Origin of the sequence: Amycolatopsis pretoriensis, assembly GCF_900107925.1 — a bacterium.
Lineage (GTDB): Bacteria > Actinomycetota > Actinomycetes > Mycobacteriales > Pseudonocardiaceae > Amycolatopsis > Amycolatopsis pretoriensis.
In genome coordinates this window covers 168,586-224,896 of record NZ_FNUJ01000002.1, presented here as the reverse complement: position 1 = coordinate 224,896, position 56,311 = coordinate 168,586, and the positions used below count along the sequence as shown (strand labels likewise).

Annotated in this window: 58 protein-coding genes and 4 tRNA genes (1 of these 62 cut by a window edge); 37 read left to right on the top strand and 25 right to left on the bottom strand. The window is 70.4% G+C overall.

All coding sequences use genetic code 11. The features are described 5' to 3' along the window. Positions 1-545: 545 nt before the first annotated feature. From BLV96_RS07930 to BLV96_RS07860, 17 genes are all read right to left on the bottom strand, one after another. Complete coding sequence (locus BLV96_RS07930) at positions 546-2,234, bottom strand: proline--tRNA ligase (RefSeq protein WP_086683808.1); 1,689 nt, start codon at positions 2,232-2,234, stop codon at positions 546-548. A gap of 72 nt (positions 2,235-2,306) precedes the next feature. Further along, positions 2,307-3,095: an HpcH/HpaI aldolase family protein gene (locus BLV96_RS07925; protein WP_086683804.1), complete on the bottom strand. Its 789-nt coding sequence runs from the start codon at positions 3,093-3,095 to the stop codon at positions 2,307-2,309. Continuing rightward, positions 3,092-4,666: an Ldh family oxidoreductase gene (locus BLV96_RS07920; protein WP_086683801.1), complete on the bottom strand. Its 1,575-nt coding sequence runs from the start codon at positions 4,664-4,666 to the stop codon at positions 3,092-3,094. The genes BLV96_RS07925 and BLV96_RS07920 overlap by 4 nt, the downstream gene beginning before the upstream one ends. Next, complete coding sequence (locus tag BLV96_RS07915; protein WP_143050931.1) at positions 4,663-6,222, bottom strand: hypothetical protein; 1,560 nt, start codon at positions 6,220-6,222, stop codon at positions 4,663-4,665. The genes BLV96_RS07920 and BLV96_RS07915 overlap by 4 nt, the downstream gene beginning before the upstream one ends. Next, positions 6,215-7,594 carry a phenylacetate--CoA ligase family protein gene (locus BLV96_RS07910; RefSeq protein ID WP_143050930.1) on the bottom strand — a complete coding sequence of 460 codons (1,380 nt, stop codon included), beginning with the start codon at positions 7,592-7,594 and terminating at the stop codon, positions 6,215-6,217. Before BLV96_RS07910 ends, BLV96_RS07915 begins: the two co-directional genes overlap by 8 nt. A 14-nt stretch (positions 7,595-7,608) precedes the next feature. Beyond that, positions 7,609-8,274: a DUF6939 family protein gene (locus tag BLV96_RS07905; RefSeq protein ID WP_086683792.1), complete on the bottom strand. Its 666-nt coding sequence runs from the start codon at positions 8,272-8,274 to the stop codon at positions 7,609-7,611. After that, positions 8,271-9,458 carry a GTP cyclohydrolase II gene (locus BLV96_RS07900; protein WP_086683789.1) on the bottom strand — a complete coding sequence of 396 codons (1,188 nt, stop codon included), beginning with the start codon at positions 9,456-9,458 and terminating at the stop codon, positions 8,271-8,273. The genes BLV96_RS07905 and BLV96_RS07900 overlap by 4 nt, the downstream gene beginning before the upstream one ends. Further along, complete coding sequence (locus tag BLV96_RS07895; RefSeq protein WP_208608173.1) at positions 9,455-9,841, bottom strand: cupin domain-containing protein; 387 nt, start codon at positions 9,839-9,841, stop codon at positions 9,455-9,457. Before BLV96_RS07895 ends, BLV96_RS07900 begins: the two co-directional genes overlap by 4 nt. A 100-nt stretch (positions 9,842-9,941) precedes the next feature. After that, positions 9,942-11,060 carry a TfuA-like protein gene (locus BLV96_RS07890; RefSeq protein ID WP_086683786.1) on the bottom strand — a complete coding sequence of 373 codons (1,119 nt, stop codon included), beginning with the start codon at positions 11,058-11,060 and terminating at the stop codon, positions 9,942-9,944. Then, positions 11,057-12,349: a YcaO-like family protein gene (locus BLV96_RS07885; RefSeq protein WP_086683783.1), complete on the bottom strand. Its 1,293-nt coding sequence runs from the start codon at positions 12,347-12,349 to the stop codon at positions 11,057-11,059. Before BLV96_RS07885 ends, BLV96_RS07890 begins: the two co-directional genes overlap by 4 nt. 11 nt (positions 12,350-12,360) lie before the next feature. Continuing rightward, complete coding sequence (locus BLV96_RS07880) at positions 12,361-12,981, bottom strand: hypothetical protein (RefSeq protein WP_086683780.1); 621 nt, start codon at positions 12,979-12,981, stop codon at positions 12,361-12,363. Then, a complete protein-coding gene (locus BLV96_RS07875; RefSeq protein WP_086683778.1) occupies positions 12,978-13,982 on the bottom strand; it encodes a hypothetical protein in 1,005 nt (334 codons plus the stop codon). The genes BLV96_RS07880 and BLV96_RS07875 overlap by 4 nt, the downstream gene beginning before the upstream one ends. A 13-nt stretch (positions 13,983-13,995) precedes the next feature. After that, complete coding sequence (locus BLV96_RS07870; RefSeq protein WP_086683775.1) at positions 13,996-14,829, bottom strand: phytanoyl-CoA dioxygenase family protein; 834 nt, start codon at positions 14,827-14,829, stop codon at positions 13,996-13,998. A gap of 33 nt (positions 14,830-14,862) precedes the next feature. After that, on the bottom strand, positions 14,863-15,021 hold the full coding sequence (locus BLV96_RS49705) for a hypothetical protein (RefSeq protein WP_158104231.1): 159 nt from the start codon (positions 15,019-15,021) through the stop codon (positions 14,863-14,865). 40 nt (positions 15,022-15,061) lie between these two features. Next, on the bottom strand, positions 15,062-16,108 hold the full coding sequence (locus BLV96_RS07865; protein WP_086683772.1) for a class I SAM-dependent methyltransferase: 1,047 nt from the start codon (positions 16,106-16,108) through the stop codon (positions 15,062-15,064). Positions 16,109-16,796: 688 nt separating this feature from the next. Beyond that, the gene (locus BLV96_RS49045; RefSeq protein WP_143050927.1) at positions 16,797-17,138 is read right to left on the bottom strand and encodes a hypothetical protein; all 342 of its coding nucleotides are present in this window, start codon (positions 17,136-17,138) and stop codon (positions 16,797-16,799) included. 218 nt (positions 17,139-17,356) lie between these two features. After that, complete coding sequence (locus BLV96_RS07860; RefSeq protein ID WP_086680369.1) at positions 17,357-17,506, bottom strand: Lsr2 dimerization domain-containing protein; 150 nt, start codon at positions 17,504-17,506, stop codon at positions 17,357-17,359. 228 nt (positions 17,507-17,734) lie between these two features. Here BLV96_RS07860 and BLV96_RS07855 point away from each other — a divergent pair, with 228 nt between their 5' ends. Both BLV96_RS07855 and BLV96_RS50520 read left to right on the top strand, forming a co-directional pair. Beyond that, entirely contained in the window at positions 17,735-18,019 is a 285-nt protein-coding gene (locus BLV96_RS07855) for a DNA-binding protein (RefSeq protein WP_086680367.1), read from the top strand. A 308-nt stretch (positions 18,020-18,327) separates the two neighbouring features. Then, positions 18,328-18,726, top strand: a complete 399-nt coding sequence (locus tag BLV96_RS50520) for a hypothetical protein (RefSeq protein WP_244180094.1) — start codon at positions 18,328-18,330, stop codon at positions 18,724-18,726. Between the two features lie 105 nt (positions 18,727-18,831). Here BLV96_RS50520 and BLV96_RS07845 read toward each other — a convergent pair. From BLV96_RS07845 to BLV96_RS07830, 4 genes are all read right to left on the bottom strand, one after another. Next, a tRNA-Val gene (locus BLV96_RS07845) sits at positions 18,832-18,903 on the bottom strand. Between the two features lies 1 nt (position 18,904). Then, positions 18,905-18,975 (bottom strand) — tRNA-Cys (locus BLV96_RS07840). Between the two features lie 21 nt (positions 18,976-18,996). Then, a tRNA-Gly gene (locus BLV96_RS07835) sits at positions 18,997-19,069 on the bottom strand. Positions 19,070-19,181: 112 nt separating this feature from the next. Beyond that, complete coding sequence (locus tag BLV96_RS07830) at positions 19,182-19,607, bottom strand: SsgA family sporulation/cell division regulator (protein WP_033293569.1); 426 nt, start codon at positions 19,605-19,607, stop codon at positions 19,182-19,184. A gap of 393 nt (positions 19,608-20,000) precedes the next feature. Between BLV96_RS07830 and BLV96_RS07825 the strand changes: the two genes are divergently transcribed. From BLV96_RS07825 to BLV96_RS07760, 14 genes are all read left to right on the top strand, one after another. Next, positions 20,001-20,072, top strand: a tRNA-Val gene (locus tag BLV96_RS07825). A gap of 682 nt (positions 20,073-20,754) precedes the next feature. Continuing rightward, the gene (locus BLV96_RS07820) at positions 20,755-22,281 is read left to right on the top strand and encodes a sugar transferase (RefSeq protein ID WP_167379564.1); all 1,527 of its coding nucleotides are present in this window, start codon (positions 20,755-20,757) and stop codon (positions 22,279-22,281) included. Between the two features lie 228 nt (positions 22,282-22,509). After that, positions 22,510-23,124: a malonic semialdehyde reductase gene (locus tag BLV96_RS07815; RefSeq protein ID WP_086675275.1), complete on the top strand. Its 615-nt coding sequence runs from the start codon at positions 22,510-22,512 to the stop codon at positions 23,122-23,124. A 134-nt stretch (positions 23,125-23,258) separates the two neighbouring features. Next, positions 23,259-25,286, top strand: a complete 2,028-nt coding sequence (thrS, locus tag BLV96_RS07810) for a threonine--tRNA ligase (protein WP_086675274.1) — start codon at positions 23,259-23,261, stop codon at positions 25,284-25,286. Next, positions 25,283-25,825, top strand: a complete 543-nt coding sequence (locus BLV96_RS07805; RefSeq protein WP_086675273.1) for an HIT family protein — start codon at positions 25,283-25,285, stop codon at positions 25,823-25,825. The genes thrS and BLV96_RS07805 overlap by 4 nt, the downstream gene beginning before the upstream one ends. A 72-nt stretch (positions 25,826-25,897) precedes the next feature. After that, positions 25,898-26,428 carry a MarR family winged helix-turn-helix transcriptional regulator gene (locus tag BLV96_RS07800; RefSeq protein ID WP_086675272.1) on the top strand — a complete coding sequence of 177 codons (531 nt, stop codon included), beginning with the start codon at positions 25,898-25,900 and terminating at the stop codon, positions 26,426-26,428. 89 nt (positions 26,429-26,517) lie between these two features. Next, entirely contained in the window at positions 26,518-27,144 is a 627-nt protein-coding gene (gene pgsA / locus BLV96_RS07795; RefSeq protein WP_086675271.1) for a phosphatidylinositol phosphate synthase, read from the top strand. Next, positions 27,141-28,058: a phosphatidylinositol mannoside acyltransferase gene (locus tag BLV96_RS07790; protein WP_086675270.1), complete on the top strand. Its 918-nt coding sequence runs from the start codon at positions 27,141-27,143 to the stop codon at positions 28,056-28,058. Before pgsA ends, BLV96_RS07790 begins: the two co-directional genes overlap by 4 nt. A gap of 18 nt (positions 28,059-28,076) precedes the next feature. After that, positions 28,077-29,222 carry a glycosyltransferase family 4 protein gene (locus tag BLV96_RS07785; RefSeq protein WP_086675279.1) on the top strand — a complete coding sequence of 382 codons (1,146 nt, stop codon included), beginning with the start codon at positions 28,077-28,079 and terminating at the stop codon, positions 29,220-29,222. Beyond that, the gene (locus BLV96_RS07780; RefSeq protein WP_086675269.1) at positions 29,219-29,701 is read left to right on the top strand and encodes an NUDIX hydrolase; all 483 of its coding nucleotides are present in this window, start codon (positions 29,219-29,221) and stop codon (positions 29,699-29,701) included. The genes BLV96_RS07785 and BLV96_RS07780 overlap by 4 nt, the downstream gene beginning before the upstream one ends. 1 nt (position 29,702) lies before the next feature. After that, positions 29,703-29,972, top strand: a complete 270-nt coding sequence (locus BLV96_RS07775) for a hypothetical protein (protein WP_086675268.1) — start codon at positions 29,703-29,705, stop codon at positions 29,970-29,972. Next, complete coding sequence (locus BLV96_RS07770) at positions 29,969-30,226, top strand: hypothetical protein (protein ID WP_086675267.1); 258 nt, start codon at positions 29,969-29,971, stop codon at positions 30,224-30,226. The genes BLV96_RS07775 and BLV96_RS07770 overlap by 4 nt, the downstream gene beginning before the upstream one ends. A 32-nt stretch (positions 30,227-30,258) precedes the next feature. Then, entirely contained in the window at positions 30,259-30,525 is a 267-nt protein-coding gene (locus BLV96_RS07765; RefSeq protein WP_086675266.1) for a hypothetical protein, read from the top strand. Between the two features lie 13 nt (positions 30,526-30,538). Further along, complete coding sequence (locus BLV96_RS07760; protein ID WP_086675265.1) at positions 30,539-31,042, top strand: XdhC family protein; 504 nt, start codon at positions 30,539-30,541, stop codon at positions 31,040-31,042. A 3-nt stretch (positions 31,043-31,045) separates the two neighbouring features. Here the strand turns inward: BLV96_RS07760 and BLV96_RS07755 are convergent, their stop codons facing one another. Continuing rightward, positions 31,046-33,154 (bottom strand): elongation factor G-like protein EF-G2, encoded by a 2,109-nt coding sequence (locus tag BLV96_RS07755; protein WP_086675264.1) that lies wholly within the window; start codon positions 33,152-33,154, stop codon positions 31,046-31,048. A gap of 128 nt (positions 33,155-33,282) precedes the next feature. Between BLV96_RS07755 and BLV96_RS07750 the strand changes: the two genes are divergently transcribed. From BLV96_RS07750 to BLV96_RS07730, 5 genes are all read left to right on the top strand, one after another. Then, complete coding sequence (locus BLV96_RS07750) at positions 33,283-34,725, top strand: FAD-binding oxidoreductase (protein ID WP_086675263.1); 1,443 nt, start codon at positions 33,283-33,285, stop codon at positions 34,723-34,725. 31 nt (positions 34,726-34,756) lie between these two features. Then, the gene (locus BLV96_RS07745) at positions 34,757-35,740 is read left to right on the top strand and encodes a DUF5937 family protein (RefSeq protein WP_086675262.1); all 984 of its coding nucleotides are present in this window, start codon (positions 34,757-34,759) and stop codon (positions 35,738-35,740) included. Positions 35,741-35,810: 70 nt separating this feature from the next. Next, positions 35,811-36,749: a pyridoxal 5'-phosphate synthase lyase subunit PdxS gene (gene pdxS, locus BLV96_RS07740; RefSeq protein WP_086675261.1), complete on the top strand. Its 939-nt coding sequence runs from the start codon at positions 35,811-35,813 to the stop codon at positions 36,747-36,749. Positions 36,750-36,798: 49 nt separating this feature from the next. After that, a complete protein-coding gene (locus BLV96_RS07735) occupies positions 36,799-37,926 on the top strand; it encodes a hypothetical protein (protein ID WP_208608172.1) in 1,128 nt (375 codons plus the stop codon). A gap of 144 nt (positions 37,927-38,070) precedes the next feature. Then, positions 38,071-38,847, top strand: a complete 777-nt coding sequence (locus tag BLV96_RS07730) for a hypothetical protein (RefSeq protein ID WP_086675260.1) — start codon at positions 38,071-38,073, stop codon at positions 38,845-38,847. Here the strand turns inward: BLV96_RS07730 and BLV96_RS07725 are convergent. Next, complete coding sequence (locus tag BLV96_RS07725; RefSeq protein ID WP_086675259.1) at positions 38,844-39,407, bottom strand: helix-turn-helix domain-containing protein; 564 nt, start codon at positions 39,405-39,407, stop codon at positions 38,844-38,846. The genes BLV96_RS07730 and BLV96_RS07725 overlap by 4 nt on opposite strands. Before the next feature lie 69 nt (positions 39,408-39,476). Here BLV96_RS07725 and BLV96_RS07720 point away from each other — a divergent pair, with 69 nt between their 5' ends. The 5 genes from BLV96_RS07720 (at position 39,477) to BLV96_RS07700 (ending at position 42,922) form a co-directional block, all read left to right on the top strand. Beyond that, entirely contained in the window at positions 39,477-40,169 is a 693-nt protein-coding gene (locus tag BLV96_RS07720) for an AzlC family ABC transporter permease (protein ID WP_143050926.1), read from the top strand. Then, positions 40,169-40,489: an AzlD domain-containing protein gene (locus BLV96_RS07715; protein WP_086675258.1), complete on the top strand. Its 321-nt coding sequence runs from the start codon at positions 40,169-40,171 to the stop codon at positions 40,487-40,489. The genes BLV96_RS07720 and BLV96_RS07715 overlap by 1 nt, the downstream gene beginning before the upstream one ends. 383 nt (positions 40,490-40,872) lie before the next feature. After that, complete coding sequence (gene pdxT, locus BLV96_RS07710) at positions 40,873-41,490, top strand: pyridoxal 5'-phosphate synthase glutaminase subunit PdxT (protein ID WP_086675257.1); 618 nt, start codon at positions 40,873-40,875, stop codon at positions 41,488-41,490. A 41-nt stretch (positions 41,491-41,531) separates the two neighbouring features. Further along, complete coding sequence (locus tag BLV96_RS07705) at positions 41,532-42,287, top strand: YebC/PmpR family DNA-binding transcriptional regulator (protein WP_086675256.1); 756 nt, start codon at positions 41,532-41,534, stop codon at positions 42,285-42,287. A gap of 86 nt (positions 42,288-42,373) precedes the next feature. Then, complete coding sequence (locus BLV96_RS07700) at positions 42,374-42,922, top strand: DUF4262 domain-containing protein (protein WP_167379563.1); 549 nt, start codon at positions 42,374-42,376, stop codon at positions 42,920-42,922. Here BLV96_RS07700 and BLV96_RS07695 read toward each other — a convergent pair. After that, a complete protein-coding gene (locus tag BLV96_RS07695; RefSeq protein WP_086675255.1) occupies positions 42,919-43,359 on the bottom strand; it encodes a cupin domain-containing protein in 441 nt (146 codons plus the stop codon). The two genes, BLV96_RS07700 and BLV96_RS07695, sit on opposite strands and share 4 nt — an antisense overlap. A 71-nt stretch (positions 43,360-43,430) precedes the next feature. On the opposite strand from BLV96_RS07695, the gene ruvC reads away from it, so the two are divergent. The 8 genes from ruvC (at position 43,431) to BLV96_RS07655 (ending at position 52,558) form a co-directional block, all read left to right on the top strand. After that, positions 43,431-44,015, top strand: a complete 585-nt coding sequence (ruvC, locus tag BLV96_RS07690) for a crossover junction endodeoxyribonuclease RuvC (protein ID WP_086675254.1) — start codon at positions 43,431-43,433, stop codon at positions 44,013-44,015. After that, positions 44,012-44,605 (top strand): Holliday junction branch migration protein RuvA, encoded by a 594-nt coding sequence (ruvA, locus tag BLV96_RS07685; protein WP_091388925.1) that lies wholly within the window; start codon positions 44,012-44,014, stop codon positions 44,603-44,605. Before ruvC ends, ruvA begins: the two co-directional genes overlap by 4 nt. An 8-nt stretch (positions 44,606-44,613) precedes the next feature. Continuing rightward, positions 44,614-45,681: a Holliday junction branch migration DNA helicase RuvB gene (ruvB, locus tag BLV96_RS07680; RefSeq protein ID WP_167379562.1), complete on the top strand. Its 1,068-nt coding sequence runs from the start codon at positions 44,614-44,616 to the stop codon at positions 45,679-45,681. Positions 45,682-45,800: 119 nt separating this feature from the next. Then, positions 45,801-46,205, top strand: a complete 405-nt coding sequence (yajC, locus tag BLV96_RS07675) for a preprotein translocase subunit YajC (protein ID WP_167379561.1) — start codon at positions 45,801-45,803, stop codon at positions 46,203-46,205. Positions 46,206-46,424: 219 nt separating this feature from the next. Next, the gene (gene secD / locus BLV96_RS07670; protein WP_167379560.1) at positions 46,425-48,224 is read left to right on the top strand and encodes a protein translocase subunit SecD; all 1,800 of its coding nucleotides are present in this window, start codon (positions 46,425-46,427) and stop codon (positions 48,222-48,224) included. Between the two features lies 1 nt (position 48,225). Then, on the top strand, positions 48,226-49,455 hold the full coding sequence (gene secF, locus BLV96_RS07665) for a protein translocase subunit SecF (RefSeq protein WP_086684015.1): 1,230 nt from the start codon (positions 48,226-48,228) through the stop codon (positions 49,453-49,455). A gap of 1 nt (position 49,456) precedes the next feature. Then, positions 49,457-49,975, top strand: a complete 519-nt coding sequence (locus BLV96_RS07660; RefSeq protein ID WP_086684018.1) for an adenine phosphoribosyltransferase — start codon at positions 49,457-49,459, stop codon at positions 49,973-49,975. A gap of 234 nt (positions 49,976-50,209) precedes the next feature. Next, complete coding sequence (locus BLV96_RS07655) at positions 50,210-52,558, top strand: RelA/SpoT family protein (RefSeq protein ID WP_086684021.1); 2,349 nt, start codon at positions 50,210-50,212, stop codon at positions 52,556-52,558. On the opposite strand, the gene BLV96_RS07650 is transcribed toward BLV96_RS07655, so the two are convergent. Further along, complete coding sequence (locus BLV96_RS07650) at positions 52,555-53,808, bottom strand: amidohydrolase family protein (RefSeq protein ID WP_086684024.1); 1,254 nt, start codon at positions 53,806-53,808, stop codon at positions 52,555-52,557. The two genes, BLV96_RS07655 and BLV96_RS07650, sit on opposite strands and share 4 nt — an antisense overlap. A 45-nt stretch (positions 53,809-53,853) precedes the next feature. Between BLV96_RS07650 and BLV96_RS07645 the strand changes: the two genes are divergently transcribed. The 3 genes from BLV96_RS07645 to BLV96_RS07635 form a co-directional block, all read left to right on the top strand. Next, positions 53,854-54,270, top strand: a complete 417-nt coding sequence (locus BLV96_RS07645) for a MarR family winged helix-turn-helix transcriptional regulator (RefSeq protein ID WP_086684027.1) — start codon at positions 53,854-53,856, stop codon at positions 54,268-54,270. A 94-nt stretch (positions 54,271-54,364) separates the two neighbouring features. Then, entirely contained in the window at positions 54,365-54,559 is a 195-nt protein-coding gene (locus BLV96_RS07640; RefSeq protein ID WP_244180093.1) for a helix-turn-helix domain-containing protein, read from the top strand. Positions 54,560-54,671: 112 nt separating this feature from the next. Next, positions 54,672-56,311, top strand: partial view of a hypothetical protein gene (locus BLV96_RS07635; RefSeq protein WP_086684030.1) — the 5' portion only. 28 nt of this gene lie beyond the right edge of the window; 1,640 of the gene's 1,668 nt are visible here — the first part of the coding sequence; the start codon lies at positions 54,672-54,674; the stop codon falls past the right edge of the window.

Sequence of the window (56,311 nt, the reverse complement as noted above, 5' to 3'; positions counted from 1 at the left end):
GACTATGCCGAGTCGTTGGACCTCGCGTTGTTCTCCACCATCCTGAACGGAGCTTTGCGGGCACGGATGATCCCGGCGAACCCGTGCAACGGCGTTCGGGTGTCCATGTCGGGGTTCTTGTTGTGCTTGATGGATTTCTGTAACAGCGTGCTGAAGGAGGTCGGCGGGAAGGTCCACAAAGGAGGCCGGAAGGCATCGATCTTGATGAGTCCGGGGTGGGGGAGCGGAGGCCGCCGATCCTGCCGACGTTCACATTCACGAAGGACGGCACACGCCATGCCACTTGGCTGACTGAGAACGGGATTCCGAAGGACGCGCGCCGGGCGTGACGCCGGCGATGGTGAAGCAGATCCTGGACGCCCTGGAGCAGCGGCTTGACCGGGGGAGCTGACCGAGCCCGCCGACGTCGGACAACGGCGCCGCGGCGGGCAGGTGCCTGCCTCGTCACGAGCCCCTGTCCCGGGGCGACGAGGAACGTGCCCGCCGCGGGCACGATGTGGAGCCCGCTCCGCGTCAGGTACGCAGGAGCGGACTATGGTCGCGGATCAGGCCGTGACCGCAGCGAGAACGTCGGCCAGTTTGACTGCGCGGGTGTCGCCCGAAGCTCGCTCCGTGATCTCGACTTCACCGTCGGCCAAGCGCCGTTTTCCTACGGTGATCCTCAGCGGAAAGCCTACTAGTTCAGCGTCGGAGAACTTGACGCCGGCGCGTTCGTCGCGGTCGTCGAGTATGACATCGACCCCGGCTTCCAGCAGTTCTTCGTACAGGCGTTCCCCGGTCTTGACGACTTCGGGATCATTCATGGCCGTCATCACGATGCAGATCTCGAAGGGGGCCACGACTCGCGGCCACACGATGCCCTTTTCGTCGTGGTGGGCCTCGACGATGGCGGCCAGGGCCCGTTCCACGCCGATGCCGTAGCTGCCCATGACGATCGGCACCCGCTGCCCCTCCGCGTCGAGCACGGTGGCGTCCAGCAATTCGGTGTACCTGCGGCCGAGCTTGAAGATGTGCCCGACCTCGACCGCCTTGAGCAGCCCGAGGGGTTGCCCGCAGCGAACACACCCTTCGCCGTCGGCCGCTTCGCGGAGGTCAGCCCAGCGGTCCACGACGATGTCCCGTGCGATGTCGACCCCGCGCAGGTGGTAGCCATCCCGGTTGGCACCGGTGACCAGGTGGGCCCGGCCCCGCAGCACCTCGTCCGCGAGAACGGGGACGCCCGTTACGCCGACCGCGCCCAGGGAGCCGGGAGCGGCCCCCAGCGCGGCGGCGACCTCGTCGGCGTGAGCGGGCCGGGCGGCCAGGGTGCCGGTGAGGTCGAGCAGTTTCTGTTCACTCAGCTGGTGGTCGCCGCGAAGCAAGATGATGGTGAGCTGGTCGTCCAGCACGTAGACCAGAGTCTTGATCTGCTGATCGGCCGGGATCCCGAAAGCGGACGCCAGGTCGTCGATGCTGTGCACGTCGGGGGTGGCGAAGTGTTCGACTTCACCGGGGCCGGTCGCCTCGGCCGCCGCGGCCGGTACCGAGACGGCCTTTTCGATGTTCGCGGCGTAGCCGCACGCGGCGCAGTGCACGACGAAGTCCTCACCGGATTCCGTCGGGGACATGAACTCCGTCGAGTTCGAACCGCCCATCGACCCGCTGGAGGCGTCGACGGGGATTGCGGAAATTCCGAGCCTGGTGAAGATCCGCTGGTAGGCGCCGCGGTGTCGTTCGAACGACTCGTCCAATCCGGCGTCGGTGAGGTCGAAGCTGTACGAGTCCTTCATCGTGAACTCGCGGGTGCGGAGGAGGCCGGCTTTCGGGCGCGGTTCGTCGCGGAATTTCGTCTGGAACTGGTACCAGGCCTGCGGTAGGGCCTTGTAGGTGGAAATTTCCGCGGCGAGCAGCGTGAAGATCTCTTCGTGCGTCATACCCAGGGCGAGGTCGGCGCCCCGGCGGTCGGTCAGCCGGAACATCTCCTGGCCCATGATTTCCCAGCGCCCCGAACGCCGCCAGATCTCTGCCGGGTGCATTCCGGGCAGCAGGAATTCCTGTGCCCCGATCCGGTTCATCTCCTGGCGGATCACTTCGACGATCTTCGAGCGCACCCGGACGGCGAGTGGCAGAAGCGAATAGTGGCCGGCCATGAGCTGACGGATGAAGCCCCCTCGCAGCAGCAACCGGTGACTGGGCGACGTCACGTCGGCGGAGTCGTGTCGAAGGGTCGGGACGTGGAGTCGTGTCCAGCGCATCAGGCAGCTCGTTTCACTTTCAGTGTCGACCGACAGCGTGGGGCATTCTACCGGCGGCCGTCATTCGCGGTCCTACACAGGTGTCCGGACAGCGGCCAAGGTGTCGGTGAGCCCTTCGCGGAAGAGCTTGATGTCGTTGCCGACCGCGATGAACCCGAAACCCTCTTCGGCATAGCGCCGGGCCAGCTCGCGACTGTAGGCGAAGATGCCGGCTCGTTTGCCGTGGCGGGCGGCGGCGGCCAGGACCGCCGCTCGTGCCTTGTCGATGACCGGTCCTTCCATCACGCCGGGCTGCCCATATCCGGACGAAAGATCACCCATTCCGATGAACAGTCCGTCGACGCCCGGCGTGGCCGCGATCTCGTCGGCGTTGCTCACCGCTTCGGGCGACTCGATCTGCACCACACAGGCGATGTGGTCGTTGGCTTTCGCCAAGTACCCGGGCACGTCGGTGAAGTAGCCGGAAGCCCGCACCGGGTTGATCCCCCGCCTGCCCGCCGGCGGGAACCGGCAGGCGAGGGCGGCCGCGGCGGCATCGTCGGCCGAACTCACCTTGGGCACCATCACACCGGACGCCCCCATGTCCAAGGCGTGCTCGATGAGGTGCTGCTGTCCCCACGGCACCCGCACCACGGGTGCGCATCCGGAGCCGCGGAGCGCCTGCATGAGGTGGACGGCTTCGCGTTTGGACATCGGAGCGGCCTCCATGTCCAGTACCACCCAGTCGAGTTCACCCGCGCAGGCCTCGGCGAACATGCTGTCGCTGCTGAGCAGGAAGATCCCGATGGCCGGACCGAATCGTCCGGAGCCGGGGTGCAATGCCGGTGTGCGGTGCAGCAGGGGTTCTGCCTGATCTGTCATGGTGCACTCCTGTGTGGTATCGCTTCACCGATCGACCGCCACAGGGCGACCGGCACGGAAACGGCGTCGGGCAAGTCCTCGCTCGCCGGGGCACGACCGGGCAGCCGCGGCGCGTCCGGACCGGGTGCCACGGAACGCAGGTGCTGTTCGATTCGCGCGAGCGCGTCTTCGACATCGCTCGCCGACCGGCCGAAGGCGGTGACCGGGAAGGCCACGAACAGCCCGCCGTTGCCCGGCGGGCCGGGCTGCCCGACGTGCCCTCCGCCACCGACCGCGCCCGCCATCGCCTCCACGAAGGCGGCCAGGGCGTGTCCCTTGTGCGGAGCCGGCCCGCCCAGCGGCGTGATCGCCGCGCGCGGCGGATCGGTGTACAGCAGGGCCGCGTCGGTGACGGGCCGGCCGGCCGGGTCGGTGAGCAATCCCGGGGGAAGGCTTTTCCCCGCGGTCAGGGCCGCGCGGATCCGCCCTTCGGCTACCGAGCTCGTGCTCATGTCCACCACCAGTGGACGTCCGTTCCCGCCGGGGCACGCCAGGAGGAGCGGGTTCGTGGCCCACCGGCCCACCGACGCACCGGCCGGAGCGACCTTGGTGCCGTGCCCGGCGTAGTTCACGAACCCGAGCAGCACCAGCCCCCGCTCCGCCACCTCGCGGCCCAGCGGCCCCAGCCGGCCCAGGTGTCCGGAAGAGCGCACCGCGACGGTACCGGCGCCGGCCGCGAACTCGGCCACGACCTTCGCCCGCACCAGCACGCCGGGTGCTCGCCGTCCGTCGATCACCACCGCCGACGGCCCGGTTCGGCGGGCGATCGGTGTGGCCCTCGGATCGAGCTCACCGGCCGAGATCGCCGCCAGGTACTCCGGGAGCCGCAGCAACCCGTGCGACCGCTGGCCGCGCCGCTCGGCGTCGACGAGGTCGGCGGCGGTGGCGGCGGCCGCCGGGGCCGGCATGCCGGCCCCGGCGAGGGCTTCCCGGCAGGCGGCTTCCGCCTGCGCCACGTCCACCCGGACCGACTCGCCGACCGGGGGCGGGACAGGCCGCCGGATGCTGCCGGGTGGCAGGTCCCGGGACTCGGCGCCGGCCAGGCGGTCCACGACCTCCACCAGCGGGACGCCGCCGGTGTCCACCAGCCGGACCCCGGGCACGTCCGGTACCTCGGCGTCGACGAAGCTCCAGCTGAGCCGGCCGTCCGGCTCCTGCACCTTCGTGTCGGCGTGGATGCGCGCCGCGATTTCCGAGGCCGGCGCCCGGAGGCCGTAGAAGATCCAGGTGGTGCCGGGGTCGGCCGGCAGGTCGCCGAGGGCGTCCAGCGCGCGGCCGGGGAGCAGTACCCCGGCGATCACGACGACCCGGGCGCCCCACTCCCGGTATGCGGCCAGACACGCGCGTACGTTCCGGGCGATGAGTTCGTAGGTCCGAGGTTCCGCGACCCACGGGTAGATGTCGGCCATCATGTCGGTGTCGATGAGCGCGGCCGGTACCCGGTAGCGGCGTACCAGACGGCGGGCGACCTCGCTCTTCCCCACGCCGGGGGCGCCGGTCAGGACGACTATCCGGACGGCGGGCACGGTCACCGCCGGGCCGAAACGAAAGCGACGGCACGGGTGGGCTTCCCGGTCACGACGCAAGGGCGAGGCTCGGCGACCCGGCGCAGCCCGAGCACTTCACCCAGCCCCCAGGACGCCACTTCCTCGACCTCAAGACGGCCCGCGGTGAGCGGGAAGACCGCGACGGCACGGTCGGCCAGGACCTCCTTGGCGGTGTGGCGGTCGGCCGGCCGGCAGCGGCGGGCCACGAAGCCCAGCGTCCGGCGCAGGTAGCCGACACCGACTTCGTCGAGGGCGCGAACGAGGCCCTGGGCCAGGCCGGCAAGCCGGCCGGGGAGCAACACCGCCTCGTCGCGCGTATCCGCCCGCACGACGACGACTTTGATCCGTTCGCCTGGTTTGCGGGCCGGTTGCAGGTAGATCCGCAGGGGTACGCCCTGCCGGCGCCACACCCGCTGGAGCCGGCTCACCCGATTGCGATTCTCGGGGAATTGCAGCTCACAGCGAACGCCCCGGACGGCGAGGAGATCGGTGAGCTCCCGCGCCTCGGCGCGCTGGGCCGGGTCGGCGGTGGACATCGTGAGCCCGATCTGCACCGGCGCGAGATCCGGGTGCACCAGCAGTTCGCCCTGGGAGTCCATGCCCAACATGAGGTGCATGAGCAGCAACCGGCGAGTCAGCGCGCCGGTCACGTGCCACGTGTTGATCCGCTCGCCGCTCTCGCGATAGGCCACTCCGTAAGCTCGTGAGAAGCGCTGCCCTTGCTGGTACACGCTGCCCACTTGGATCGTCGAGCCTTGCGGGAGCGGCACATCGGCACCGACCGTCAGATCGGAGACCGCGTCATTGTTCGTCCACGGTGGCCGGGTCGCCCACAGCGCCGGCACGTGCAGGGCGGTGGATACTTCACGGGACATCTTCAGTGCGTCGGCGAAGCCCTCGCGAGCTTCGCGTTCTTCGGCGAAACAAGACTGGAACTCGAACACGTCGAGGGCTTCGATGGCCCGGAACACGCTGCGCCCGGCGCGGGCCGGTCGGTAGTAGCGGGTGCGCCGATAGCCCCGGATGGGCAGGTCGGTCCGGCTGCGCACGGTGCGCGCCCAATGGGTGTAGACGGCGGCTTCCCCGGTCGGGGTCAGCACCATGCGCTTGCGTCCGGCGGCCCAGTCGTTGTCGTCACCGGCGATGACGAGGGAGTTCCGCAGCGGCATCAGCGTCCGGGTCGGCTCCAGCGACGCCGCCGGCACCAGAAGGGGGTAGTCGTACTCCTCGTAGCCGTGCTGTTCGTAGATCGACCGCAAGATCGGTTCCATCCGGCGGAGCAACCGCATGCCGTAGGGCAGGGTGACCGTGGCGCCGGGAAGGTCGATGGCGGTCGTGTCCAGCACGTCGGCCTGGAGCAGCGATGTGGTGAAGTCGCCGAGGTCGAAATCGCCGGCGGCAGCGGAGTCGACGAGCGCCGTGACCGGCGCTGCATCCGGCGGCGGTGGCCGCCAATCCAGGGCAGCCGGCAACGGCGCCGGCGGCGGTGGTGGTGCTCCGTCGTCGAACGAGAGCAACAGGGATGAATCCAGTTCAGTCACGGGTCAGCAGTCCTTTCCGCGTGGCCGGGTCCAGTTCGGACACACAGAGCCGGAACTTGCCGGTGCTGGATTCCGGCATCCGTTCCAGTGGCTCGAACGCGATGTCGAACGGATAGCCGGTGTGGTGCTGGATCCGGTCGACCAGCTCGGCCGTGGTGCGGTTGCCGAGACCGCCGGGCGCGTAGATCCGGATGTCGAGGCGGTCGGGTTCCCGCTGCACGACCTGGAACCAGTCCACTTCGGGGAACCGCATGAACAGGTAGGAAAAGAGGTAGGCGTCGACGTGGTCACCGGAGGGCGTCAGGATGAGGTCCTGCAGCCGGCCGGCCACCGTGGTCATCGCCGGGTACGGCAGAGGCGCGGCCGGGTCGCGGAGGAGCGGCGCGGCCAAGTCGCTGGTTTCGTAGCGCAACAGCGGCATCGAGCGGTTGTTCAACGTGGTCACGACGATCCGCCCGGTCTGCCCGGGCGCACACGGCTCGCCGTCGTCGTCGAGGAATTCCACGTAGACGTTTTCGGACTGGATCAGCATGGGGCCGCCACCCGGCTGTTCGTGGGCGATGATGTTGGTCTCACGCATGCCGTACTTGTCGTAGACCTGGCAACCCAGGACATCGCCGATCCGGGCGCGCAGGGCGGGCGGCAGCGGCTCGGACGTACCTTGGACCGCCTGGAGTCCGGGAATGGTCCGGCCCAGCCGTTCGGCGCCCTTGGCGATCAGGTGCATGGCGTTGGAATAGGTGCTGATCAAGGCGGGTTCGAACTCGACGAGCTTGTTCAGGAACGTGGTGATCAGCTCCGGGGACAACCGGAAAGTGTTGAACTCGCGCCGGTTGGTCGCCAGGTTCTCCAGCCGATCCATCGTCTGCTTGAACGACCAGTAGATCTCCGACCCCCACAGCAGGACGAACGGGTCACCGAGCTGCCAGCCGGCGCACCATTCGTAGGTGCGCAGCTGGTGGGCGCGCATCCACATGCGGAAGTCGAGGTCCTGGCGAAACTCGGCACGACGCCCCGTCGACCCGCTCGAGTAGTTGGCCTGGAGGGTCGCCCGGTCGGCCGTCTCGGACAGCAGCCCGGCCTGCTCGCGGGCCAGCACGTCACGAGTCAGCAAGGGGAGCTCGCGGAGGTCGCTCGGGGAGGTGATCTCGCGCATGCCTCTCTTGTCCATCACTTGCCGGTAGTACGGCACGGTGCGGTAGGCGTGCGCCACAACGGACTGCAGCTTTTCGAACTGCCGGGCGTCGACGACCTCGGCCGGCAGGTGCTGATTGGCCCGTAACTCCTCCAGGCGCCGGTGAACTGCTGACCGGCCCCGCATGCGCTGGCTCTGCCAATAGGCGCGGCTGGCGAGCTTCCGGGGTACGTGCACGGTGAACCTGCCTTTCAGCGAGCGTGGAGGCCGTGGTAGCGCGTCAGCGCGAGAGGGGCGCTCTGGGCGGTGGCGTCGTTCTCGGTCAACCACCGGTCCCGGCGAACCAGCAGCGAGTCGAGGTGGCCCCCGAACCAGGCCGCCAGCACGGCCGAGTGGCTGAACGAGCTGTGGTCGTCTTCGATGTCGAAATTGGCGTCCCAGTCGTAGAAGTGGACATCGTGACCGTGCTGCAGCCGGCCCGCTATCTCCCGGATGACGCTCTCGGGGGCCAACCGGTCCAGCAGGTGGAGGTAGGCCGGCAGGTAGATCAGGTAGCGAGCCGCCACCAAGCCGATCGTGCGGCTGCCGAAGCTGAACACCGACCCGGCGTAGTCGTACCCGTTCACGCGCTCGTGCTCCGGCGGCCGTTTCCGGGCGGGACTGTGCAGCATCGCGAGATCGGTCTGGCCGTCGACCAGCTTCAGCCCCTGCCAGATGCCTTCGACCGAGTGGGCGAAGGCATCGGCACCGGGCACCGGGATGCGCCAGCCCGACGCGAAGGTGAAGGGGTTGAGGCAGCGGAACCGCCGCATCGCCTCCGGTGCGGCGTTTGCCGTGTCCACTGCCAGCCCCGCACCGACCGGGATGGACTCGCCCTGCTGCCGCGTCACCGCGCGGGCCTGTCCGCGCGCGGTCATGTCACGGTCAATGCGGTCAGCGCGCCATCCTGGGCGAGTGAGGCCGCCCCGGGGTCCAGTTCGAGCCAGCGCGCCTCGGCCCGGACGACGGCGTCGGCGAGGTTCGAACTCCGGACGGTGGCGAGGTCCGCGGAAGGGGCGACGTAGCGCAGGCGTCCGGCACGGGCGTAGACCTGCCGGCCGGCGGTATCGTGCACGAGCGTCCACTGTGGCCGTGGTGGGTCGTAGGCGTTGCGGCGCGCCCAGTCCACGATACGGATGCCTGCCCGGAGGCCGGCCTGGTGCAGCAGCGGCGGAATGTCGGCGAAAGGCACCACCACGGCATAAGCGCCCAAGTCGGCGTAGACCGGCAGCTCGTCGGCCCGGGGCAGATCGGTCAGGTAGACGACTGCCGGGTGCCCGTCCGGTACGGCGGGCGGCTCGCCGGCGCGCAAGGCCGCCGCGACTTCCCAGCTGCCGAGGTCCTCGGCCATCGCCAACGGGTTTGCCGTACTGCCACTGCCGGGCACGGCCAAGGTGGCCAGGCTGCGCTCCGCGTCGCCGGCCACGGAGGCTTGCATGGGTTCCAGCCAATCGGCGTGCGTTTCGAACGACCAGTCGTAACCGAGATCTTCTTTCTCCAGCATGAGCGTGCTCATGTTGTGCGCGTTGAGCGGTTCGGCCAGGGGCTCGTTCTCGACGGCGAGCCCGGCCTGCCGCAGGAACCGGTCGCGGCCGGAGTTGTTGCTGAGCAGGCGCACCGAGCTGACCTGAAGATGCCGCAGAATTGCCAGCGCGGCGTCGTAGGTGCGAGCGTCCACGGGCGCGCCGAGCCGGGCGTACACAGCGTCCGTGTCCAGCTTTTCCTGCTGACGCAGGGCGTAGATGGCGAAGTGGGCGGCGATGCCCAGGCCGCGCGCGTCCTGGTCGACGGCGTAGAGGAGCAATCCGCGTCCGCGACGGGCGAAGGTGGTCATCGCGGTCTCGAGCTGGAACCCGCAATCGCACTGCGCCGAGCGCAGCACGTGCCCGAAAACACAGGCGGACTCGATGCGCAAGGGAACGGGGCCGTCGTGCAGATCACCGGTCCAGGCCGCGATCCACCGGTCACCGCCGAAGTCGAAGTGCCACACTTCGAAAGTCGTCTCGACGCCGTCGAAACGCAGTGGGACAACGGCTGGGCCGGAAATCGCCGGGGCCGTCACGACGTGACGGTTTCGTCGTCGCGGACCAGCACCATGCGCGTGGTGGAATCGACCTCGTGGTGCGGGACTCCGAAGGCGAGGAATTCCAGCGGCCGGTCGTCCACCGGCCCCTGCACGCCGTGCGGATAGTCCGCGGGGACGTAGATGGAGTCCCCTCGTTCCAGCACGTAGTCCTGGCCGTCGACCCGCAGGCCGCCCCGGCCGTCGAGGACGTAGAGCAGGTGGGCGCCCGGGTGCACGTGCAGCGGGAACGCCGTGCCTGGCAGCATGACTATGCGGTCCAGGCCGATGGTGAGGTCCGGCAGCGCTTCGGCACGGGACCCGGACACCCCGAAGATGTCTTCGAGTTCGACGCCGGCGTCGTCGTACATGGCGCGGCGCACACCGTCGAGCAGATTGTGAATGTGGTCCTCGGGTGAGAACTTTGTTTCCACGTTCAATGCCCCTCTCGATTCCTACGACTCGGAAAAACGCTCCTTCCGGTTACTCGTGACGGCCTCCCGGGAGAGGCAGGGAAGCCGGTGGGAGGGCGCGCCCGTCCGACGTGCCGGACACCCGTAAGGCCGAACGGGTGGCTTCGGTCAGGCCGAGGCGCTGGAGTTCGGCGGACGCGGGGCCGGTCAGCTCGCCCGCCAGCCGCTGGAGAAGGACCCGGCGAACCGCCGGGTCATCGCTCGCCAGTGGCGTGCCGGACTCGTCCACCAGGCCCAGCCGGCGTGCTTCACGCTCGGCCAGCACCCGGCTCAGCGCCTTGTCGAGCACCTCGGGGTGCTGGGTGGCCAGATATCGGTGCAGCGCGCCGGCGGTCGCGCCGAACCGCGCTTCCACGTCTCGCCGCACCCGGTCCTGGCGGACGATGGCCAGTAGCTTCTCCCAGTAGAACGTCGGCTCCAGTGCGAAGGAGGCGACGATCGGCGGCAGGCCGGCGGCCAAGTCGTCGCGCATGCGCTTGACCAACGCCAGCGCATCATCACGCTTGACGTCCGGTCGGCCGGCACGAACGTACTCCCGGAGCGCGGTCAGCTCGGTTTCCGGGAGTCCGCGCGCCAGGCCGTCAGCGAGCAGGCGCGACCAGGACCGGTCGGGGTAGTAGGTCCCCTTGGCCAGCTCCACCAACTGCCTCCGGGTGTCCGCGCCGATGACTCCGGTGCCGGCCGCCGCGGCCAGACCCGCGCGGATGTTCACCATGGCGTCGGAGAGCGGCCGGTACCCGTCCTCGGCCGCGGCGTGCACGATGGTCACCTCGTCGTCATCGGTGTACTCGCCCGACCGGAACTTCCCGAACACCGTCCCCACGCCGTGCATGCCGAAGCTGTGCAGCTCCGCGGCACGCAACGCCCCCATGCTGGACGAGCCGTAGACGTGCACCCCCCGGCTGATGGCGAACAGGATCTCCTTGTGCCAGACGGTCGGTACCTGTTCGAAGAAGCCGTCGACGATGCCGATCGCGGCCGGAGGTTCCCGGTCGAGGACCAGTTCGGTGATGTCACCACAGGCGACCGGCGGCAGGTAGCGGGCGGGCAGCAGCTCTCGTGCCCGGGAAACCGGCAGACTCGGCCCCAGGAACACGTAGGCTTCCCGCCCCCGGGCGACTTCGCTCATGAAATCGCCTCCGACGGCCGCGGCTGACGTCGGCGCGCCCGCGGGCCGGGGGCGTAGCCGACGAACAACGAGTAGTACTCCAGACCGGGGATGATGACTTTCGCGGTCGGGATGCCGATGTCCGGTCGGGTGAGGTCCACCGCCACCACCTGGTCGATACCGGCATTGCGCAACCGGGTCAGCAGATCGTCGAGGTCCTCGTTGACCGTCGGGTTGTCGACGCCCCGGGTGCTGTCGAACCGGTGGGTGCCGGCTTGGGAGAAAAAGGCTTCTCGGGTGCGGCGCAGCGTCTCGGCGTCGTTCTGCGCGTGGTACATCGTCCGGAAGTTTTCGTCCCGGCTCGCCGCGATGACGGTCACCCGGCTCTGCGCGGCCTCGGTCAGCGCCCGGGACAGCGCGACGGCCGGGCTGGTGTGGGCACCGTAGCCCCAGCACGCCCCGAACGACCGCCACGAGGCGCGCTGCTCACGCTCGGCGACGCACACTTGGTAGGCCGGGATCTCGGTGTCACAGGTGACATCCCAGGCCACCACGTCGATGCCGGCCGCGTCGAACTGCTCCAGCAGGCCCGTGCACACGGGGTCGGTGACTGTGTCCAGGCCGAGCTTGGTCGCCTCGACGTGATCCCGGTCCTGCAGGCCGTTCCACCACATGGTGAGGGCATCGCGCTCCGCCAGTTCACAGATGCCGTGCACGATCGCTTCGGGCAGGCTGTTCCCGGAGGCGAGGCCGTTGGAACCGACCCGGAACGTCGTGGCGGCGTAGTCCAGGCCCACCTTGTTCAGCCGGACCGTTTCGTGCGGCACCCACATCGGGCTTTGCCGCAGGAGGTCGTAGCCCCGTGCCCACAGCGTCGGCAGGTCCGTCCGCAGCTGGGCGCGTGCGGGGGTTTGGCGGGCGGCGCCGATGGTGTCCAAGCCACCGCGCAGGGGTAGCTGGTGGACGTCGATCACCGGCTCGCGGACGCTGAGCTCGCGGTAGGAGTCGTGCCGCAGCGGGCCGTCGAACACCTCCGCGTGCCAGTATTCGATTGATTCCATCATGGCGGAGACCTTCGCGGCGTCGTGGTCGACACCTTTGCCTTGTGACACCGACAAGGAACGCGAGTTCGGCCGGATCGCGTTGTAGACCGGGATCCCGATCCAGTCCAGGCCGGTCATGTTGGCCAGTCTGGTGATCCCGATGCGCTCCATGCGGGTTCCGAAGTCGGTCAGTGTCTCGGCCGGGGTCCGGGACCGGTGGGTGCCGGTGCGGTGTTCCTTTGGGTAACGGGTGTTCAGGTCCAGCACGGGGACGCCTCTCAGCCTTCCAGGGGGAATTGGACGATGGCGAACTCGCCGCCGTTCACCACTGCGGCAGCGAACCTGCGCAAACCGGCGGTATTGCCCCTCGACAGCCGGAACTCCAATTCGGAGGTACCGGGAGCCAGGGGGCGGAGGTGGTCATGCGCTTCGACGTGACCACCGATCGGCTGCAGGCCGGCCGCGACCCACCCGGACGTGCGGAGCGGACCGGGCAAGGCGACCCGAGCCGTGGCCGGTCCCTCGATCTCGACTCGCGCGGGTGGTATCCCGGTGGGGGTGGCGGACGCCGGACCGCACCGTTCGCACACGTGAAGATCGCGCGACGCCTCCGGGAGATCGTGGAGGACCATCCGGAAAACCAGCTGGTGACGTCCGCAGTGGTGGCGCTCCCGCACCGCTCGTTCGGGGCTGTAGCCGAGGGCGGAACCGAAGTAGCCGTGCACGTCCGGTCCGCGCACACTCAACACCACGCCGAGGAAGTGTGCGAGCAGGCGATCGGCGTCGGTCGTCGATCCGGCCAGCGCCTCGACCAGATTCGCGCCGAGCGAAGCCGGGTAGTCGCCGGCTGCGACGGCGGCCCTGGCCAGCCGGAGCTGAGCGGCGGTGACTTGGTTCACGACGGTTCCGGCTCGACTGCGGTCAGGCTCAGATCGGGATCACCGACGCAGAGGTATGACGGTGGCGCCGAAGACAGGAGGTTGATCCGCATGGCCACCTCGCCGAGCGGCGCGCCGTCGTCGAGCAGGCGGGCGACCGCCACCCCGAGCCGCGGGGTCTGGTGGTTGATCCTCGTCGAAGCGACGAGCCCGGCCGCGTGGCCGGCCCGTGACAGCATCCCGCCGGCGAACTGGAACCGCGGCTGCAACATACCGTCGGCCGGCTGGAAGGCCGAGCACGACAGCACGACCACGAGGCGAGCCCGCACGGCACCTACGCCGTGGAAAGCCGTGAATTCGGTCCGGTGTTCGAGACGGCACGGGCCGCCGCCCTGGCACGGCAGGAACCGCTCGCCGGAGCGGCCGCGCGCCGGCCGGGAGCTGTCGGCCTGATGGCAGAGCACGTGTTTCCCCACGCGGAAATCGGCACCGTTGCCGTGACTGTGGAGTACGACCGCCTCGACTCCGGTACGGAGCCGTTCGACGAACTCGTCGGAACCGGCGGACCCGAAGGCCCACGCCGTCCGGGTCGGCGGCTCCGAGCGAAAATCGCAGTACAGCGCCAACCGGTGCGCCGAGTGGTCCGGTCTTCTCCAGTGTTCGACAGCGCGGGTGGTGAGGTCGCGGGCCGCCCGGCTTTCTCCGGGCACGGGCAGCACGCCGATCGGGAGCCGGTAGGTCACGCCGTCGCGCATCAGTGCGTTGGCCGTGGAGAAGTCGAACTCGTCCTCGGGTAGCAGGACGAGCGCGGAGTCGTGGGCGGCGGCGATGCCCTCGACGGACCGGGACCACTGTGTGCGGTCAGCCACGGTGCTGAACGGGCGGGACAACGCCACCGCGTATTCGCGGCCCGTTCCTTCCACACCCGTCCACGCCACCACCAGACCTTTGCCGGTGGTCCTCGGCACACCGCCGGCATCGCCTTCGATCCGCGGTGGCCGGTGGCTGGGGTCGGTCATCATGCTTCAGCGTCCTTCAGGTGGGCGGTGCGGCGATGACGTTCAACCCGGCGCGATCCGCTCCGGATGCCACCAGGCAGGCGTGGCCGGGGAAATGCCCGCGGACCCGGACGGCAGGGACCGTGTACCTGACCGCCAGGCCGAGTCGTTCGGCCCCCGAGGTGTTGGGACCCGACGCGTGCAGAGCCCGATCGGTGAAGACCGCGAACTGGCCTGGTTGCAGCGGCAACGACCGGACTTCGGAGGTGTCCACATCCTGGTCGTCGACGAGCATCGTCGCCCGTTGCCCGGCGTTCGCCGGCCGGGACGGGAGCACCGCGCGAACGCCGGGGATGAACCGCAGGCAACCGTTCTCCTCGGTGGCTTCGGTCAGCGCTATCCAGAACGTGAAGGACATCGGGGGTTCCAGGCCGTACTCGTCGCCCGGGGCATGCACACCACCCCAGTCCTGGTGCCAGTGGAACTCCGGTCCGCCGGACGCCTTCGCAATGAACGTCGACCGCCAGAGCAGCAGGTCTGCCCCGTACAGAGCGCGGGCTACGGCCAGCAGCCGCGGGTGCGTGCACAAGCGGTGTACGACGGGGGAGTCGAGATGCCGGCATTCGATGAAGGGCACCGGACTCCCGCTGCGGTGCTGGGCGACCAAGGCCGACAGCCTCCCCGACGACTGCTCGGTCGACGGCTCGGGCGCGAGGCCGCGTGTGGCGAGCACTTCGTCGACGGCCGGCCGAAGCGCGGCCATCTCGGCCGGCTCCATGAGTGTCATCGGCCCGGCGAATCCCTGCTCGCGGAACTCCGCGAACTGTGGGGATCCGATTTCAGGGGACGTGTTGGGTTCGGTGCGAGTCACGCGTTCCCGACCTTCCTTCGAGGAGCCGTCGAATCACCAATGGGTGATGACACCTTCGAGAATGCTGTTGCGGACTGCGGCCAGCTGCTCGAAGTACTCCTGTCGATCGTCTTCGGTGCCGCCATCTCCGTGCGGCGGTGGAGTTTCCGTGGTCCGCTGTTCGTCGGGCTCACGTTCTTTGTCATCTGTCACAAGTGCCTCCGGGGTTCGCGCTCGAGCGTTGTCAGAAGGATCAGGCATCACGGACCGCCAGTTGGCGCAGGAATACGAATCGGCCGGATCGGTACGAGTGCGCCGACTCGCGGCAGACGCGTTCGTTGAAGAACCGTGCGTAGGCTCGTTTCTGTGCGCCATCCTCCAGGTCGACCAGCAGCTTCTCGACATAGTTCGGCAACTCGTCCAACGCGCGGATGACACCGTCGGTGATGTCTTCTTCGGCGACGACACGCAGGCCCGCGGCCGAGACCTTTTCCGCGAGCTCGTTCTTGCGGATCGTCCACCATTCGTCGGCGAACAGGAGGTGCCCGCCCGGCTTCAGCACACGGCGGACTTCGGAGAAGAAGCGATCGACATCCGGATAGCAGTGCGCCGACTCGATGTTGAGCACGGCGTCGAAGGTGTGATCGGCGAACGGCAAATCCTCGGCGTCGCCATGCCGGAAGTCGAGCCCGGGAATGCGGTGCACCCGGCTGCAGAACTCGACGTTGTTCGGCGAGTAGTCGAGACCGACCACCGACCGGGGTGAGTGCGTTGTGGTGACGAAGGCCGCGCCGCCGCCGCGGCCACTGCCCACCTCGAGCAGGTCTTTACCCTCGAGCGGTGCCTGCGCCGCGACCAAGTCATACAGCTGCTGCGCGTAGCGCCAGATCGAGGTCTGGATGGGCTCATCAGCTGCGGGTGCCACGGCTTCGTTCTCCGTGGCCTGGTAACCCATGTTCATGTAGGTGAACCAGTCATCAGGGTAGAGCAACGACATCAGGTCGTACTTGACCTGGTACAGCGCCTTGGCGTCCGGCACGTCACGCCAGCGGCCCGTTCGCTCCGAGGGGTTTCCGTGACCGGCCGGCGAGCCGGCGAGGGCCATGGCGCGATCCGCCACGGACCGGCAGTCACCGGGATCCGGCCGGGGCACCGTCGTGACGTTGCGAGCCACGTAGTCGGCTACTCGTGGCCAGCGGTTTTCTTCGCTCTCCGGAAACCAGGTCAGCGAATCGAGGAGGTGCAGGGCCTGCTCCAGGTCGAGCGGGGCGAACAATGCTTCGGTGGTGGCGCGGTCCATCGAGTCATCCCTAGAGGTAAGCGGCAAGCAGTGGATTCAGTCGTGCCGCTGGGTGCCGGGTACGAGAGGCGAGCGACTTGGTGCCACGCCTCTGGGAAACGAAGGCGAGTTTCACGGTCGTTTTTGCTCCTCCAAGCACAGTTGGCTGACATGTTCCCGGACCAGCGCTCGCCGTCCCAGGCATGTCGTCGAAGTGAGGATCCTCGGTACCGTGATCCTTTGTCACGGTGCTGCCCGGAATCCGCGTGTAGCGCCTCCTGTCACCCCATCATGATCACGCGCAACCGGCCTTTCCCCGCATCCTCACCCACCGCGGTCGCTGAGCACCTCGACGTCCCTGTGCTCCAGGAAACCGTCACCGTCGACGTCCATAGCGGCGAACACAACGAGGATCTTCTTCTGCTGCAAGTCACTGGCCACACAAATCAACGTCGCAGGAGGGCGCGGTGAGGACAACTGGCCGACCAGGTAATCCGGTGCGCGCAGGAGTGATCGTGCTGTTACTGAATGTAACTATGCACGCTCGGACATCCGTCGGCGAGGTGCCTGGCGCGTCCCACGCCGCCGCGGGCAGCTGCGGGAAACTACGACCCCAAAGAATTGCGCTTGAGTGGAGACGTCCGATACCCCGTGGGCGATTTTCTGGCGGCGTTGGGTCGGGTGGGGAGGGGGTGGTGGGCAGGGTGATTCAGCTGATGGTGTCAGCTTCCGTCACTATGATTGCGACGGGCGCCAGGTGGTGGGCGCCGCGGCGCGAGGCAACAACCGCCAGCACTCCTGGTAAACCGGACAGCGCCGCTTTCAGTGGCGGGGCGTCGCACGGCCAGAACGCGCGGTCGTCGACCTCGGCCGGCGGTCCAGGTGGTTGGCGAACGCGGGCTGTTTGACGAACCGGACGCCAGTGATCGTGCCGTCGCGACACGCGCAGCGCAGCCAGATCAAGTCGGCCGGTAATTCGGGGGTCACGCTTGGACCCGCCCGCCTGGCGGTCGACGGCGATGGTGGCTGACCGGCTGAAGCCTTCCTTCAAGACGAGCAGTGGGCTTGAACTTCGTGACCGTCACTCCCTGAGTCGCAAGCTGCTGACGCGCCAGGTACATGATCGCCTGGAAAGGAGTTGACCGCTTCGGCATGTGCCAGGCATAAGCAGCGTGGCGCCGACGTGCCGGAGGGGCGCGGTCCATGTGTGAGCCTGAGGTACGTCTCATTTTATTTGCTCCGTTGGGCTCGTCGGTTCGGCTTTGTCACTTAGGACTCCATCGCCGTGCGCAACGCGGCAGCGTTTGCTTTGGACAGGGCGATCTCGTAGGGCACGCCGTCAAGTCCGAAGAGGACAGTCCGGTCGGCACGGCTGCCGTCTGTGTCGTCGGAGATCTCGATGGAGACTCGCCCAGCCATTGTTGTAATCCTTCTTCGAGTTGGTGTAAATCCACTGGATTCGTCGAATAGTGGCGTCGTGTGATCGTGTGCGGTTGACGGGTATGTTCGCTGACGAGGCTCTTTGTATTTCCTGCGCAGGGCTGTTGGCTGTCCGTACCCGTGTCGGCGTAGATGTCTGTGTACGGCGGCGAAGACTTCCCCTGAAATCGAGTCGTACGGCTGTCGAAGGACGAAAGGAGAGACGTGATGGGAACTGAAACGTGCTTCGAGTGCATCGATGGCGTTGCGGACGCGATCCGGGAACTTGCCGCAGTGGTCCGCGCGAGCGTGCCGGAGCCGCCGGCGGATCCGGATGCGCAGCTGAAGGACCAGGCCGCGGCCGGCGTGCTGCCGCACCACCGGTTCGGCAAGCACTACCGGTTCACCCGTGGCGATGTCGCCGAGATCGTGCGGCTCAGCGCCGCGCCGGCGAGGCAGCCGCGGCGGCGGGTGCCCGTTGCGGACGTTGCCCAGGACTTCCGTGCCGCGTGAGGCGGGCGGATCAATAGAGAAGAGGAGCTGAAGGATGGCCCACGGCCAGGAAGAGCCCGGGCAGGGGTGAGTGGCGTGCCCGGTACAAGCGTCCCGATGGTTTGACACGGAGCGGTTGGTGGCGACGCCGGCGCAGGCGCTGCGATGCGGCTGTACGAGCTCGGGCTGGGAAAGTCAGGGTTTGTGCTGTGCTTGATCACCACGCAGATGGCCGTCGGCGGCCCCCGCCTCGTCGGCGGCCGCCGACGAGGCGGGGGAACTCTCGCCCGGAGAAGGGGCGGACGAAAACTCCTGCTGGTACGAGATTCGTGGCGTTGCCGCCGGGGATCGCGGTGCTCTACGAGGAGCTGATGGACAGCCACCGTGAACCCTTCGTGCTGTTTACGCCGGAGGGGCATCCGTGGCGGCGGTCGAACTTCCGGATCCGGTTCTGGCGGCCGGCGTGGGACGGGATCGATCTGGACGAGGCCGGGGCGGGGGAGCGGCGGCCACCGATCCTGCCGACGTCCACCTTCCACGAGGGCCGCCACACCCACAGCACGTGGCTGACCGAAGACGGGATACCGGAGGTCGCTCGCTGCGCACAGCTGGGGCAGAAGATGAAGGGCGTCGCGCGGTCTTCGATCACATGGGCTTCGGCGGTGGTGAGTCGAATCGACGCACGCGCGGACCGGCTGCACGTTTGCCGAGGACGCTCCGGGAGGTGACCAACCGCGGGGGTCGGAGGCGTGCCCCCGGCGGGGGGCCCCACAGGACACGACGAAGAGAGCCCTGTCTGCGTGTTCCGCAAACAGGGCTCTCCTGCGATCGAGTGCGCGATACTGGGATTGAACCAGTGACCTCTTCCGTGTCAGGGAAGCGCTCTCCCGCTGAGCTAATCGCGCGAGGTGGAGACGGGATTCGAACCCGTGTACACGGCTTTGCAGGCCGTTGCCTCGCCTCTCGGCCACTCCACCGCAAGGCTCGAGAGCCTATCGAGCGGATGACGGGATTCGAACCCGCGACCCTCACCTTGGCAAGGTGATGCGCTACCAGCTGCGCTACATCCGCACTCCGCAGCTCCGGGGGCCTGAACCCTCGTCGCCGTGGTGTGGGAAAACCATATCGGACCCCGGGAACGGCTCCGACACCGGGGTGTCACTGAGCCGTTGCGAGCCCGTCATCAGGCCAGATCGTGGGGGATCAGGTGCGTGAGCGCGTCGTCCACGTCGACCCACAGGTGCTCGTTGCCCGGGAGCACCACGTCGTACGTGCGGTCGAGGAAGTCGGCCAGTTCCTGGGCGGACGCCTCGAACATGGCGTGCCCGGACGGCGAGTTCAGCTCGATCAGCACGGACTCGGGGTCCTCGACCGAAGGGCGGATGCGGACGTCCCCGTCGCCCGCGTCGGCCAGGAGGCCGTCCGCGAGGAGGTCACGCGCGTACACCCACTCGACCCAGCCGGCGCGGCCGGTGCGGAAGGCGGCGACGACCGCGTACGGGTCGCGTGTGTCGTAGCGCAGCTCCACCTTGACCGGAACCGCGGGCGTCCGCGGCGCCAGCAGGTCGAAGACCGCCGTCGAGCGGAGCGTCACGTGATCGTTGCGCATCGTCCTACCCTTCGTCTCCCTTCCCGGCCCGGCCCGGCCGAGGGCGTCACCACTGGGACGCATCGGGAGGCCGATTCCGTCGCAGGTGCGCCGCACTTCACCCGTACGGGCCCATCAGCCCCCGTTTGCGCCCGTGTCGACTCGCACGGCGCGCGATCGACCGGCGCGCCCCGTGTGGGCCCACCACTCCATACTGCGCGGTTTGACCGCCGGGCGATAGCACCGTCGCACGGATGTCGAACGTCGTGTCGGGCGGCCCCCACCGGCCACGACCCCGGCTAGCTCGGGGTTGTTCGTTCCGTACTCGCCGGTAAGCGGAGTGTGGTCGGTCGAGACCACCCGTTTGCAGGCGCCCGGAAGTCGTAGGCTAGTGTTTCCTCCAACACCGCGAGCGGGCGATTAGCTCAGCGGGAGAGCGCTTCGTTCACACCGAAGAGGTCACTGGTTCGATCCCAGTATCGCCCACGAGTTCGCAGAGAGAGCCCCTGTTCGCCGGATGCGCGAATAGGGGCTTTCCGTCTTGTCGGGGGCGGGGCGCACCCCGAGACCTTCGTCGTGGTCCAGGTGTGAGGTTGGCCACGACTGTGGCGCTCGCCACCGCGAAGCGGAGTGAACGATCCGTTCGGATCCTGCGTATGTGTTCACGAGAGCGGTTCCCGGCCCCGCCGCGCGGGCCCCTCGGAACCACCTCTGAGGTCTGTCGTGACGGCGATCTTCTGTGGAACGAACCGGCCCTGTGACGGTTCGGTGGCGATCGTCACGAGCGAGCCGTCCAGGTCCACTGTGGACCCGACGTGCGCGCAGTGTCCACAGTAGAGCCGAGAGGCTCGTTCGGCCGTTCGGAAGAGCGTGGGTCCACCCGGGTGCGGGTACCGCACTTTTGACTACATTCCGTAGTTTTTCCGGGGATACGCCCTATTACCCATCGTCATCATCTTGTTATCTTGCGGCCATTTTCTGGCGGAAAAGACGCGCGGCATGTGGCTGGAAATCCTTGTAACGATGCTGAGAGGGTCGCCGATACCTTGCCGTGTGAAGCCCGTCCGCGGGCACAGCGCGAGATCCAGTAGTGGTGACTGTACGAAATCACTCCCGGTGACGCAGCGTGCGTGCGGACCCAACCCGATCCCTGGTCCCGGGAGGTCAGATGGAAGAGTCGGTGCGGCCGTCGTACACGGTGAGCCAGCCACCGCCGCACATCGACCTCCAGGCCATTCCCCGCCCCGCCCCGCGGGACGAGCAGCAGGCCGAACCGGCCGCCACGCCGTCCCCCAGAGCACTCCCGGCGGCCTGGGAGGCGAGGTACAGAGCCTGGGTCATCGGCAGCGATGTGTTCATCACGCTGCTGGTGATCGCGATCAGCGCGTTCGTCATCGATCGCGTTGCCCCGCACGACATGCACGCCTTCGGCACCATCCTCGCCGTCTTCGTGTCGCTGCCCGCCAGCCGCGCGTGGAGCTCGCGCGTCCTCGGCGAAGGCGCCGAGGAGTACCGCACGCTGGGACGCGGCTTCATCACCGCCGCCGTCCTGGTCGCGCTGGGCGGCCTGTTGTTCGGTGCGCTCGAGGTCCAGATCTGGGTCTTCGTCGTCGTGCCGGCCATCGCGCTCGTCGCCTTCCCGCAGCGGTACTTGCTGCGCCAGGTGCTGCACCGCAAGCGCGCCAAGGGACTCTGCCTGCTGCCGGTGATGGCGGCGGGCAGCCCGCAAACCGTCGCCGACCTCATCGCGCGCACCAAGTCCGAGGTCCACGTCGGGTGGCGCGTCGAGGCGGCGTGCACGTTCACGGGCCACGGCGCCGACCGCGACAGCGGTGAGATCGACGGCGTCCCGGTCGTCGGGCGGCTCGAAGAACTGTCCCGCTACGTGCGCCGGGGCGGCTACCGCGTCGTGGCCATCACCGCGGACCAGTACTGGACGCCGAAGCGGTTGCAGCGGCTGGCCTGGGACATGGAGGGCACCGGCGCGGAGATGGTCGTGGCGCCCGTGCTGATGGAGGTCGCGGGGCCCCGGCTCAACGTCACCGGCGTGCTGGGGATGCCCCTGCTGCGCGTCACGGCGCCGATGTTCACCGGCGGGCGCCGCGTGGTGAAGGAGATCGTGGACCGCGCCGGCTCGGCGTTCCTGCTGACGCTCCTTTCCCCGCTGCTGCTGGTGATCGCGCTGGCGATCAAGCTCAACGACGGCGGCCCGGTGATCTACCGCCAGCGCCGCGTCGGCCGCGACGGCGCCACGTTCACGATGCTCAAGTTCCGCACCATGGTCACGAACGCCGACGAAATCCGGAAAACGCTCGAGCAGGACAACGAGGGAGCGGGCCCGCTTTTCAAGATGAAGCGCGATCCGCGGATCACCCGCGTGGGTGGTTTTCTGCGCCGGTATTCGCTCGACGAAGTGCCGCAGCTGTTCAACGTGGTCTCGGGGAAGATGTCGCTCGTCGGCCCGCGGCCGCCGCTGCCGGAGGAAACGGCGCAGTACGCCCCCGACGCCCGCCGCCGGCTGCTGGTGAAGCCGGGCCTGACCGGGCTCTGGCAGGTGAGCGGCCGCAGCGACCTGACGTGGGCGGAGAGCATCCGGCTCGACCTGCGCTACGTCGAGGACTGGTCGCTGGCGCTCGACCTGGTCATCCTCTGGAAGACGTTCCGCGCGGTGATGGGCGGGCAGGGCGCCTACTGACTCGTCTCCCGCGTACTGCGCACCACGGCCGCCGACCCCGCTGGAGGGGGTCGGCGGCCGTGTGCGCGTCCGGGGGAAGGTTCCGCCGGTAACCCGGTCGGGTGAGAGCCGCTAGCGCGTCGTGGGGCGCGGTGCCGCTTGTGATCCAGGCAACTGGTTGAACGCGAAATAGTTCAACGCTCAACCTCGTTGCAGCGGGTACCCGACCCAATGGAAGGAACCCCGCCCATGACCACCTTTGCCGAGCAGACCGAGGCCCTCGAGCTTCCCGCGGACGTCCAGAACCTCCTGTTCCGCGAGGCGCGCACGGCCAACAGTTTCAGCTCCGAGCCGGTGACCGAGGAGCAGGTCCGCGCGATCTACGACCTCGTCAAGTGGGCCCCGACGTCGATGAACACCCAGCCGCTGCGGGCGCTGGTGCTCCGGACCGCCGAGGCGAAGGCCCGCCTGCTGCCGCACATGGCCCCGGGCAACCGGGACAAGACCGAAGCCGCGCCGCTGACCGTGGTGCTCGCCGCGGACGTCGACTTCCACGAGAACATCCCGCAGGTCTTCCCACACGCCCCGCAGGTGAAGGACAACTTCTCCGACGAGCAGGGCCGCGTCGAGTTCTCCAAGCTGAACTCGCTGCTGCAGGTCGGCTACTTCATCATCGGCGTCCGCGCCGCCGGGCTGGCCGCCGGCCCGATGACCGGCTTCGACGCCCAGGGCGTCGACGACGAGTTCTTCGCGGACAAGAAGTGGCGCTCGCTGGTCGTCGTCAACGTCGGCAAGCCGGGCGAGAACCCCTGGTTCGACCGCCTGCCGCGGCTGGACTTCGAGCAGGTCGTCGAAACCCTCTGACCTCGATCGGACGGGCCGTCCCCGGAACCGGGGGCGGCCCGTCCGGCGTTCGGCGCCACGCGCGTGAGGCGCGCGCGGGCCGCCGACTAGCATCGACGGCGTCGTCTTTGTCACTCCAGCTTGAGGAGCCGATCGTGTCGCAGTCGCCCCCCGTTTCCCCCGTGGCCGCCTCCCGCGTGGTGGTACCGGCGGGCACTACGGCGGGCGCGGCGGTCCGCGAAGCCGGTCTGCCGACCAAGGGCGAGGACACGATCGTCGTCGTTCGCGACGCCGAGGGGAAGCTACGCGACCTCGCCTGGGCGCCCGAGGCCGACGCCGAGGTCGAGCCGGTCGCCGCGAACACCGAGGACGGCCGCAGCGTCATCCGGCATTCGGCCGCGCACGTGCTCGCCCAGGCCGTGCAGCAGCAGTTCCCGGACGCCAAGCTCGGCATCGGCCCGCCGGTGAAGGACGGTTTCTACTACGACTTCGCCGTCGAAAAGCCGTTCACCCCCGAAGACCTGCAGGCGCTCGAAAAGCGCATGAAGCAGATCGTGAAGGGCGCCCAGCAGTTCTCACGGCGCGTATTCGACTCCGTGGACGAGGCGAAGAAGGAACTGGCGGACGAGCCGTTCAAGCTCGAGCTGGTCGACCTGAAGTCCGAAGTGGACACCGATGAGGTCATGGAGGTGGGCGAGGGCGAGCTCACGATCTACGACAACCTCGACCCGCGCACCAAGGAACGTGTCTGGAGTGACCTCTGCCGCGGCCCGCACGTGCCGACCACGAAGTTCATCCCGGCGTTCAAGCTGACCCGCGTCGCCGCGGCGTACTGGCGGGGGAGCGAGAAGAACCCGCAGCTGCAGCGGATCTACGGCACCGCCTGGGAATCCACCGAGGCCCAGGAAGCCCACCTCGAGCGCATCGCCGAGGCCGAGCGCCGCGACCACCGCAAGCTCGGCGCCGAGCTCGACCTGTTCTCCTTCCCCGAGGAGATCGGCTCCGGCCTGCCGGTGTTCCACCCCAAGGGCGGCATCATCCGCCGCGAGCTGGAGAACTACTCGCGCCGCCGCCACGAGGAGGCCGGCTACGAGTTCGTGAACACGCCGCACATCAGCAAGGGCGAGCTGTTCCACACCTCCGGCCACCTGCCGTACTACGCGGACACGATGTTCCCGCCGGTGCAGTTCGACGAGGAGAACTACTACCTCAAGGCCATGAACTGCCCGATGCACAACCTGATCTTCCGCTCGCGCGGGCGGTCCTACCGCGAGCTGCCGCTGCGGCTGTTCGAGTTCGGCACCGTCTACCGCTACGAGAAGTCCGGCGTGGTGCACGGCCTCACCCGCGTGCGCGGCCTGACGATGGACGACTCGCACATCTACTGCACCAAGGAGCAGATGCCGGGCGAGCTGCGGTCGCTGCTCAAGTTCGTCCTCGACCTGCTCGCCGACTACGGCCTCTCCGACTTCTACCTCGAGCTGTCCACCCGCGGTGACTCCGACAAGTTCATCGGCGAGGACTGGGAGTGGGAGGAGGCCACCGAGACGCTGCGGCAGGCCGCCGTCGACTCCGGCCTCGAGCTGGTCCCGGACCCGGGCGGCGCGGCCTTCTACGGCCCCAAGATCTCGGTGCAGGCGAAGGACGCGATCGGCCGCACCTGGCAGATGTCGACGATCCAGCTGGACTTCAACCAGAACAAGCGGTTCGAGCTCGAGTACACAGCGCCGGACGGCAGCCGCCAGACGCCGGTGATGATCCACCGCGCGCTCTTCGGCTCGATCGAACGCTTCTTCGGCGTGCTGACCGAGCACTACGCGGGCGCGTTCCCGGCCTGGCTGTCGCCGGTGCAGGTGGTCGGCATCCCGATCACCGCCGACCAGGTGGAGTACCTGCAGGACGTCGAGAAGGCGTTGCGCGCCAAGGGGATCCGCGCGGAGGTCGACGCGAGCGACGACCGCATGCAGAAGAAGATCCGCACGCACACCACGCAGAAGGTGCCCTTCATGCTGCTGGCCGGCGCGAAGGACGTCGAGGCGGGCGCGGTGTCGTTCCGCTTCCGCGACGGCGGCCAGATCAACGGCGTGCCGGTGGCGAAGGCGGTCGAGGCGATCGCGGCGTGGGTCGAGCGGCGCGAAAACGCGTCGCCGTCGGCCGACGCGCTGGAGACGATCGTTCGGTGAGTGACGGTCCCGAGCTCGTCGAGCAGCAGGGCGTCGGGGTCCAGGACGCGTTCCAGCGCCTCTGGACCCCGCACCGGATGGCCTACATCAAGGGCCAGGACAAGCCGGAGAACGACGAGGACACCGGCTGCCCGTTCTGCCGCATCCCGTCCCTGGACGACAAGACGGGCCTGATCGTCGCGCGCGGCGAGACGGTGTACGCGGTGCTGAACCTGTACCCGTACAACCCGGGGCACCTGATGGTGGTCCCGTACCGGCACGTCGCGGACTACACCGAGCTGACCGTCGAGGAGACGCGCGAAGTCGCGGAGTTCACCCAGCACGCGATGAAGGTGATCCGCGCGGTGTCGGGCGCGCACGGGTTCAACATCGGCCTGAACCAGGGCGTGATCGCGGGCGCGGGCATCGCGGCGCACCTGCACCAGCACCTGGTGCCGCGGTGGGGTGGCGACGCGAACTTCATGCCGATCATCGGCCAGACGAAGGTGCTGCCGCAATTGCTGGGCGAGACGCGGGACATGCTTTCCGACGCTTGGTGACCATTCGGAAACGCTCGGATGCCGTAACCGGCAAATCCTAATTGAGTGTTCAACCGAGGGTATGATGGGGGTATGTCCGAAACCCGATGGCTCAGCGACGACGAGCAGCGCGTCTGGCGTGAGTTCAACGCGGCCACCCGCATGCTCAGCGCGCACCTCGAAGGCCAGCTGCAGCACGACTCGGGCATGCCGCACACCTATTACGAAGTCCTCGTCGCGCTCTCCGAAGCCGAAGGCCGCCGGCTGCGGATGAGCGAGCTCGCCGACGCCCGCCAGGCGTCGCGAAGCCGGCTCTCGCACGCCGTCGCGCGGCTGGAAGCCAACGGCTGGGTGCGCCGCGAGGCCTGCCCGACCGACAAGCGCGGGGCCTGGGCCGTCCTCACCAAGGAAGGCTTCGCCGCGCTCGAAGCGGCCGCGCCCGGCCACGTCGAGGCCGTCCGCGAGAGCCTTTTCGACCCCCTGACGCCGGAGCAGGTCACCGCGCTCGGGGAAATCAGCGCCGCGATCCGGCAGCGGTTGTCGCCGAAGTGCGCCGCCGCGCAGGCCGCCGAAGAGGCGCGCGAGTACCGCGCCGACGTCGTCGCGCTGCCGAAATCGGGCTGAGCCGGGGCGGCGCGTCGGGTTCGCCGGGGCGGGTGGATAGGCTGCAATCGCCCACCCGACCCTCGTAGCCAGGTGCCTCAGACGAACCGATGCTCAATATCTTCGCGCGTGCCTCCGTTTCCCGCGTCACCGATCCGATCGGCCAGGCGCTGGTCCGCGTCGGGCTGACCCCGAACGCGATGACCGTGCTCGGCACCGCCGGCGCCGTCGTCTGCGCCCTGGCCTTCTTCCCGAACGGCTACCTCCTCTGGGGCACCTTCACGGTGTGGGGCTTCGCCATGCTCGACCTCCTCGACGGCGCGATGGCCCGCGCCCGCGGCTACGGCACCCCGTTCGGCGCGGTGCTCGACGCCACCTGCGACCGGCTGGTCGACGGCGCCCTGTTCGCCGCGATCGCCTGGTGGTGCTTCGTCGTCGACGACAACCACCCGGCCGCCGCCGCGGCCCTGCTGTGCCTGGTGCTCGCCCAGGTCATCTCCTACGTCAAGGCCCGCGCCGACGCCTCCGGCCTGCCGGTGGACGGCGGGCTCGTCGAGCGCGCCGAGCGGCTGATCATCGCCCTCGTCGGCACCGGCCTGCACGGCTTCGGCATCCCGTACACCGTGGACGTGACGCTCTGGCTGCTCGCCGTGCTGTCGGTCATCACCCTGATGCAGCGCTTCGCCGGCGTCGCGAAGGCGGCTCGCGAGAAGGCCGCTGGGGAGCAGCCGGCATGAGCACGCTGGCGGAGCGGCTGAGCGCCTTCGGCTACGCGGCCGGGTGGAAGCTGGCCGGCTGGCTGCCCCCCGGCTTCGGCGGCACGGTGTTCTCCCTCGGCGCGGACCTCGCCGTGAAGCGCGACGGCGGGGGTGTGCGGCAGCTGCGCGCCAACCTCGGCCGCGTCGTCCCGCAGGCGGACGAGGTCGAGATGGACGAGCTGACGCGGCGGGCGATGCGCTCGTACGCCCGGTACTGGCACGAGACGTTCCGGCTGCCGTCGATGGACCAGAAGGAGGTCAGCGGCAAGGTCGCGGCCTCCATCACCGGCGTCGAGAACCTCGACGCCGCGCTCGCCGAGGGCAACGGCGCGGTGATGGCGCTGCCGCACAGCGGGAACTGGGACATCGCCGGCGTCTGGCTCGCCGACTACCTCGGCGGCTTCACGACCGTGGCCGAGCGGCTGAAGCCCGAGTCGCTCTACCGCCGGTTCGTCGAGTACCGCGAGTCGCTCGGCTTCGAGATCGTGCCGCTGACCGGCGACAGCTCGGCGATGCGCGTGCTGCTGAAGCGGTTGCGCGAGAACAAGGCCGTCTGCCTGGTCGGCGACCGCGACCTGACCACCAGCGGCATCCCGGTGAAGTTCTTCGGCGAGCAGGCCCGCTTCCCCGGCGGCCCGGCGCGGCTGGCGGCCACGACCGGTGCCGCGCTCATCCCGGCCGGCTGCTGGTTCACCGAGGACGGCTGGCAGATCCGGCTGCACCCGCGCATCCGCGTCACCGCGCGCGCCGAGGTCGCGGCCGCCACCCAGGCGCTGGCCGACATCTTCGCCGGCGACATCGCCGCGCACCCGGCCGACTGGCACATGCTGCAGAAGTTCTGGCCCGCCGACCTCGAGGCCGGCGAGCGGGTCAGCCTCGAAGAAGCGAGCTGAGGCGTGGCCGCGCGCCCGATGCGGATCGGGATCGTCTGCCCCTACTCGTTCGACGTGCCCGGCGGGGTCCAGGGGCACGTGATCGACCTGACGAAGGCGCTGCTCGCCCGCGGTCACCGGGTGTCCGTCCTGGCGCCGGCCGACGAAGACGCCGAGCTCCCGGAGTTCGTGCACCCGGCGGGCAAGGCGCTCGGCATCCCGTACAACGGCTCGGTCGCGCGGCTGCAGTTCGGGCCGGTGTCCTACGCGCGCGTCCGCCGCTGGATCCGCGACGGCGACTTCGACGTCCTGCACCTGCACGAGCCGGCCGCGCCGAGCCTGTCGCTGCTGGCGCTGCTGATCGCCGACGGCCCCATCGTGGCGACGTTCCACACCGCGACCACGCGTTCGCGCACGCTGTCGGCGTTCCAGCCGGTGCTGCGGCCCCTCTTGGAGAAGATCACCGCGCGGATCGCGGTGTCCGCCCTGGCCCGCCGGGTCCAGGTCGAGCACGCGGGCGGCGACGCCGTGGAGATCCCCAACGGCGTCGACGTCGAGTTCTTCTCCTCGGCCACCCCGCTGCCGGGCTACCCGCGGGCCGGGGGCACGGTCGGGTTCGTCGGCCGGTTCGGGGAGCCGCGCAAGGGCATGGGCGTGCTGCTGGAGGCGCTGCGGCGGATCCTGCCGGAGTTCGAGGACCTGCGGCTGGTCGTGGTCGGTCGCGGGGACGAAGACCAGCTGCGCCGCGACGCCGGCCCCGCGCTGGCGCCGCACCTGGAGCTGCTCGGGCAGGCCGACGACGTCGTGAAGGCCCAGGCGCTGCGCAGCGTCGACGTCTACTGCGCGCCCAACACCGGCGGCGAGAGCTTCGGGATGATCCTCACCGAGGCGATGGCGGCCGGCACCCCGGTGCTGGCCAGCGGCCTCGACTCGTTCCGGCGGGTGCTCGACGACGGCCACGCCGGGATGCTCGTCGAAACCGGCGACCCCGCGGCCCTCGCGGACGGGCTGCGCGAGCTGCTCGGCGACCCGGCGCGCCGGGCGTCGCTGGCCGCGGCGGCGGGGGAGCGCGTCACGATGTTCGACTGGTCGGTGGTGGCGACGCAGGTGCTGCGGGTCTACGAGACGGCCGTGGCCGCCGACCCCCGGCGCGTCGCGGCGCCGGAGCGGGAGCCGGCCCGGTGAGCGTGCTCGGCTGGCTGCTCCCGCTGCTGGCGCTGGTCGTCGTGCTGGGCGGGCTCTTCCTGGTGGCGACGGCGAACCGGCTCGACCGGCTGCACGTCCGGATGGACGCGGGCTGGGCCGCCCTCGACGCCGCGCTGGCCCGCCGCGCGGTCGTGGCCCGCGCGGTCGCGGTGGTGCTGGGCGACGCCGAGCTGCGGACCTCGGCCGAACGCGCGGAAGCGGCGCCGCGGGCGGACCGCGAGGCGGAAGAGGGCGACCTGACGCTGCAGCTGAGCCGCGTCGACCGGACGGGCCTGCCCGCCGAGCTGGCCGAAGAGCTGACCGACGCCGAGCACCGGGTGGTGATCGCCCGCCGCGTCCACAACGACGCCGTCCGCGACACGCTGCGCCTGCGGCGGCGGCGGAAGGTGCGGTACTTCCGGCTGGCCGGGACGGCGCCGCTGCCGGAGTACTTCGAGTTCGCCGAGCCGGAGGTCTGACATGTGGTGGGTGGTCGTCGAGGAGCAGCGCGGCGGCGGGGACGCGCGCGCCTGGAACGTCACGAAGACGAAGCCGGCGGGCGGCGACCGCGCCCACGCCGACGAGGTGGCCCGGCGGCTCGCGTTCGAGCACCAGCCGGTGCACCCGTCGGGGGTGAAGGAGCGCAAGGTCCTGCGGGTCGGTGACGGCTACCTGGTGATCGCGACCGGCCGGACCGCGACGTTCCACTTCCGCGTGACGCTCGGCGAGACCGTGGCGGAGCCGGCGTGAGCTGGTGGGTGGTCGTCGAGGAGCAGCGCGGCGCGGGTGACGGCCGCGCCTGGTCGCTGTCCGAGACGTTCCCCTACGACGACCAGGCGACCGCCGAAGCCGAGGCCGAGCGGCTCGCGCGGGAGTACCAGCCGGTCTACCCGTGGTCGCCGAAGTCGCGGAAGGTGCTGCGCGGCGCCGGGGGCTACCTGGTGATCGTCGAGGGCCGGACGTCGACGTTCCACTTCCGGCTGAGCGTGCTCGAAGAGATCTGAAACCGCGGGGCACCCGGCTGCGTCGTACGGGTATGAGTACGTGGTGGGTCGTCATCGAAGAGCAGGGCGGCGCGGGCGACGGGCGGGGCTGGGGCGTCGCCGACGCGGCGGGGTACCCGGACCGCGACACCGCGTTCGGCGAGGCGTACCTGCTCGCCAAGCAGCACCGGCCGCCGCGGCCGTCGTCCCCGCAGAACCGGGTCGTGCTGCGCGTCGGCGACGGCTACCTGGTGCTGGTGAAGGGCAAGACCGACGTCTGGCAGTTCCGCGTGACGGTGGGCGAACAGGGCGGCGGCTGACACACTGGGCGGCATGAGCGAGACCTGCGACGTCGCCCACGGCAAAGCCGAGGCCGACCCCGGTGTGCGGACCCTGGTGGCGGTGTTCGCGTCGCCGGTTTCGCGGTACCTGCTGACGTTCGCCCGCGACCTCGGCTACCACGTCGCGCTGTTCGAGCCGGACGCCGCGCGCGCCACCGACGTGCCCGACGGCATCGAGGCGGACACGACGCTGCCGCCGCTGGACGGCTCGGCGGACGTCGTCGTCACCGACCACCACCGGCCGGAGCTGGGCGAGGTGCTGAAGGCCGCGCTCGGCGGCAACCCGCGCTGGGTCGGCGTGCTGGGCAACCCGCGGCACCCGGGCCCGCACGTGACCGCGTTGCGCGGACTCGGCGTCACCGACGACGACATCGCCCGCGTGCACCGGCCGGTCGGGCTGAACATCGGCTCGCGCACGCCGCCGGAGATCGCCATCGCGACCCTCGCCGGCCTGCTGGCCGACCGCAACGACCGGCCCGGCGGCTTCGACTTCTGACCCTCAGCGCACCGCCATCCCTTCCGGCATCGGCTCGAAGCGCGCGTGGCGGCGCGTGAACGTCGCCGTGCCCGACGTCATCGAGCGCAGGTCGATCAGGTAGCGCACCAGTTCCGTCGCGGGGACCTCCGCCCGGATCACCGTCCGGCCGCCGTCGCCGGCCTCGGTGCCCAGCACCCGGCCCCGGCGCGAGGAGAGGTCGCCCAGCACCGTGCCGAGGTGCTCGTCCGGCAACCGGATCGCCACCTCTTCGAGGGGCTCCAGCATCGTGATGTGCCCGTTGGCCGCCGCTTCGCGCAGGGCGAGCGCACCCGCGGTCTGGAACGCCGCGTCGGAGGAGTCGACGCTGTGGGCTTTCCCGTCGACCAGCGTCACCTTCACGTCGACCACCGGGTGCCCGTCGGCCAGTCCCTTCTGCAGCTGGGCCCGCACCCCCTTCTCCACGCTCGGGATGAACTGGTGGGGCACCGAGCCGCCGACGACCTTGTCGACGAACTGGAACCCGCCGCCGCGCGGCAGCGGCTCGACCTCGATGTCGCAGACGGCGAACTGGCCGTGGCCGCCGGACTGCTTCACGTGCCGCCCGTGTCCCTTGGCCGGCTTGGCGAACGTCGAACGCAGGCTGATCTTCACCGGTTCGGTTTCGACGTCCGCGCCGCCGGCCCGCAGCCGCGAGAGCACGACGTCGGCGTGCGCCTCGCCCATGCACCACAGCACCAGCTGGGCGGTCTCGGCGTTGCGGTCCAGCCGCAGCGTCGGGTCGCCGGCGACCAGGCGGGAAAGGTTGCGGGCCAACGTGTCCTCGTCGCTGCGGGTCTTCGCGATCACCGCGACCGGCAGCAGCGGCTCGGGCATCGCCCACGGTTCCATCAGCAACGGTTCCTCCGGCGACGACACGGTGTCGCCGGTTTCGGCCGAGCCGACCTTCGTCAGGGCGCAGAGGTCACCCGCGACGCAGTAGGGCACTTCGCGCAGGTTCGCGCCGAGCGGGGAGTAGAGGTGCGCGACGCGCTCGTCGGCGTCGTGGTCCTCGTGGCCGCGTTCGGCGAGGCCGTGCCCGGACACGTGCACCGGCCGCTCCGGCCGCAGCGTCCCGGAGAACACCCGGACGAGGGACACCCGGCCGACGTAGGAGTCGACGGCCGTCCGGACGACCTCCGCGGCGAGGGGGCCCTCGGGGTCGGCGGTGATGGCCGCGTGCTCGGCGCCGTCCGGCGTGGTGACGTCGGGTGGGTTGTGCTCCAGGGGCGAGGGGAACGCGCGCACGATCCCGTCGAGCACCTCGGCCAGGCCGAGGCCGCTGGTCGCACACACCGGGATCACCGGGTGGAACGACCCGCGCGCGACGGCGGTTTCGAGGTCGGCGATGAGGGTCTCCTCGGCGATCTCCTCGCCGGCGAGGTAGCGGTCCATCAGGGACTCGTCCTCGCTCTCGGCGATGATCCCTTCGATCAGCTCGTTGCGGGCCTCGGCCATCCGTTCCAGGTCGGCCGGGTCGGGCTCGCCGAGTTTCGGCGGGTGCCCGCCGGAGTAGTCGAAGTACCGCTGGGTGATCAGCCCGACCAGGCCGTCGCCCGCGGGCAGGTACAGCGGCAGCACGCCGTCGCCGAACGCGGCCTGGCAGGCGGCGATCTCGGCCATCGCGTCGGCCCGGTGGTGGTCGAGCCGGGAGACGACGACCGCGCGCGGCATCCCGACCGCCGCGCACTCTTCCCACACCGCGACCGTCGCCGCGTCGACGCCCTCGGCGGCGCAGACGACGAACAAGGCCGCGTCGGCCGCGCGCAGCCCGGCCCGCAGCTCCCCGACGAAATCGGCGTACCCGGGCGTGTCGATCAGGTTGATCTTGTGGCCCTGGTGCAGCACCGGCGCGACCGAGAGGCCGACCGAACGCTGCTGGCGCACCGCCGCGGGGTCGTGGTCGCACACCGTCGTCCCGTCGACCACCGAGCCCGCCCGCGGGACGGTGCCGGACGCCGCCAGCAGGGCCTCCGTGAGCGTGGTCTTCCCCGAGCCGGACGGGCCGACGAGCACGACGTTGCGGACCTTGGCGGGGTCGTTCACAGCGACGGCGGCCCCGGTGTCGGCGTTCTTGGCTTGTTTGTCTGCCATGACGACTCCTCGGCGAACGGCTGGTGGACGGGATGTGTCCTCGATCACACACCCGCTACCCTGGTCACGGCAAGGCAGGGCTCCCGGGACCAGCCGAATGCCCGGGGACACGGGGCAGGGGGACTGACGTGGACAGGCGGACTTTCTTGCGGGTTTCCGGAGCGGTGCCGGTGGCGGGCCTGGCGGGGTGGCCGCCGCCGGACGACTGGGACCGGCTCCGGAAGCGGCTTTCGGGGCCGCTCTTCCGGCCGGGCGACCCCGGTTACCCGGAGGCCAAGCAGGGTTTCTTCACGATGTACGACGACCGGGTGCCGGCCGCCGTCGTCGGCGCCGCGCGCGTCGAGGACGTCCAGGAGGCCGTCGCCTTCGCCGCGCGGCACCGCTTGCCGGTGGCGGCGCGCAGCGGCGGGCACAGCTACCCCGGCTATTCCACAGTGGACGGCGGGATCGTCGTGGACCTGAGCCGGTTTTCCGGGATCGAGGCGCGCCCCGACGGCCGTGCGCTGATCGGCGCCGGAGCCCGGCTGGGCCCGATCGCGACGGCGCTCGCCGCGGCCGGCCGGGTGCTGCCGGCGGGCAGCTGCGGCACGGTCGGCATCGCCGGGCTCGCCCTCGGCGGCGGGGTCGGCGTCCTCGACCGGAAGTACGGGCTGACGTGCGACCACCTGGAGGCGGCGCGGATCGTCACGGCCGACGGCCGGGTGCGGACGGTGTCGGCGACCGCGGAGCCGGACCTGTTCTGGGCGCTGCGCGGCGGCGGGGGCGGGAACTTCGGGATCGTCACCGGCTTCACCTTCCGGACGGTGCCGGCCGTCGACGTCGCCACGTTCGCCCTCGAGTTCCCGCCCGCCGCCGGGGCCGCCCTGCTCGCCGCGTGGCAGGAGTGGCAGCCGGCCGCACCGGATGAGCTGTGGTCGGGGATGGGCCTGGCGTGGAACGAGGCCAGCCTCGGCGGCACCTTCCTCGGGCCGCGCGCGCGGATGCACGCGCTGCTCGAAGACCTCGTGCGCCGCGTCGGCACCGCGCCGACCAAGTGGGAGGAGACCGTCGAGGAGCACCTGACCGCGATGCGCTCGTTCGACGACCAGGAATCCCGGCCGGCGGCGGCCGCGGACCGGGGGACCTACATCGGCACGTCGCGGATGCTGACCCGGCCGCTCGCCGACCCCGGCGCGGTCGTCGGCGTGCTGACGCGCGACCCGGGTGTCCGCACGATCGTCGACTCGGCGGGTGGCGCCATCGCGCGCGTCGGCGCCCGGGAAACCGCGTTCCCGTACCGGAGCGCGCTCGCCAGCCTCCAGTTCCTGCACGGCGCGGCACCGGGGGACGGCGGCGAAGCCGGCGCACGGCGTTCGCTCGCGGCCGTGCGCGACGGGCTCGGGCCGGAGTTCGGCCGCACCGGCTACGTCAACTACCTCGACCCGGAGATGCCGGACTGGGCCGAGGCCTACTACGGGGTCAACCTGCCGCGGCTGCGTGCGGTCGCCCGGAAGTACGACCCGCGAGGAATTTTCGCTTTCCCGCAAGGACTTTCGGCGCCCCGCTCGACTGTCCATATCGGAGAGACGTAAGCTCCGCGGCACGTCGGCAGAGAGGCAGCGCGTGCTCGACCTGGCATTCTCCACAGAGGACCTGGCGCACACCCGGTTCGCGTTCTCCCCGGCGTGGGAGATCGTGGCGAGCGTGCGCGTCCTGAACCAGCCGGGGGAGCACGCGCTGCACCTGCCGTGGGTCAAGCGCGCCACCGCCGCGCTCGACGAGGCCGGGCTGGACATCGGGCTGCTGCGCGAGCTCGTCCCGCTGCGGCACCTGCCCGGTTTCCTGGCCGCGACGCCGTCGACGCCGTTGCCGGAGCTCGCCGACGAGCTGGCGGACCTGCGTGACGTGCCCGCCCGCGTCGTCCGGCGCGAGGTGGACGCGATGGCCGGGCCGCGCACACCCGCGGTGAACCGCTTCCACCGCGACCCGGAGGCCGGTCTCGAGCGGCTCGCGACGTTGATGGAGCAGTACTGGGAGCTGGTGCTGGCCCACGACTGGCCGCGCATCCGCGCGCTGCTCGAAGCCGACGTGCTGCACCGGTCGCGGATGCTGGCCCAGGGCGGGGCCGCGGAGCTGTTCAACGACCTCACGCCGCTGGTCCGCTGGGAGGGCGGCACGCTCACGGTCGCGCACCGCCACCTGCACGCGGCCGTGCCGCTCGACGGGCGCGGCCTGGTGCTCGTGCCCTCGGCGTTCGTCTGGCCGCGGGTGTTCTCCAAGACCGACCCGCGGTGGCAGCCGGTGCTGCGCTACCCGCCACGCGGGATCGCGACGCTCTGGGAGACCGGCACCGCGACGGCGCCCGGCGCGCTGGCCGCCGTCGTCGGCCGCGGCCGCGCCCTGCTGCTGACCGAGCTGACCGCGCCGGCGTCGACGACCGAGCTCGCCCGCCGGACCCGGCTCAGCGCCGGGGCCGTGTCGCAGCACCTGGGCGTCCTGAAGGCCGCGGGCCTGGTCAGCGGGCACCGTGCCGGACGTCACGTGCTCTACGCACGCACCCGGGCTGCGGAAGTCCTGGTCGCGGGGGTGCCGGAAGTGGACTCCTGAGATAGCCGCGTACTGGCCTGCTTGAAGGGTCCACCACGGACCTACTCTCGGATGCGTAACCCCCGTTTTCGTGTCGAAAGGCCTCGTCGTGTCCGAGCAGCAGACCACCTCCAGTGGCACCGTCCAGTCCGTCACCGGCACCGCCAAGGTGAAGCGCGGCATGGCCGAGATGCTCAAGGGCGGCGTGATCATGGACGTGGTCACCGCCGAGCAGGCCAAGATCGCCGAGGACGCCGGCGCGGTCGCGGTCATGGCGCTGGAGCGCGTGCCCGCCGACATCCGCGCCCAGGGCGGCGTCGCGCGGATGAGCGACCCCGACCTGATCGACGGCATCATCGAGGCCGTCTCGATCCCGGTGATGGCGAAGGCCCGCATCGGCCACTTCGTCGAGGCGCAGGTGCTGCAGTCCCTCGGGGTCGACTACGTGGACGAGTCCGAGGTGCTCACCCCGGCCGACTACGCCAACCACATCGACAAGTGGGCGTTCACGGTGCCCTTCGTCTGCGGCGCGACCAACCTGGGCGAGGCGCTGCGCCGGATCACCGAGGGCGCGGCGATGATCCGCTCCAAGGGCGAGGCCGGCACCGGCGACGTCTCCAACGCGACCACGCACATGCGTCAGATCCGCGGCGAGATCCGCCGGCTCACGTCGCTGCCGGAGGACGAGCTGTTCGTGGCCGCGAAGGAGCTTCAGGCGCCGTACGAGCTGGTCCGCGAGGTGGCGCAGGCCGGCAAGCTGCCGGTGGTGTTGTTCACCGCGGGCGGCATCGCGACGCCGGCCGACGCGGCGATGATGATGCAGCTCGGCGCCGAGGGCGTGTTCGTCGGCTCGGGCATCTTCAAGTCCGGCAACCCGGCCCAGCGCGCGGCGGCGATCGTCAAGGCGACGACGTTCTACGACGACCCGGACGTGCTGGCGAAGGTGTCGCGCGGCCTGGGCGAGGCGATGGTGGGGATCAACGTCGAGGAGCTCCCGGAGCCGCACCGCCTCGCCGAGCGCGGCTGGTGAACGTTTGAACACGAGGTGATTCGGGCTCACGCCGCCGAGGTTTGGCAGCGTGGGCCCGGGTCGTTTCGGCGCTGCGGATGCTGAAGGCCTCGACTCGTTCGCCGAGAAAATCGTGCCGCACCAGGTGGTGACGCTGGTCATCGCCAACGCCGCGACGGAGCGCACGGAGAATGGAGCCGTGGAACGGCGGATCGACTTCTCGCGCGAGCGGCGGATGCTGTGCGGGGCCTGCGGGCATCGGTGGAAGGTGGATCTTGACTGGATCGACCGGTGGGAACAGGCGACGGAGATGTGCCCCGGCTGCGGCATGACCTGCGAGCACGAGGACTCGCCCCGGGTGACGGTCGACCCTGACGATCCCGCGCTCGACGACGACAAGGTCTCCAGGTTCTCTTGGTATCACACCAGCACGCAGCCGGACTGGCCGACGAAAGACTTCGATCCCGCAGCCCTGCTCACTGCCGAAGCCCGCATTGCGATGGGTGGTGACCAGCGGGTCGCCGAGTGGGCTGCGGGCCAGCGGGCGAAGGCGCTCCATGTCGGCACGTACGAGGCCGCGGTCCACAACATGCTGAGGCGGATCGACGACCAGGCCGAGCATGGTGCCCAGTTCTATTTGTACCGAGTTCATTTGAAGCCGTCCGTGGTGGTGCGGGAGGGCTGGCTCGTCGACCCGAGCAACTTCGTCGGCGACGTGGTCCTCGGCGAAGTGTGCCCTCCGGGAGTCGATGTCGCCCGCTACCTGAACTACCACGAGGACCCCGGTGGGCTTTCCCTGGCTCTGGGGCGAGGGGCGATTGCCGTGGTCCAGCAGGTAGCCGTACCGCTCACCGAAGCGTGGGACGGCGGCTGGGTGCGCGATGCCGTCGCAGCTCTCGCTGACATTCCCGACACCGTCGCACCGGTGACAGGGGGACTGAGCCGGTTCGTGCGGCCGTCTTCGCCACGAGCCGTCCTTTGTCGCCGGCTCGGGGCAGCTCTGGCTGGTCGGCTGCCAGTCAACCTCCAAGGCCAGTTTGCGTCGGCCGCGGCATTGGCCGAGCGGGAGGATCCGATCCTGTGGGCGCGCCGGACGAGCGGCCTGTTCGAGCTGATCGACGATCCAGGCCGCGTGCTCGCAGCTCTCGACGAAGCTCAGGACCGCCAGGTTGGAGGTCAGGTCATACCTATGCCCTGAAGCGTCTCGCCCGTCGTTCTGGTGAGACGGACGCGCGTGACGTCAAGCCACCCGCGGGCACGCATGCGGCGAGGCCGCACCGCCTCGCCGAGCGCGGCTGGTGACCGGCACCCGCTAGGCTCGCGCCGAGCATGGGGGGCTTCGGTGCGGAGATTCGTCAAACCGGTGTTGTGGACGTTCGGGACGCTCGCGGCGGGCGGGCTCGCCTTCGGGCTGGTGCTGGCGCTGGACATCCCGTACCGCAGTGTCTCCGCGCCGAAGGCGTCGCCCGCACCGCTCGCGCCGACGGCGGCGTCCGCGCCCACCTCGCCGACGCCGCCGGTCGTGCCGACCGGGCCGGGGACCATGACCGCGTGGGTCACGGATCTCCGGCCGGGGCCGGACGACCGCAGCGCGGTCCTGCGCGTCGACCTGCCGGCCTGTGCCGTCGGCCCGCACGTGGAGGTCACCGAGTCCGCCACCCGGATCGACGCCGCCGTCCTCTTCCGGCCCGGTGGCGGCCCGCACTGCGAAACGGCCCCGGCCGACTTCCCGCTGACCGCGGCGGCCGCGATCGGGAAACGGCCGGTGGTCGTCAACGCCGAGGACACGTGGGGACTGGTTTCCGGCGGCTGGCGGAAGTGCGACAAGATCCTCGGCTGCGAACCGCCGGCGGACCACTGCGACCCGGCCTGGGTGGCGCAGGCGGAGTTCAGCGCGGAAGCCGAGTACTCCGGGACCACGCGGGCGTGCGTCCAGGACTGGCTGATCCACGACCTGCAGCGGCACAGCGGCCAGCGCGCGAACCGGGTCGCCTACCGGTGGGCGGGCAACGGCTGGGCGTCGTTCGCGTCGGCGAACGGGGGCGGCTGCGGCGAGATCCTGGCCGTGGAACCGCGGTTTCCCGCCGCGCTCTGCGAAAAGCTCGCGCCGCCGTCCTAGACGTACTCGGAGATCTCGACGCCGTAAGTGCCCGGCTCGAGGGCTTCGAAGATGTGCGGGACGTCGCCCGGGTAGGAGATGTAGTCGCCGGGGTTCAGCTCTTCCGGTGCTTCCAGGACGCCCACCCGGGCGCGTCCCGCACACAGCACGATGTGTTCCATCACGCCGGTCATGTGCGGGTCGGACCGCCGCGGCGTCCCGGGTTCCGCCCGGATGAGGTACATGTCCCGCCGCGCGGACGGGGGACAGGCAGACAGCAGCGTGCACGCGTAGTCGGCGTGTTCGGCGAACACCGTCGGACCCTTGCCCGCCCGGATGACGCGGACCTTCGGCCGTTCGGGCTCGACCAGCCGCGAGAACGGGACGTCGAGGGCGACGCCGAGGGCCCAGAGCGTCTCGACGCTCGGGTTGCCGGTGCCGGACTCCAGCTGGGACAGCGTCGACTTGGCCAGGCCGGCGCGGCGCGCGACCTCGGTGAGGGACAAGCCCGCGCGGGTCCGTTCGCGGCGCAGGGACGCCGCGATGATCTCCAGTGGTGCGCCCGTCGTTTCCTGCGACATTGCTGTTCGCTCCATCGGTCGTTCTGTTCGCCTTGACGAACACGGGTGCCTGTGTTCACCATAGAACACATGCGTTCGATATGGCGAACACTCGATCGGGGCCTCGCCCGCGACATCGGCCTGGTCTGCTTGGCCGATTGTCTCGTGGGCGTGTCCTACGGGGCCATCGCGGTGAGCTCGGGCTTCCCGCTGTGGCTGCCGATGCTGATGTCGCTGCTGGTCTTCGCCGGCGCGTCGCAGTTCATGTTCATCGGGATCGTGGCCGCGGGCGGCAACCCGTTCGCCGCGGTGCTGGCGGGACTGCTGGCCAACGCGCGGCACCTGCCGTTCGGCTTCGCGATCGGCGACGTCCTGGGCGAGCGGTGGGCGGCGCGGCTGGCGGGCAGCCACCTGATGATCGACGAGTCGGTGGCGTTCGCGCTGGCCCAGCGCGAGGCGGGCGGGCGCCGGGCGGCGTACTGGGCGTGCGGGACCGGCCTGTTCGTGTGCTGGAACCTCGGCGTGGTCGCGGGCGCGTTCGCGGGGACGGCGATCAGCGACACGGACGTGTTCGGCCTGGACGCGGCGTTCCCGGCGGTGCTGCTGGCCCTGGTCCTGCCGTCCCTGCGCGACCGGGCGGCGCGGCTGCCGGTCCTGGTCGGCGTGGTGGTCGCCCTGGCGGCCACGCCGTTCCTGCCGGCCGGGCTGCCGGTGCTGCTCGCGCTGGCGGGCGTCGTCGTGGGGGCGTTGGCGAAGGAGCCGGAACTGCAGGAGGCGAGCTGATGGACGGGGTGGAACTGCTGGTCGGCACGGCGGTGCTGGCACTGGGGACGTTCGCGTTCCGGCTGGCCGGGCCGGTGCTGCGCAGCCGCGTGAAGCTGTCGCCGCGGGCGGAGAGGTTGATGGCGCTGGCCGCGGTGGTGCTGCTGGCGGCGCTGGTGGCGGTGAGCGCGTTGACGGAGGGGCACGGGTTCGCGGGCTTCGCCCGGCCGGCCGGGGTGCTGGTGGCGGGGGTGCTGGCGTGGCGGAAGGCCCCGTTCGTCCTGGTGGTGCTGGCCGCGGCGGCGACGGCGGCGTTGCTGAGGTTGGCGGGGGTGCCCTGACCGGCCGCCGGAGGTCGCGAATGTCGCATTCGGGACCTCCGACGCCGCGCATGCGACATTGGCAGCACTCGGGCTAGGCGAGGTGCCTCCACTCGGGTGGCCGCGACTCCGGCTCCTGCCAGGGGACTGTTGGCAGGTCGCCAGCGCCCCAATGTGGCCTTCGGTGCGTCAGACGCACCGAAGGCCACATTGGGTGCGTCTCACGCAACCAAAGCCACATTGGGAGCTCGCCGGGGAGCGGCGCCGGACGGCATGAACGACTCGTTCATGCCGTCGGACGCGGTGAACGACCCTTTCATGACGCCAGGGGACCGGGGCTGACCTGCCGCGCAGGTGGTGTGACAGGGCGTCTAGGCTGGTGGGAAGGTCTTTCGGGAGGTCGGGTGTCGTCGGAACCGGTCATCGGTGTGCTCGCCATGCAAGGTGCCGTGCGGGAGCACGTCGCCATGCTGGAAGAAGCCGGTGCGCGCGCCAAGCCCGTCCGGCGAGCCGGGGAACTGTCCGAAGTGGACGGGCTGGTGCTGCCCGGTGGCGAGTCGACCACCATGTCGAAGCTGCTCGAGACGTTCGAGCTGCTCGAACCGCTCAAAGCGCGGATCGCCGAGGGCATGCCCGCCTTCGGCTCGTGCGCCGGGATGATCCTGCTGGCGCGGCAGACCCTCGACGGGCGGCCCGACCAGCAGCAGCTCGGCGGGCTCGACGTCGTCGTGCGGCGGAACGCCTTCGGCAGGCAGGTCGACTCCTTCGAGGCCGACCTCGGCTTCGCCGGGGTCGACGGGAACGTGCACGCCGTCTTCATCCGGGCTCCCTGGGTCGAGAAGGCCGGTGACGGCGTCGAGGTGCTGGCCACCGTCAGCGGCGTGCCCGGCGTGGACGACGACACCGCTAGGATCGTCGCGGTCCGGCAGGGGGCGGTGCTGGCGACCGCGTTCCACCCGGAGCTGACGCCCGACGTGCGGGTGCACCGGCTGTTCGTCGACCTCGCGCGGAAGGCAGCCTGAGACGCGGTGCCCGGCCGGGGTACGGAACAGATGGAGGAGAGATGAGCGGCCACTCCAAGTGGGCCACCACGAAGCACAAGAAGGCCAACCTCGACGCGAAGCGCGGCAAGCTCTTCGCGCGGTTGATCAAGAACATCGAGGTGGCCGCCCGCACGGGCACCGGTGGTGGCGACCCGGATGGCAACCCGACGCTCTACGACGCCATCCAGAAGGCCAAGAAGAACTCGGTCCCGCAGGACAACATCGAGCGTGCCCGCAAGCGTGGCGCCGGTGAAGAGGCCGGCGGCGCCGACTGGCAGAACATCACCTACGAGGGCTACGGCCCCAACGGCGTCGCGGTGCTGATCGAGTGCCTCACCGACAACAAGAACCGCGCCGCGATGGAGGTCCGCACCGCGCTCACCCGCAACGGCGGCTCCCTCGCCGACCCGGGCTCGGTCGCCTACATGTTCAACCGCAAGGGCGTCGTGCTGATGCCCAAGGCCGAAGCCACCGAGGACGACGTCCTCATGGCGGTCCTCGACGCGGGTGCCGAAGAGGTCAACGACCTCGACGAGAGCTTCGAAATCGTCTCCGAAGGCGGCGACCTGGTGCCGGTCCGCAAGGCCCTGCAGGAGGCCGGCTTCGAGTACGAGTCGGCGGAACTGACGTTCCTGCCGACCGTCAGCGTCCCCCTGGACGCCGACGGCGCGAAGAAGGTCTTCAAGCTGATCGACGCCCTCGAAGACTGCGACGACGTCCAGAACGTCTACGCGAACTTCGACGTCTCGGACGAGGTGCTCGCCGAAGTCGGCTGAGTTTTCCCTTGCCCCGCAAGGATTCAGGGCCCGGGCCGGAAACTTTCCGGCCCGGGCCCTGTGTTCCCGCCGGATCCTCAGGCAGAATGTGCGCCGTGACCTCGACGACCCCCGCCTCCGCCGACATCACCGCCGAACTCTCCGCCGAAGAGCTGCGCCTCATCGAGTGGATCGAGACGCAGGCGAAGGAACGCGGCAACGCGGTCATCACGGTCGCCGGGGACGACGAGGGTGCCGGCTACTGCTTCACCGCCTGCGCGTGGGCGCTGCACCACGTCCCCGAGGCCGTCGTCGTCGGGCTGCCCGAGCAGATGGGCCAGGTGCTGCTCGACGCCTACGTCGACCGCGCGGCCAACGGCGAGATCTTCGAGGTCGGCCGGCGCTACGACGACTTCTTCGAGGGAGTCCCGGTCGTCCTCGAGCGCGTCAACAAGGGGCACTACCCCGAGTACTTCGGCACGGCCTTCCTCATCTACCCCGACGGCGACTTCCCGGCGCTGCAGCTGATCGTCGCGACCCCGGAGGGCAAGTTCCCGTGGCACCCGGACGCGCCCGAGGGCTTCGCCCGGTGGCAGCTGGTGCTGACCGAGAGCGGCGACCCGGAAAGCTGGACCCCCGGCGTCGACGGTCCCTAGAACTTCTCCAGGTCGGCGGCCGCTTCCGGGTACCGCAGTGCCAGGTCCGCGGCGGGGGAGAACTCCACGCAGTCGTCGGTGTACGGCGGCACCACGACGGTCCCCAGCAAGCTCCATTCGCCGGTCGTCACAGCCGCCTGCCACGTCCCGGCCGGCACGACGACCTGCGGCCGCTCCCCGGCGGCGACGTCGGTGCCCAGCACCGGCCGCTCGACCGCACCGCCGGTGTGCAGCAGCAGCATCGCGGCCGGCGCCCCCGCGTGGTGCACCCAGACCTCGGTGCGGTCCAGCCGGTGCGGAGCCGAGCGCTCCGGCGCGACGAGCAGGTAGTAGATCGCGGACCCGGCGGCCGAGCGCCAGCTCCGCGCCCACCGCCCGCCCTCGACCGGCAGGGGTTCGAGCCCCAGGTGGGTGACGAAATCCGACGGCTCCGGCATGTCACCCATCCTGCCGCAGGCGCGCCCAGTAGCCTGCTCGAACTGGTGTTCGCGGCGGGAAGGAAGAACGGGTGCGGGTGCTCGGGGTCGACCCCGGTCTGACCAGGTGCGGCCTGGGGGTGGTCGACGGCGGCAAGGGCCGGGCCGTCCGGTGCGTCGCCGTCGACGTCGTGCGGACGCCGCCCGACGCCGACCTGGCCCACCGCCTCCTCGGCATCTCCGACGAGGTCGAGCGGTGGATGGACCGGTACAAGCCGCAGGCCGTCGCCGTCGAGCGCGTCTTCGCCCAGCACAACGTCCGGACCGCGATGGGCACCGCGCAGGCCGGCGGCGTGGTCGCCCTGGCCGCCGCGCGGCGGGGCCTGCCGGTCGTCTTCCACACGCCGAGCGAGGTCAAGGCCGCCGTCAGCGGCTCCGGCCGGGCCGACAAAGCCCAGGTCACGGCCATGGTGATGCGCCTGCTCAACCTCGAGGTCGCGCCGCACCCCGCCGACGCCGCGGACGCCCTCGCCCTGGCCATCTGCCACCTCTGGCGCGAGCCGATGCGCGCCCGGCTCGCCGAAGCCGAAGCCCGGGCGGCCGAAATGGCCCGCACGCACAAAGCCCGCCTCGCCGCGGCGGCGAAACAAGCCAAGAACCCTGGAGCAGCACGATGATCTCGTCGGTACGCGGAGAAGTCCTTTCGGTCGGCCTGGACCACGTCGTGGTCGAGGTCGGCGGGGTCGGCTTCGCGGTGCAGGCGACCCCGGCGACGCTGGCGACCCTGCGCCGCGGCGAAGAAGCCCGGCTGCACACCGCGCTGGTCGTGCGCGAGGACTCGCTGACCCTGTTCGGCTTCGCCGACGCCGACGCGCGCGAGCTGTTCGGGCTGCTGCAGACGGTGTCCGGGATCGGGCCGCGCCTGGCGCTGGCCACCCTCGCCGTGCTCGACCCCGACAAGCTGCGCGCCGCGCTGGTCGAAGGCAACATCACCGTGCTGACCTCGGTGCCGGGCATCGGCCGCAAGGGCGCCGAGCGGCTCACCCTGGAACTGCGCGACAAGGTCACCGCGCTCGGCTCCGGCGACGCGCCCGCGGTCACCGCGCCCGGCGCGCTGCGCGCGGAAGTCGTCGAAGCGCTGGCCGGCCTCGGGTTCCCGGCCAAGCAGGCCGAGCAGGCGGTCGACAAGGTCCTGGCCGACGGCGACGGTCACACGACGGCGAGCGTGCTGCGCGCCGCGCTGACCACCCTCGGCCGGAAGCGGTAGGCGCGGCCGTGGAGTATGAAGCCGTGGAGGAAGACGAAGCCCTCTCGGCGTGGGCCCAGACCGGCGAGGAGACCGTCGAGGGCACGCTGCGGCCCCGCAAGCTCGACGAGTTCGTCGGCCAGCCCCGCGTGCGCGAGCAGCTGGAGCTGGTGCTGGAGAGCGCCCGCCGCCGCGGCGTGCCGCCCGACCACGTCCTGCTCTCCGGGCCGCCCGGCCTGGGCAAGACGTCGATGGCGATGATCGTCGCCGCCGAGCTGGGCGCGGCCATCCGGATCACCTCCGGTCCCGCGCTGGAACGGGCCGGCGACCTCGCCGCGATGCTGTCCAACCTCGCACCCGGCGACGTCCTGTTCATCGACGAGATCCACCGGATCGCCCGCCCCGCCGAGGAGATGCTCTACCTCGCGATGGAGGACTTCCGGGTCGACGTCGTCGTCGGCAAGGGCCCGGGCGCCACCAGCATCCCCCTGGAAATCGCCCCGTTCACGCTGGTCGGGGCCACCACGCGGTCGGGTTCGCTGACCGGGCCACTGCGCGACCGGTTCGGCTTCACCGGCCAGATGGAGTTCTACACCGACGCCGAGCTGGAGCTGGTCGTCCGCCGCGCGGCGACGATCCTCGACATCCCGATCGACCGCGACGGCTGCGCCGAGATCGCCGGCCGGTCGCGCGGCACGCCCCGGATCGCGAACCGGCTGCTGCGCCGCGTCCGCGACTACGCCGAGGTCCGCGCCGACGGCAAGGTGACCCTGGCGGTCGCCCGCGCCGCGCTGGCCGTCTACGACGTCGACGAGCTGGGTCTCGACCGCCTCGACCGGGCCGTGCTCACCGCGCTGACCAGGTCGTTCGGCGGCGGACCGGTCGGCATCTCGACCCTGGCGGTGGCCGTGGGGGAGGAGGCGACCACCGTGGAAGAGGTGTGTGAGCCCTACCTCGTGCGCGCCGGTATGCTCGCCCGCACCCCGCGGGGCCGGGTCGCCACGGCGGCCGCCTGGGAGCACCTCGGCCTGGTGCCGCCCGCCGACCACCCGGGGCGCCCCGACCCGGGCGGGCTCTCGCCGTTCGAGCAAGTCTGAGCGGCCGGAACCGGCGGGTGGGTGTCGGCGTCCGCGCTGGTACCTGGCACACTTGACAGGAGCACATACCCAAAAACCGGACATTTCGGCTGGGCCCGGTGTCCGTCGAACGGAGAATCATGCAACAGCTATTGCTGCCCCTGCTGCTCGTGCTCGTCCTCGCCGTGCCGCTGGTGATGAGCACGCGCAAGCAGAAGAAGCAGCAGGCGGCGCAACAGGAGCTGCAGAACAGCATCGCCCCCGGTGACCGCGTGATGACCACTTCCGGTCTTTACGGCACCGTCGCCGACGCCTCCGGTGACAACACGATCGACATCGAGATCGCCCCCGGCGTCGTCACCACCTGGCTGCGGCTGGCGGTCCGCGAGAAGGTTGAGCCGGTCGTCGAGACCGACGAGGACACCGCGGACGAGGCGGAGGCTCCCGCCGAGGAGTCGATCATCGAGTCGACCGACGGCATCAAGGCCGACGAGCCGCAGACCACGGCTCAGGTGGCCCCGCCGCTGGAGCACGGCAAGAAGTAGGCCCTCGCGGCACCCTGGGCGGGGCCGCGGAAACGCCCGACGAAAGTCGGTGTGGCCTCGCACGCCGGGCTCACGCAGCACCGAGTAGTGTCTCGGTGCTGCGTGCGTGTCCGCCGTCATACCCGTGCCCGGGAGTGAATCGCACACAGTCCCTCCCGGTAACCCTCCGGGCGGGCACCGCTTAGTTGGGGCAACCCAGTCCGAGGAGACCGAAGCACCGTGGCATCATCGGCCGGGCATCTCCGCCCGGGACGCTATCTCGCCTTCTTCGCCCTGATCGTGATCGTGCTGTACGCGCTGGTGTTCCTCACCGGCAACCACAAGCCGACCCCGAAGCTGGGCATCGACCTGCAAGGCGGCACCCGGGTCACGCTCACCGCCCGCACCCCCGACGGCGGCCAGCCCACCCGCGAATCCCTGAACCAGGCGCGCCAGATCATCGAGCGCCGCGTCAACGGGATCGGCGTCAGCGGCACCGAGGTCCTCCTCGACGGCAACAACGTCGTCATCACCGTCCCCGGCGAGCAGGGCGACCAGGCGAAGAACCTGGGCAAGACCGCGAAGCTCGGTTTCCGGAAGGTCGTCGCGAACGCGACCCAGCCGGTCGTGCCGCCGCAGACGACCCCGCCGCCGGCCACCGGCACCCCGACCTCCGGTGCGCCGACCTCGGGCGCGCCGAGCAGCTCCGCGCCGCCGGCCGCTTCGTCGAGCGCGCCGCCGTCGAGCCCGGCCGCCGGTGGTGGCGGTGCCGCGGGCGCCCTCGCGCCGCAGCAGAGCACCACGCCGGCCCCGCCGAGCAGCAGCACCACGCCGCCGCCGGCGTCGAGCCAGGCCCCGGCCCCCTCGGACGGCTCGGTGGACGCGCAGACCGCGCAGGAGATCCAGGCCGCGAAGGCGGTCCGCCAGAACAAGGACCTGATCGGCGCCGACGGCCAGCCGAACCAGGAGCTCGTCGCGAAGGCGATGGCGGCGCTCACCTGCGCGCCGAACGCCAAGGACCCCCTCGAGGGCAACGACGACCCGAAACTGCCGCTGGTCGCCTGCGGTGACCACGACACGTACAAGTACCTGCTGGAGCCGGAGTTCCTGCCGGGCACCGAGATCGCCGACGCGAACTCGACCTACAACACGCAGAACGGCCAGTGGGTGGTGAACCTCAGTTTCAAGAGCGAGGGCACCAAGATCTGGGCCGACTTCACGTCGAAGAACGTCAACCAGCAGGCCGCCTTCGTGCTCGACACGCAGGTCGTGTCCGCGCCGAACATCCAGGTCGCCATCCTCGACGGCAACACCCAGATCACCGGCAAGTTCACGCAGGCCGAGGCGAAGGACCTCTCGGACATCCTCAAGTACGGCTCGCTGCCGCTGTCGTTCTCGTCCTCGGACGCGACCACGGTGTCGGCGACCCTCGGCTTCGCCTCGCTGCAGGCGGGCCTGATCGCCGGCGGCATCGGCCTGCTGGTCGTCTTCATCTACTGCCTGTTTTATTACCGGCTGCTCGGCGTGCTCACCATCCTGTCGCTGGCCCTGTCCGGCGCGCTGGTGTTCGCGGTGCTGGTGCTGCTCGGCCGCTGGATCGGCTACACGCTGGACCTCGCGGGCATCGCCGGCCTGATCATCGCCATCGGCATCACGGCGGACTCGTTCGTCATCTACTTCGAGCGATTGAAAGACGAGATCCGGGAGGGCCGGACGTTCCGGTCCGCGGTGCCACGCGGCTGGGTCCGCGCCCGGCGCACCATCCTGGCCTCGGACGCGGTGAGCTTCCTGGCCGCGGCCATCCTGTACGTCATCGCGGTCGGGGACGTCCAGGGCTTCGCGTTCACCCTCGGCATGTCCACGGTGCTCGACCTGGTCGTCGTGTACCTGGTGACGCACCCGCTGGTGGCCATGGTGTCCACGTCGAAGTCGTCGTTCCTGTCCAATCCGAGGAACCTGGGCCTCGGCGCCGTGCAGCAATTGGGTTCGCAGCGTAAGAAGTCGACCTCGGTCGGCCGCGCGAACGTGAAGGAGGCCTGACGTGGGGGTCGAAGAACTGGGCACGGACGCCGACGGCGACGCCAAGGTCGCGGCGAAGCCCGGCAAGAAGGAAAGCGTCTTCCACCGGCTCTACGTCGGCACGGGCGCGTTCGACGTCGTCGGCAAGCGCAAGCGCTGGTACGTCTTCTTCGGCGCGCTGGTGCTGGTGTGCCTCGCGTCGATGATCATCCGCGGCTTCAACCTCGGCATCGAGTTCGAGGGCGGCACGCAGATCCAGATGCCGGCCGACGGCACGCACGGCGTGATCAGCGAGCAGCAGGCGAAGGACTCGTTCGAGAAGGCCCTCGGCCGCCCCGCGGCCGAGGCGCAGAAGGTCGGCAGCGGTGCGGCGTCGACCATCCAGATCCGCACCGACACGCTGAACGCGGCCGACGTCGCGAAGGTCAAGCAGGGCCTGTTCCAGGACCTGGGGCCCAAGGGCAGCAACGGCCAGCCCAGCGTGCAGGCGATCAGCGACAGCGCGGTGAGCGCGTCCTGGGGCGGGGAGATCTCGCAGAAGGCGCTGATCGCGCTCGGCGTGTTCCTCGTCGCGGTGGTCATCTTCCTGGCGATCTACTTCGACCTGCGGATGGCCGCGGCGGCGCTCGTCTCGCTGCTGCACGACATCCTCGTCACGGCCGGCGTGTACTCGCTGATCGGCTTCGAGGTCACCCCGGCGACGGTGATCGGCCTGCTGACGATCCTCGGGTTCTCGCTGTACGACACGGTGGTGGTGTTCGACAAGGTCCGCGAGAACACGCGCGGCCTGCTCGGGCTGACCCGCCGCACCTACGGCGAGGCCGCCAACCTGGCGCTCAACCAGACCCTGATGCGGTCGTTCAACACGGCGTTCATCGCGCTGCTGCCGATCCTGGGCCTGCTGATCGTCGGGTACGTGCTGCTCGGCTCGGGCACGTTGCAGGACCTGGCGCTGGTGCAGCTCACGGGTACGTTGGTCGGCGTCCTGTCGTCGGTCGCGCTGGCCACACCGCTGCTGGTCGACTTCAAGATGCGCGACCCGAAGTACGCGCAGCAGGCCGAGCGGGTCCGCCAGCGCCGCGTCAGCCAGGAGCGCAAGGCCGCGGGTGAAGAGGACTTCGACGCCGGCGACGACGACGCCTTGGCCAAGGAACTGCGCAAGGAGAGGGCGTACGCGGCCGCGGCCAGCGTCCCGGCCCGGATCCAGAAGCAGCGTCCGCAGGGCAAGCCGGCCGGGAAGCGGAAGCGCTGACGTGGAGCTGCCCGACGCCCTCGGCCTGATCGCCGAGGTGCCGGACTTCCCCGAGCCCGGCGTGCTGTTCCGCGACCTGAGCCCGCTCTTCGCGGACGCGGGTGCGTTCAAGGCGGTGACCGACGCGCTGGCGGAGACGCTGATGCCCGGTGTCGAGGCGCTCGCGGGTGTCGAAGCCCGTGGGTTCCTCCTCGCCGCGGCCGTCGGGTACGCCCGCGGCCTCGGCGTGGTGCTGATCCGCAAACCGGGCAAGCTGCCCCAGGTGGCGGGCCGGGTGGACTACGCGCTGGAGTACGGCACGGCGACGGTCGAGCTGCCCGCCGGCGTGGTCCGGCCCGGCCAGCGCATCGCGATCCTGGACGACGTCCTGGCGACGGGTGGCACGGTCGCGGCGACGGGCAAGCTCCTGGAGGACGCGGGAGCCGTGGTCGACGGCGTGTCGGTGGTCCTGGAACTGGGCGCGCTGGGTGGCCGGGAGGTCCTCGGCGGCCGGGAGGTCCACGCTCTGCAGACCTGCTGACGTTCCCTGAGGGGCACTTTCGTGGCCTTGAGAGCCATGAAGGTGCCCCTCAGGGCGTTCGGCGCGGCGGTTTCGGCGGCGACGGCGGCCGGTGAGCTTCGCCACGCCGGGCGATGCACTGAATCCGCTGGTCCGCGGCTCGGCATCCCCCTGAACGGGCGCACCCGAGAGGGCCGCGAGGCGCAACGGCTACCCTGGTGGTTCGAACGGCCGCACGAGCAGCAGGAGGTGCGGGTGAGCCAGGAGCTCGACGCCGCGGTGCCCCCGAAAGAGGGCGCCCAGCAGAACGGGCAGGCGGCGGCCCAGCCGCCGAGGCCGAACGGTGCGGCGCCGAACCCGTCCGCGACCCGGCGGGTCCGGGCGCGTCTCGCCCGGCGGATCACCGCGCAGCGCGCCGCCCCGGTCAAGCAGGTCCTCGAACCGCTGGCCGTCATCCACCGCGAGCTCCACCCCAACGCGGACCTCGGGCTGCTGCAGCGCGCCTACGACGTCGCCGAGGAACTGCACCGGAACCAGCGGCGCAAGTCCGGCGACCCCTACATCACCCACCCGCTCGCCGTCGCGACCATCCTCGCCGAGCTGGGCATGGACACCACGACCCTCGTCGCGGCCCTGCTGCACGACACGGTCGAGGACACCGGCTACGCCGTCGAGAGCCTGAAGGCCGACTTCGGCGAAAAGGTCGCCGAGCTCGTCGACGGCGTCACGAAGCTCGACAAGGTCAAGCTCGGCACGTCCGCCGAGGCCGAAACCATCCGCAAGATGGTCATCGCGATGGCCAAGGACCCCCGCGTCCTGGTCATCAAGCTCGCCGACCGGCTGCACAACATGCGCACCATGCGCTTCCTGCCGCCGGAGAAGCAGGCCCGCAAGGCCCGCGAAACGCTCGAAGTGCTCGCCCCGCTCGCGCACCGGCTCGGCATGGCCACGGTCAAGTGGGAGCTCGAAGACCTCGCGTTCGCCATCCTGCAGCCCAAGAAGTACGACGAGATCGTGCGCCTGGTCGCCGACCGCGCGCCCTCGCGCGACATCTATCTGCGGTCGGTCATCACCGACCTGACCAGCAACCTCGTGTCGTCGCGGATCACCGCGAAGGTCGAAGGCCGGCCGAAGCACTACTACTCGATCCACCAGAAGATGATCGTCCGCGGCCGCGACCTGGACGACATCCACGACCTCGTCGGCGTCCGGATCCTCGTCGAGGACGTCCGCGACTGCTACGCCGCCATGAGTGTCGTGCACGCGCTCTGGCAGCCGGTCCCCGGCCGGTTCAAGGACTACATCGCGCAACCTCGCTTCGGCGTCTACCAGTCGCTGCACACGACGGTGATCGGCCCGGACGGCAAGCCCCTCGAGGTGCAGATCCGCACCTACGAGATGCACCGCACCGCCGAGTACGGCATCGCCGCGCACTGGCGCTACAAGGAAACCAAGGGCACGCACAACGGCAACGCCATGGACGTCGACGAGATGGCGTGGATGCGCCAGCTCCTCGACTGGCAGCGGGAAGCGGCGGACCCGGGCGACTTCCTCGAGTCGCTGCGCTACGAGCTGGCCTCGCGCGAGATCTTCGTCTTCACGCCGAAGGGCGACGTCATCACGCTGCCCGTGGACTCGACGCCGGTGGACTTCGCCTACGCCGTGCACACCGAGGTCGGCCACCGCTGCATCGGCGCCCGCGTCAACGGCCGCCTGGTCGCGCTCGAACGCAAGCTGGAAAACGGCGAAGTCGTCGAGATCTTCACGTCGAAGGCGGAGAACGCCGGGCCGTCGCGCGACTGGCTGCAGTTCGCCGGCTCGCCCAAGGCCCGCGCCAAGATCCGGCAGTGGTTCGCCAAGGAACGCCGCGACGAGGCGATCGAAGGCGGCAAGGAAGCCATCACCAAGGAGATCCGCAAGGTCGGCCTGCCGATCCAGCGGCTGGTCTCCGCGGAGTCGATGGGCGCCGTCGCCACCGAGCTGCGCCACGCCGACATCTCGTCGCTCTACGCGGCGGTCGGCGAGGGCCACACCAGCGCGAAGCACGTCGTGCAGCGCCTGGTCGCCCTCATCGGCGGGGTCGACGCGGCGGAGGAGGAGCTCGCCGAACGCGCGACGCCGTCCACCGTCACCCGGCGCCGCGGCTCCAACGACGTCGGCGTGGTCGTCAAGGGCGCCAGCGACGTCTGGGCGAAGCTCGCCCGCTGCTGCACCCCGGTGCCGGGCGACGAGATCCTCGGCTTCGTGACCCGCGGCGGCGGCGTTTCGGTGCACCGCACCGACTGCACGAACGCCGGCGACCTGCAGTCCCAGCCCGAGCGGCTGGTCGAGGTCGAATGGGCGCCCTCGGCGTCTTCGGTGTTCCTGGTGGCCATCCAGGTCGAGGCGCTCGACCGGCACCGTCTCCTGTCGGACGTGACCAAGGTGCTGGCCGACGAGAAGGTCAACATCCTCTCGGCGTCGGTGACGACGTCCCGCGACCGGGTCGCGGTCAGCCGCTTCTCGTTCGAGATGGGCGACCCCAAGCACCTCGGCCACGTCCTGAAGGTGGTCCGCGGCGTGGAAGGCGTCTACGACGTCTACCGCGTGACGTCGGCGTCCTAGGGAGTCCAGGAGACGCCGGCGGCCGCGGCGATCCGCTCGCGGGACTCCAGGAGCCGCGCGCGCAACGGCGGCAGGTCGACGTCGAGCAGGCGCCCGTCCCGTTTGACGGCTTTCCCGGCGACGTACACGCTGTCCACCAGCCCGGGATGACCGGCGCTGACGATGGTGCGAACCGGGTCGGCGACGGGGAAGACCGAGAGGTCCTCGGCGTCCAGCAGGACCAGGTCGGCGGTCTTGCCGGGCGTGAGACTCCCGGTGTCGCGCCCGCAGGCCCGAGCGCCGTTCACCGTGGCGAACTCGAGGACGTCGCGAGCCGTGACGCCGCCGCGTTCGGCGGCCAGTGCCGTGCGCATGGCGCCGAACAGGTCACCACCGGCGGACAGGCAGTCGTCGACCGACAGCGACGGACGCAGCCCGGCGGCCAGCGCCCGGCCGGTGATCAGCGGCTCGAAGCCCATCTTCAGCTCGACGTCCGGGCTGACCGACACCGAGGAACCGGCGTCGGCGAGCATCGCCAGCTGGTCGTCGGAGAGGCCGTTGCCGTGCACGATGGTCGTGCGTTCGTCGAGCAGGCCCCGCGCGCGCATGCCCTCGATCGGGCGGTCACCGTGGGGCCACCCGCCGGTGCCGTGGACGTGCGTGCTCACGGCGAGCCCGAGTTCCCGCGCCAGTGCGACATCGGCGGCGGTCTCGTCCATTGTGGACACCACCGGGCCGCGCAGGCCGAGTGCCATGTCGTCGCCCGGCAGCAGTTTCCGTACCCGCCTGATCTCCGGCTCGACGTCCGGCCCGTCGGCGCCGTAGCAGAAGATCGAGTGGCCGGGTGCGTCCCGCAGCCCGGCGATCGCGGCGTCGGCGTTCTCCGGGTGGAGGGCGCAGTGGAACCAGTCGAGCACGGTCGTGACGCCGGAGTTCAGGGCTTCGAGGCGGCCGAGGAGGTTGCCCAGGTAGACGTCTTCGGGCCGGTAGTGCGGTTTGAGCGTGCCGTGCGCGGCGACGCGGTACTGGTCGAACGTCCAGTCCGCGCCGAGGCCGCGGAACGCCGTCTGCCAGGTGTGCCGGTGCGTGTCGACGAACCCGGGCAGCACGATCTTGCCCGTGGTGTCGACGACCTCGGCGTCGGCGTCGGCGTCGAGCGCGGTGCCGATGGCGGCGATCCGGCCGTCCTCGATGAGCACGTCGCCGCGGGGAAGGTCCCCGAGCGCCGGATCCATGCTGACCACCATGCCGCCGCGCAGCAGTGTCTTCATCGGTGTCCTCCAAGAGTTGACGCGTCAACTCTGTAGGCTACTCCCATGCTGGAGCCGGCGGAGTGGGAGTTCTGGGACACCTGGATGCGCGCCCAGCGGCGGCTCGCCCGCGAGCTCGACCGCGGCCTGCAGCGCGACTGCGGCATCTCGAAGGCCGAGTTCAGCGTGCTGATGACACTGGAGCGGCCGATGCGCGTCGGCGAGCTCGCCGACGCGCTCGACTGGGAGAAGAGCCGCGTCGCGCACCTGCTGACGCGGATGGAGAACCGCGGCCTGGTGGCGCGCATCGAGGACGGCGCCACCGGCCGGCGCACCGGAGTGGAGCTGACCGCCGAAGGCCGCCGCACGGCGGAGAGCGCGGTCCGGGCCCACGGCGCCAACATCCGCCGTCTCGTTCTCGACCGGCTCACCCCCGGCCAGGCGGCGGCCATTCGGGCCTGGAGTGAAGAGCTGCTGGGCTAGAAGAGCGCCGCGACCAGGGTGACCACCGGGGGTACCGCCTGCGCGAGGGCGCCGCCTCGGCCCGCGCCGCGCGTCGGGGGCCGAGCTGCTGAGCGTGCGGCTGGCGGCCTACGGCCTGACCGCCCGGGAGCGCGACGTCTGCCGCGAGGTGCTGGCCGGCCGGTCCACAGTGGACATCGCGGACCGGCTCGGCATCTCGGCCCACACGGTGCAGGACCACCTCAAGTCGGTGTTCGGGAAGGTGGGCGCGCGGAGCCGGGGCGAACTGACGGCGGAGCTGCTTTCCTGACCGTTTCCACCGCGGAAATGGCGTGCCGGTTTCGCCCGGAATTGCGGTGCCGGTCCTCGCGGCTGCATGCTACGGTCCGCAAATTGCAGGGCGGCCGAGCCGAGGGGGCAGCATGTCCGACGACACCACGCGTTATCTCTGCGCGGCTTCCTACCTCGATCCCCGCTACAGCACCGAAGCGATCACCGAGTTCCTCGTCGAGCCGACCCGGCCGGTCCCGCCGTCACCGGGCCTCGACGCGGGCCGCGTGCTCACCGAAGCGGTCCGCGCGCGGGCGCGCCGCAAGAACTACGACGGCCTGCTGGTGGGGCTCATGGCCGTCGTCATCGGGCTCTCGTGGGACAACCCGCTGCTGTACGGCTGGATCGTGCTGTCGGTCATCCTCCTGGTGGCCCGGAGCGGGAAGAACGCGACCGCGAACGAGCGGGTGTTCAACCCCCGGACGATCGCGTTGCTCCTCGCCGCGGCCGTGGTCGCGTGGCTGCTGCTGCTCTACTCGGACGAGATCTTCGCTTCCGGCCGGTCGTATTCGTCGCGCTACGCCGAAGACGTCGAATTCGGCGACACGCCGGGCGACGACACCGCCCGGGTCGTCATCGGCGTCGTGCTGGCCGTGATCGTGCTCATGGTTGTCACCTTCGAGCGCTGGTCGCTGTGGAACCTGCTGACCACGCGCTTCAAGCGCTTCGCGCCGCCGGCCCCCGACACCGGCAGCCTGCAGGGGATCTTCACCGAAGACTTCCGCGGGCAGCTCGGCCGCTACCAGCGGGGTGACGAGTTCGCCGGGGTGCCCGGTGCGCCACTGGTGGTGTACCGCGGCTACAAACCGTTCGTGGGCGCAGGCTTCCGGCGCGACGCGTGGTCGATGGCGATCCCGCTGGAGCGGCTCGACGACGACGAGAGCGACCCGGAGACCCGGCGGGAGCTGACCACCGAGACGCTGTACGAGGAGATCCGCGGTGCGATCGCGGACCTGCGGCAGTCGGCCGCGCTGTCGCCGGACCGGCGGCTGGGCGGGCTGACCGTGACCGACGCGGTGTTCACCCCCGCCGCCGAGCTCATCGACCACCTCACCGACGCCGAAGCCGCGGCCTACCTGCCGGACATCGAGTACCCGCCGCACACCCGGCTGACCGAGGCCGACGTCGAGCGGATCCGGCGCGAGCCGCGGGAGTGGGCGCGCTACTACCTGTGCTTCCAGGTCGAGACCTGGGACCGGGACCTGGTGCTCACGACGTTCCTGCACGTGGCCGTCGACGACACGACGCTGTACGTCGAGTGGACGCCGTTCATGCTGCCGCCGATCCGCGCCGAGTACCGCGTCGTGGACAAGATGCGGCAGGAGTCGCTGCGCCCGTTCGGGCAGGGGCTGCTCGCCTGGCTGGAGCTGCCCGCGAGCCTGCCGGGCCGGATCGCGAACCTGGCGTCGTGGATCCGGCAGCCCAAGCGCGAAGCCGGCGTGCTCGACCCGGAGCGCTACGGCGCCGCCAGCACCCTGCGCGAGCTCGCGGCGGTGAACCTGTTCACCGACTACTTCCAGCTCGTCGACGTCGAGCGCTACGAGAAGATCATCGGGAGCAGGCTTCTGCCGGCGATCGGCAAGCTGCTCGGCGACGCCGGGTTCTCGACGGCGAAGTTCGAGGAGCAGGCGGCGGTCGTGATCAACAACGACATCAGCATCGGCGGCGACAACCGCGCCCCGATCACCCAGACCGGGCAGCGCGGCCCGCGGCCGCGCGTGCCGAGGACGAC

Bases quoted from the DNA above. Each gene is read 5' to 3' on its own strand.
- BLV96_RS07860 (WP_086680369.1), bottom strand. From the start codon at position 17,506: ATGGCTGGGCGAGTCTCCATCGAGATCTCCGACGACACAGACGGCAGC.
- BLV96_RS07715 (WP_086675258.1), top strand. From the start codon at position 40,169: ATGGACGGGGTGGAACTGCTGGTCGGCACGGCGGTGCTGGCACTGGGG.
- BLV96_RS07815 (WP_086675275.1), top strand. From the start codon at position 22,510: ATGACCACCTTTGCCGAGCAGACCGAGGCCCTCGAGCTTCCCGCGGAC.
- BLV96_RS07700 (WP_167379563.1), top strand. From the start codon at position 42,374: ATGTGCGCCGTGACCTCGACGACCCCCGCCTCCGCCGACATCACCGCC.
- BLV96_RS07760 (WP_086675265.1), top strand. From the start codon at position 30,539: ATGAGCGAGACCTGCGACGTCGCCCACGGCAAAGCCGAGGCCGACCCC.
- BLV96_RS07645 (WP_086684027.1), top strand. From the start codon at position 53,854: ATGCTGGAGCCGGCGGAGTGGGAGTTCTGGGACACCTGGATGCGCGCC.
- yajC (WP_167379561.1), top strand. From the start codon at position 45,801: ATGCAACAGCTATTGCTGCCCCTGCTGCTCGTGCTCGTCCTCGCCGTG.
- BLV96_RS07765 (WP_086675266.1), top strand. From the start codon at position 30,259: ATGAGTACGTGGTGGGTCGTCATCGAAGAGCAGGGCGGCGCGGGCGAC.
- BLV96_RS07800 (WP_086675272.1), top strand. From the start codon at position 25,898: ATGTCCGAAACCCGATGGCTCAGCGACGACGAGCAGCGCGTCTGGCGT.
- BLV96_RS07865 (WP_086683772.1), bottom strand. From the start codon at position 16,108: ATGGACCGCGCCACCACCGAAGCATTGTTCGCCCCGCTCGACCTGGAG.
- BLV96_RS07790 (WP_086675270.1), top strand. From the start codon at position 27,141: ATGAGCACGCTGGCGGAGCGGCTGAGCGCCTTCGGCTACGCGGCCGGG.
- BLV96_RS07695 (WP_086675255.1), bottom strand. From the start codon at position 43,359: ATGCCGGAGCCGTCGGATTTCGTCACCCACCTGGGGCTCGAACCCCTG.
- BLV96_RS07905 (WP_086683792.1), bottom strand. From the start codon at position 8,274: ATGACCGCGCGCGGACAGGCCCGCGCGGTGACGCGGCAGCAGGGCGAG.
- BLV96_RS07775 (WP_086675268.1), top strand. From the start codon at position 29,703: ATGTGGTGGGTGGTCGTCGAGGAGCAGCGCGGCGGCGGGGACGCGCGC.
- BLV96_RS07855 (WP_086680367.1), top strand. From the start codon at position 17,735: ATGGGAACTGAAACGTGCTTCGAGTGCATCGATGGCGTTGCGGACGCG.
- BLV96_RS07925 (WP_086683804.1), bottom strand. From the start codon at position 3,095: ATGACAGATCAGGCAGAACCCCTGCTGCACCGCACACCGGCATTGCAC.
- BLV96_RS07755 (WP_086675264.1), bottom strand. From the start codon at position 33,154: ATGGCAGACAAACAAGCCAAGAACGCCGACACCGGGGCCGCCGTCGCT.
- BLV96_RS07720 (WP_143050926.1), top strand. From the start codon at position 39,477: ATGCGTTCGATATGGCGAACACTCGATCGGGGCCTCGCCCGCGACATC.
- BLV96_RS07830 (WP_033293569.1), bottom strand. From the start codon at position 19,607: ATGCGCAACGATCACGTGACGCTCCGCTCGACGGCGGTCTTCGACCTG.
- BLV96_RS07820 (WP_167379564.1), top strand. From the start codon at position 20,755: ATGGAAGAGTCGGTGCGGCCGTCGTACACGGTGAGCCAGCCACCGCCG.
- BLV96_RS07890 (WP_086683786.1), bottom strand. From the start codon at position 11,060: ATGAGCGAAGTCGCCCGGGGGCGGGAAGCCTACGTGTTCCTGGGGCCG.
- BLV96_RS07785 (WP_086675279.1), top strand. From the start codon at position 28,077: ATGCGGATCGGGATCGTCTGCCCCTACTCGTTCGACGTGCCCGGCGGG.
- ruvA (WP_091388925.1), top strand. From the start codon at position 44,012: ATGATCTCGTCGGTACGCGGAGAAGTCCTTTCGGTCGGCCTGGACCAC.
- BLV96_RS07705 (WP_086675256.1), top strand. From the start codon at position 41,532: ATGAGCGGCCACTCCAAGTGGGCCACCACGAAGCACAAGAAGGCCAAC.
- pgsA (WP_086675271.1), top strand. From the start codon at position 26,518: ATGCTCAATATCTTCGCGCGTGCCTCCGTTTCCCGCGTCACCGATCCG.
- BLV96_RS07650 (WP_086684024.1), bottom strand. From the start codon at position 53,808: ATGAAGACACTGCTGCGCGGCGGCATGGTGGTCAGCATGGATCCGGCG.
- BLV96_RS07930 (WP_086683808.1), bottom strand. From the start codon at position 2,234: ATGCGCTGGACACGACTCCACGTCCCGACCCTTCGACACGACTCCGCC.
- BLV96_RS07875 (WP_086683778.1), bottom strand. From the start codon at position 13,982: ATGATGACCGACCCCAGCCACCGGCCACCGCGGATCGAAGGCGATGCC.
- BLV96_RS07725 (WP_086675259.1), bottom strand. From the start codon at position 39,407: ATGTCGCAGGAAACGACGGGCGCACCACTGGAGATCATCGCGGCGTCC.